This window comes from Collinsella sp. An271, from assembly GCF_002159695.1.
Taxonomy (GTDB): domain Bacteria; phylum Actinomycetota; class Coriobacteriia; order Coriobacteriales; family Coriobacteriaceae; genus Collinsella; species Collinsella ihumii.
The window spans coordinates 1-46,535 of record NZ_NFJE01000016.1 but is presented as its reverse complement, the minus strand read 5'-3'; the positions used below and the strand labels follow the sequence as shown (position 1 = coordinate 46,535).

General features: G+C 65.8%; 36 protein-coding genes. 21 read left to right on the top strand and 15 right to left on the bottom strand.

Annotated elements, in window-relative coordinates; translation table 11 throughout:
* Positions 1–516 (top strand): ATP-binding cassette domain-containing protein, encoded by a 516-nt coding sequence (locus B5F74_RS11240; protein WP_087202538.1) that lies wholly within the window; start codon positions 1–3, stop codon positions 514–516.
* 418 nt (positions 517–934) lie between these two features.
* On the opposite strand, the gene B5F74_RS12460 is transcribed toward B5F74_RS11240, so the two are convergent.
* Together B5F74_RS12460 and B5F74_RS11230 are read right to left on the bottom strand one after the other, a co-directional pair.
* Positions 935–5,101 (bottom strand): M60 family metallopeptidase, encoded by a 4,167-nt coding sequence (locus B5F74_RS12460; RefSeq protein ID WP_087202536.1) that lies wholly within the window; start codon positions 5,099–5,101, stop codon positions 935–937.
* A gap of 880 nt (positions 5,102–5,981) precedes the next feature.
* On the bottom strand, positions 5,982–6,275 hold the full coding sequence (locus tag B5F74_RS11230) for a hypothetical protein (protein WP_087202533.1): 294 nt from the start codon (positions 6,273–6,275) through the stop codon (positions 5,982–5,984).
* 93 nt (positions 6,276–6,368) lie between these two features.
* Here B5F74_RS11230 and B5F74_RS11225 point away from each other — a divergent pair, with 93 nt between their 5' ends.
* Positions 6,369–7,178: a class I SAM-dependent methyltransferase gene (locus tag B5F74_RS11225; protein ID WP_087202531.1), complete on the top strand. Its 810-nt coding sequence runs from the start codon at positions 6,369–6,371 to the stop codon at positions 7,176–7,178.
* Positions 7,179–7,523: 345 nt separating this feature from the next.
* On the opposite strand, the gene B5F74_RS11220 is transcribed toward B5F74_RS11225, so the two are convergent.
* Positions 7,524–7,784: a hypothetical protein gene (locus B5F74_RS11220; RefSeq protein WP_066829488.1), complete on the bottom strand. Its 261-nt coding sequence runs from the start codon at positions 7,782–7,784 to the stop codon at positions 7,524–7,526.
* Between the two features lie 244 nt (positions 7,785–8,028).
* Between B5F74_RS11220 and B5F74_RS11215 the strand changes: the two genes are divergently transcribed.
* From B5F74_RS11215 to thpR, 6 genes are all read left to right on the top strand, one after another.
* Complete coding sequence (locus tag B5F74_RS11215) at positions 8,029–8,388, top strand: YccF domain-containing protein (RefSeq protein WP_066829487.1); 360 nt, start codon at positions 8,029–8,031, stop codon at positions 8,386–8,388.
* A gap of 54 nt (positions 8,389–8,442) precedes the next feature.
* The gene (locus B5F74_RS11210) at positions 8,443–8,994 is read left to right on the top strand and encodes an NADPH-dependent FMN reductase (protein ID WP_087202529.1); all 552 of its coding nucleotides are present in this window, start codon (positions 8,443–8,445) and stop codon (positions 8,992–8,994) included.
* A 276-nt stretch (positions 8,995–9,270) separates the two neighbouring features.
* Positions 9,271–10,143 carry a patatin family protein gene (locus B5F74_RS11205; RefSeq protein WP_239283473.1) on the top strand — a complete coding sequence of 291 codons (873 nt, stop codon included), beginning with the start codon at positions 9,271–9,273 and terminating at the stop codon, positions 10,141–10,143.
* Between the two features lie 102 nt (positions 10,144–10,245).
* Complete coding sequence (locus tag B5F74_RS11200; RefSeq protein WP_087202526.1) at positions 10,246–11,175, top strand: aldo/keto reductase; 930 nt, start codon at positions 10,246–10,248, stop codon at positions 11,173–11,175.
* A gap of 240 nt (positions 11,176–11,415) precedes the next feature.
* Complete coding sequence (locus B5F74_RS11195; RefSeq protein WP_158095776.1) at positions 11,416–11,730, top strand: helix-turn-helix domain-containing protein; 315 nt, start codon at positions 11,416–11,418, stop codon at positions 11,728–11,730.
* Between the two features lie 114 nt (positions 11,731–11,844).
* Positions 11,845–12,372 carry an RNA 2',3'-cyclic phosphodiesterase gene (gene thpR, locus B5F74_RS11190; RefSeq protein WP_087202522.1) on the top strand — a complete coding sequence of 176 codons (528 nt, stop codon included), beginning with the start codon at positions 11,845–11,847 and terminating at the stop codon, positions 12,370–12,372.
* A gap of 65 nt (positions 12,373–12,437) precedes the next feature.
* Here the strand turns inward: thpR and B5F74_RS11185 are convergent, their stop codons facing one another.
* The 4 genes from B5F74_RS11185 to B5F74_RS12450 form a co-directional block, all read right to left on the bottom strand.
* Positions 12,438–15,071: a DEAD/DEAH box helicase gene (locus B5F74_RS11185; protein ID WP_087202520.1), complete on the bottom strand. Its 2,634-nt coding sequence runs from the start codon at positions 15,069–15,071 to the stop codon at positions 12,438–12,440.
* A 507-nt stretch (positions 15,072–15,578) separates the two neighbouring features.
* Positions 15,579–16,442 (bottom strand): methyltransferase domain-containing protein, encoded by an 864-nt coding sequence (locus tag B5F74_RS11180; RefSeq protein ID WP_087202518.1) that lies wholly within the window; start codon positions 16,440–16,442, stop codon positions 15,579–15,581.
* A 70-nt stretch (positions 16,443–16,512) separates the two neighbouring features.
* A complete protein-coding gene (locus B5F74_RS12455) occupies positions 16,513–17,280 on the bottom strand; it encodes a GNAT family N-acetyltransferase (protein ID WP_158095775.1) in 768 nt (255 codons plus the stop codon).
* A complete protein-coding gene (locus tag B5F74_RS12450; protein WP_158095774.1) occupies positions 17,277–18,047 on the bottom strand; it encodes a class I SAM-dependent methyltransferase in 771 nt (256 codons plus the stop codon). Before B5F74_RS12450 ends, B5F74_RS12455 begins: the two co-directional genes overlap by 4 nt.
* Positions 18,048–18,115: 68 nt before the next feature.
* On the opposite strand from B5F74_RS12450, the gene B5F74_RS11170 reads away from it, so the two are divergent.
* Positions 18,116–20,017 (top strand): tRNA uridine(34) 5-carboxymethylaminomethyl modification radical SAM/GNAT enzyme Elp3, encoded by a 1,902-nt coding sequence (locus B5F74_RS11170; RefSeq protein ID WP_087202542.1) that lies wholly within the window; start codon positions 18,116–18,118, stop codon positions 20,015–20,017.
* On the top strand, positions 20,018–21,028 hold the full coding sequence (locus B5F74_RS11165) for a fused MFS/spermidine synthase (protein ID WP_087202516.1): 1,011 nt from the start codon (positions 20,018–20,020) through the stop codon (positions 21,026–21,028). It abuts the gene before it with no gap.
* A gap of 71 nt (positions 21,029–21,099) precedes the next feature.
* On the opposite strand, the gene B5F74_RS11160 is transcribed toward B5F74_RS11165, so the two are convergent.
* Complete coding sequence (locus tag B5F74_RS11160) at positions 21,100–23,562, bottom strand: DEAD/DEAH box helicase (protein WP_087202514.1); 2,463 nt, start codon at positions 23,560–23,562, stop codon at positions 21,100–21,102.
* A gap of 273 nt (positions 23,563–23,835) precedes the next feature.
* Here B5F74_RS11160 and B5F74_RS11155 point away from each other — a divergent pair, with 273 nt between their 5' ends.
* Positions 23,836–26,190: an S-layer homology domain-containing protein gene (locus B5F74_RS11155; RefSeq protein WP_158095773.1), complete on the top strand. Its 2,355-nt coding sequence runs from the start codon at positions 23,836–23,838 to the stop codon at positions 26,188–26,190.
* 330 nt (positions 26,191–26,520) lie between these two features.
* On the opposite strand, the gene B5F74_RS11150 is transcribed toward B5F74_RS11155, so the two are convergent.
* On the bottom strand, positions 26,521–27,903 hold the full coding sequence (locus B5F74_RS11150; RefSeq protein WP_143753875.1) for an ATP-binding cassette domain-containing protein: 1,383 nt from the start codon (positions 27,901–27,903) through the stop codon (positions 26,521–26,523).
* A 114-nt stretch (positions 27,904–28,017) separates the two neighbouring features.
* On the bottom strand, positions 28,018–29,106 hold the full coding sequence (locus B5F74_RS11145; protein WP_087202508.1) for an ABC transporter substrate-binding protein: 1,089 nt from the start codon (positions 29,104–29,106) through the stop codon (positions 28,018–28,020).
* Between the two features lie 168 nt (positions 29,107–29,274).
* Here B5F74_RS11145 and B5F74_RS11140 point away from each other — a divergent pair, with 168 nt between their 5' ends.
* Positions 29,275–30,900 carry a 4Fe-4S dicluster domain-containing protein gene (locus tag B5F74_RS11140; RefSeq protein ID WP_066829462.1) on the top strand — a complete coding sequence of 542 codons (1,626 nt, stop codon included), beginning with the start codon at positions 29,275–29,277 and terminating at the stop codon, positions 30,898–30,900.
* Positions 30,901–31,061: 161 nt separating this feature from the next.
* On the opposite strand, the gene B5F74_RS11135 is transcribed toward B5F74_RS11140, so the two are convergent.
* The 3 genes from B5F74_RS11135 to tnpA form a co-directional block, all read right to left on the bottom strand.
* Positions 31,062–32,363: an ATP-binding protein gene (locus tag B5F74_RS11135; RefSeq protein ID WP_087202506.1), complete on the bottom strand. Its 1,302-nt coding sequence runs from the start codon at positions 32,361–32,363 to the stop codon at positions 31,062–31,064.
* A complete protein-coding gene (locus B5F74_RS11130; RefSeq protein ID WP_087202505.1) occupies positions 32,360–34,027 on the bottom strand; it encodes a TerB N-terminal domain-containing protein in 1,668 nt (555 codons plus the stop codon). The genes B5F74_RS11135 and B5F74_RS11130 overlap by 4 nt, the downstream gene beginning before the upstream one ends.
* Before the next feature lie 226 nt (positions 34,028–34,253).
* The gene (gene tnpA / locus B5F74_RS11125) at positions 34,254–34,667 is read right to left on the bottom strand and encodes an IS200/IS605 family transposase (protein WP_087202503.1); all 414 of its coding nucleotides are present in this window, start codon (positions 34,665–34,667) and stop codon (positions 34,254–34,256) included.
* Positions 34,668–35,596: 929 nt separating this feature from the next.
* Between tnpA and B5F74_RS12730 the strand changes: the two genes are divergently transcribed.
* The gene (locus B5F74_RS12730) at positions 35,597–36,121 is read left to right on the top strand and encodes a transposase (RefSeq protein WP_343217560.1); all 525 of its coding nucleotides are present in this window, start codon (positions 35,597–35,599) and stop codon (positions 36,119–36,121) included.
* A gap of 107 nt (positions 36,122–36,228) precedes the next feature.
* On the opposite strand, the gene B5F74_RS11115 is transcribed toward B5F74_RS12730, so the two are convergent.
* The gene (locus tag B5F74_RS11115; protein ID WP_087202500.1) at positions 36,229–36,987 is read right to left on the bottom strand and encodes a hypothetical protein; all 759 of its coding nucleotides are present in this window, start codon (positions 36,985–36,987) and stop codon (positions 36,229–36,231) included.
* 279 nt (positions 36,988–37,266) lie between these two features.
* On the opposite strand from B5F74_RS11115, the gene B5F74_RS11110 reads away from it, so the two are divergent.
* The 3 genes from B5F74_RS11110 (at position 37,267) to rplL (ending at position 39,759) form a co-directional block, all read left to right on the top strand.
* Positions 37,267–38,412 carry an aminotransferase class I/II-fold pyridoxal phosphate-dependent enzyme gene (locus tag B5F74_RS11110; RefSeq protein ID WP_087202498.1) on the top strand — a complete coding sequence of 382 codons (1,146 nt, stop codon included), beginning with the start codon at positions 37,267–37,269 and terminating at the stop codon, positions 38,410–38,412.
* A 336-nt stretch (positions 38,413–38,748) separates the two neighbouring features.
* A complete protein-coding gene (gene rplJ, locus B5F74_RS11105; protein WP_087202497.1) occupies positions 38,749–39,270 on the top strand; it encodes a 50S ribosomal protein L10 in 522 nt (173 codons plus the stop codon).
* Between the two features lie 108 nt (positions 39,271–39,378).
* Complete coding sequence (rplL, locus tag B5F74_RS11100; RefSeq protein ID WP_066829429.1) at positions 39,379–39,759, top strand: 50S ribosomal protein L7/L12; 381 nt, start codon at positions 39,379–39,381, stop codon at positions 39,757–39,759.
* Positions 39,760–39,918: 159 nt separating this feature from the next.
* Here rplL and B5F74_RS11095 read toward each other — a convergent pair whose 3' ends face one another.
* Positions 39,919–40,671 carry an IclR family transcriptional regulator gene (locus B5F74_RS11095; protein ID WP_158095771.1) on the bottom strand — a complete coding sequence of 251 codons (753 nt, stop codon included), beginning with the start codon at positions 40,669–40,671 and terminating at the stop codon, positions 39,919–39,921.
* Between the two features lie 177 nt (positions 40,672–40,848).
* On the opposite strand from B5F74_RS11095, the gene B5F74_RS11090 reads away from it, so the two are divergent.
* The 5 genes from B5F74_RS11090 to B5F74_RS11070 all read left to right on the top strand — a co-directional run bounded on the left by B5F74_RS11090 (position 40,849) and on the right by B5F74_RS11070 (position 46,238).
* Entirely contained in the window at positions 40,849–42,357 is a 1,509-nt protein-coding gene (locus B5F74_RS11090) for an altronate dehydratase family protein (protein WP_158095770.1), read from the top strand.
* Between the two features lie 40 nt (positions 42,358–42,397).
* Positions 42,398–43,189 carry an SDR family oxidoreductase gene (locus B5F74_RS11085; RefSeq protein WP_087202494.1) on the top strand — a complete coding sequence of 264 codons (792 nt, stop codon included), beginning with the start codon at positions 42,398–42,400 and terminating at the stop codon, positions 43,187–43,189.
* 11 nt (positions 43,190–43,200) lie between these two features.
* Entirely contained in the window at positions 43,201–43,998 is a 798-nt protein-coding gene (locus tag B5F74_RS11080) for an amidohydrolase family protein (protein WP_087202492.1), read from the top strand.
* A gap of 84 nt (positions 43,999–44,082) precedes the next feature.
* Entirely contained in the window at positions 44,083–44,970 is an 888-nt protein-coding gene (locus B5F74_RS11075) for a dihydrodipicolinate synthase family protein (protein ID WP_162607725.1), read from the top strand.
* 407 nt (positions 44,971–45,377) lie between these two features.
* Positions 45,378–46,238, top strand: a complete 861-nt coding sequence (locus tag B5F74_RS11070) for an alpha/beta hydrolase family protein (protein WP_087202488.1) — start codon at positions 45,378–45,380, stop codon at positions 46,236–46,238.
* The last annotated feature ends 297 nt before the right edge of the window (positions 46,239–46,535 follow it).

Sequence of the window (46,535 nt, the reverse complement as noted above, 5' to 3'; positions counted from 1 at the left end):
CTGCCGAATACTTGGGCGACGGATGTCCCATCCCATGCCCCCTTTCCCCGTTTACGGCATCATGCCCAAACGGAACTCGATGTGTCAACGGAAACGGGGGAGATTCAGGCAGCCCATTGCGAGGAGTTCATCGAACGGCTGCCTGAGGGCTGGGCCACGCGTCTCGGTGAGAACGGCGCGCGTCTTTCCGGGGGAGAGCGGCAGCGGATATCCATCGCCCGGGCCCTGCTGAAGGACGCTCCCGTCGTGCTGCTCGACGAGGCGACGAGCTCGCTCGATCCCGAGAACGAGACGCTCGTGCAGGATGCCGTGGGACGGCTTTGCGCAGGCAAGACGGTTCTCGTGATCGCACATCGCCTGCGCACCGTGGCCGGTGCCGACCGGATCGTGGTGCTCGATCGCGGACGCGTGGCCGAGCAGGGCACCCATGCCGAGCTTATGGCCTCAGGTGGCCTCTATGCGCGCCTTGTGCGCATCCAGCAGGAGAGTCTCGGCTGGACTGTGGCTCGCCCGTAGCTTTTCGGGAAGCGCCGATGTAGGTTTCGCGCCGGCCGGCAGCTCCGTAAAGGCATGCATACGAGTTTGTCATTGTTTTTCGGTGCCCTTTTCCCACACGCGCTGCACCCGTTTGCATTTCCGCAGGATTCAACTGGGGAAATGCTAGAGGGTACGGCGCATGTGGCGCGGGGGCACCGAAAAACAATGACAAACTCGGCCCCGCCCTTTTCACGTCGCCCGCAGGACCCCGAATTCCCCGATTTTTATGCAAGATCGTCACGAGAATATGCGGTTTGCGCTACGAGGGCGCGTCGACAGGCGATCCTCCGGGGACGCGCCCGGTCACCGAGCGTGCGCGGCGAGCTGCCACGGTAGGCTCGGAATGCGAGCGCCCGCGCGCAGAGGAGTCGTTTCCCTCTGCGCGCGGGCGCGTGCTTTACTGCCGTTTGCCGAATCTCGAGGCGATCGCGGCGCCGGCAAGGGAGAGGACGCCGCCTACCGCAGCGACAAGAGGTGCGAGGAGGGAGGCGTCTCCCGTCTTGGCAAGCGTCTTGTTCGAGTCGCCTGCCGATGAGGTCGATCCGCCTTGGGGCGCGCCGGGCTGCTGCCCGATGCCCCCTGAGGCGGTGCCTCCATCGGAGAAGTCGTTGCCGCCGCCTCCACCGGATCCTTCGCCGCCATGATTCGGTTTGTCGGCTGCGGGGTCGTTTTCCTCGCCGCCCTGGCCTTCGTTCGAGCCTCCGGCATCTTCTCCGTCTTCGGAATCGTTGCCGTCGTCGCTATCGGAGTCGCCGTCATCGGGCGCGCCCGAGCCTCCGGATCCGCCGCCGTCCTCGGGCTTGCTCTCCCCGGAGCCGTCACCGTCGCCGCCTTCGGGCTGCTCATCTTCCGCGCCGTTCCCGGGCTGCTCGCCCGTATCGCCGTCTCCGGGTTCGTCGTCGTCCCCTCCGGGCTGCTCGCCTGGGTCGCCGCCCGTGCCGCTGTCGGGTCCCTGGTCCGTGTCGCCGTCCGAGCCGTCTTCCGGCCCCTCTGCGCCGCCTTCGCCTCCGGGCTGGTCTCCGTCACCGGCGTCTCCGCCCGTGCCGTCATCACCGGGGCCGCTGTCTCCGGTATCACCGCCGCCGGTGTCCCCGCTGCCGGCATCTCCGCCGCCGGATCCGTCATCCCCGCCACCCGGTTTCTCGTCCGAGCCGCCGGAGCCGTCACCGTCTTCCGGCCCGTCGCCGTCTTCCGATCCGCCTCCGGGCTGATCGCCCCCGGTGTCGCCGCCATCGCCGGCAAACTCCGTGCTGGGGTTCAGCCGCACGTCGTAGGCCACGACGCTGAACGAAGCCGGGTCGCCATCTCCCACGTCGCCGGTGAGCTCGAACACGCCGTCGCGCGAGAAGCCCGCGAGCTCGCCGTCCCGGTAGAGCTCCCACGCCGTCGTGGCGCGTGCGAGCTCGTCGCTGGGCATCGATGCCGTCACGCGCAGCGCGTTGCCCACGATGGCGACCTCGAGCTCGGGCTCGACCGTGCCGTCGGCCCCGACGATCTCCCCATAGGTCTTCGTCCCGTTGACGATCGCGGCGTCGGTGTTCAGCGAGAAGTAGCGCACCTTGCGCGGCATCGAGGGGTAGCGCGCACACCACTCCAGCACCTGGGGCGCCAGGTCGCGCTCGCCCAGCTCGTAGAGGTACTCGGCGAAGTTGTAGCCCGTTCCCATGGTGGACGCCACGGCCATGCGGTTGTACTTCACGCCCGTCGAGGCGTTCGAGGCGAGGTCCTCGATGGTCTTCACGGCCGCCGGATCGCCGCGCAGGATGCGCAGCGTCGCCCCGTAGGCCCCGTAGCGCTCCACGTCGGCTGCGGTCTTCTCGGAGTAGGGGCTTGCCGAGAAGTCGTAGCCCGAATAATCCCAATCGTCGAAGAAGTGCAGGCCGTTCCACCAGGTGGTCACGTGCGTCCAGATGTAGGTGCCCCAGTCCCCGCCGTTCATCCAGTCGGGCACGTACTGCGGGTCGGCGGCCATCTGCGCCAGCTCCGTATCCCTGCGCTTCGTGGCGTTCATGGCGTTCACGTGGTAGTGGGACGCCGGGTTGAACGCCGTGCCCGCCGCGCGCGCAGCCTCGATGCCGCCGTGCCGCGCGCCCGCGATGGAGTACAGGTTGTTGGTTTCCTCCGCCACCGCGATCACGTTGTTGTCGAGCATGTGCCCGTATTCGTGCGACATGCCCCAGCCGTACATGCTCTCGCCCGAGAGGAACGATGCGGCGCTGCTCTCGGGCATGTGGAAATACCGTCCATACGCGTACATGGTGGAGGGACTGGACACGGTGCGGGTGAAGGCCGTGTGCACGCGCGCCGTCGTGATGGCGTTGGGGCCGGTCGCCTCGTCCGCGTCAAAGCCGTCGAACGCCCAGTAGAACTCCAGGCGGTCCTGGATCGCCCGATTGGACTTCTCGATATAGGCGACGGCGTCCGTCTCCGACGCGATGCCCGCGTACGCCTTCGCCATGGCGGTGGCGCTCACGGCGAACTGCGCGTGCCCCGCATCACCCATCTGGATGAGCGTCATGTCCGCCGCCTCGCCCGCCTGCGCCCGTGCGGCATGGGCGCGGACCTGCTGCACGTAGTCCCAGAAGCGCTCCGGATGCGCGGGGTCGTGCTCGTAGAACGGGTGGGCGCCCAGGCCGGTGCCCAAGATGGGCTCGCCCCCGGCGTCCGGCGCGTCGGCCGACTCGATGCGCACGCGGGCCTTGTTGTCCGTGGAGTCGTTGCGCAGGTAGAGCATGGAGCCGTAGGTCTTGCCCGTCAGGTCGACGGTGATCTGGTTCGCACCGTTCACCAGCTGGGATCGCTGCTCCAGGTTGAGGGAGGGGTAGTTGTTCGTGTCGGTGACGCCCACCTGGCGCCATGCCACCGAGAGCTTGCCCGGGTCCTCGGCATCCACATAGACGGTGATGCGCCTGACTTCCCCCGGCTTGAGGTAGAGCCCGGTTGCGTCCAGGTTGTCGAACTGGTAGCCCTGCTGGGTCCGGCGCGCCTCGGCGCCCGGGTCGCCCAGCTGGGAGAGCTCGCGCACCGAATCCTCGAGAGCATCCCCGTGTTCGGCGAGGTAGGCGGCATAGCGCTCGGCCTGCTCGATCTGCTGCAGGCGAAGGCGATGCTCGGGCGTGTCGATGCCGCCGAAGTGCGTCTCCACCGCCTCGCGCAGCCGATCGAAGGCGCCCGGCTCGTCGAGCTCCTCGCGCACGGTGAGGCCGAGGCGGTCGGCGAAGGGGTTGTCGAGCACGTCGAACAGCGCGGTCACGTCCGACGGGGCGAGCGCGAGGTTGCGCGCGTCGGACTCGTCGATGCCCACCGAGACGATCTTCTCGGGGGTGCCGCCCGTGCGGACGGAGAGCCGAGGCAGCGTGTCGCGGGCGACCTCGGGGGAGGGGCTGGACGCCAACAGCGTCCCCGGGTCCCATGTGCCGGAGAGCACCACCTCGATGGGATCGTCGGTGGTGTGCTCCTCGGGCGCGTCGGCAAAGCGGAGCGAGCCTCCCTGCGCCAGGTTGATGCGGTCCGCGCCGTCGAAGCGCGCGGCTTTGCCCAGCTCGAGCGTGCCGCCCGCGTCCACGCGCACGCCGAAGGTGTTGTTGGGGGCGTTGTCTCCGATGGTGCCGCCCGTGAAGGAGAGCGTTCCGCTGTCCAGCACGTGGACGACGCCGTCTGACGACACGTTGGACGAATTGCCGGCGATGACGCCGCCCGTCATGCGCACCGTGCCCCGGGTCCACACGATGGACTCCGAATAGCTGGTGCGCATGCCGCGGATGGCGCCGGCGCGCATCTCGAACGCCGCGCCGCGCTCCACCGCCACGGCCGCGTTGCGCATGGCGAAGCCGTCGAGCAGCTCGCCGCCGTCGAGGACGAACGTGCCGCCGTGCACGTAGACCGAGGCCCACGGCTTCCAGGAGCACAGCGCGCCCTCGATGGCCGTGCCCGCGCGCATGGCGAAGGCCGACTGCTCGCGAATGGCCACCACGGCCTCGTTGGAATCGACGTCGGCGCCGTCGAGCACGAGCCTGCCGGAGGCGGGGTCTGCCGCCTCGAGCGTGAGCGATGAGCCTCCGAACAGGCGAAACATGCCCGCCGTCTTGCCGCCCTCGAGGGGGAAGCCGGCAGCGCGGGAGATGGTGGCCGCCCCCGTCGCGCGCAGGGTGATGGCGCGGCCCGCGTCGAGCACGACGGGTTCTGCGATGGCGATGTCGTCGGCGACCTCCACGACGTCGCCGGTCTGGGCCGCCTGCACGGCGGCGTTGAGCGTCTCGAACGCGATGCGCGCCCCGCCCCGGACGATGGCGATCGGGGCCTGCGAGGAGTCGGTCGAGCCGTCAGATGCGGTGTCATCCGAACCCGAGGGCGTTGTCGGAGTCGCCGGCGCATCGTCGGTATCCGCGGCGCCCTCGCCGCCCGTCTCGTGCTCGGCGCCGGCTGCAGGGGAGGCCGCGTCCTCGGTATGGGCCGTGTCGGGCAGGGCGGGCGAGGCGGGTGCGGCCTGCGCCTCGGCTCCCGGGAGCGCAAGGCTCGCGGCGAGAACCGTTCCCAGAACGGCGGGTGCTATTGGGTTGGGCATTGCTGTGTCCTTTCGATCTCGCGCCCAAGGGGGCGTGGGGTCGTTGCAGGCAGGGACATTCGTGAAATAACCTACCATCAAAGTAGGTTAACCGATGACCACGTTCGTCCCCCAAGAATCCATAGATGTGGACATGGGTTCATTGGGTGGGTTCATGGGGGACGGGTCCGTTCAAACCCATTTCCAGTGCTAAACAGTCTTCCTTCCGATGGACATGCGGTGCCTGACCGGTACCGGTTTTGGGGAAGCGACGACCGGTTCATGCCGTGCACGGCGCCCGTCGTGAGACGGGTCTGCGGAGGCGATCGATCGCCGTCTTCCTAGTATTCCCCGTCAGGCGCGCGCGGGACCCAGCGGAGGGCGATGCGGTGCGCACTTTTGGGAAGCGGGCTTGTACCGCAGGGTGTACACGGTGCCGTGTCGCGGGCGCCCAGGGCCCTCCTCGCTGTGGCGGCACGGACCGTCCACCGATGAAATCGACCGTTCACGGGCGGTTGGGAACAGGCAGATTACCTGCCGAGATGCGGGAAATAATCGAAGTGAGCAAAGAGCTCGAAGGATCCAAAAGGGGATCGGACGTATCGAGTAAGGGGGTGAGTCCAACGGGCACAGAAGAGACATCAGCCTTTGGGCCCGCTCTCCACGCTACTGAGGTTCGATAGCATTTGGGGCGAGCGGACTCGCCCAACGCAGAACGGCGCGTATCCGTGAAAGGCCGTTGAAGGGCGCCAGCGGGCCCAGGTTGAACAAGTGAATTCGCATCTGTTCCTACGGTAAGAGGTTTGAGGCGAGTCCAAAGTACAGAGCATGCGGGCGGGACGAAGGTCCCGCCCATTTTTTATGCGCATGGGTCATGTGGGGACGGGTTCGTTTTGACCCATCAGGAGCGCGGTGCTTTGGATGTGAGGTGCCAGCCGTTGCAGTAGGGGCATTTGTACACATGGAGGCCGCGCGTACCGTGGTTCGCACAGCGGGCGGCGGCGTCGAGCGCGTCGGCGCGCGTGGCGTAGCGGTTTTTCGACGCGCAGGCCTTGTCGTACAGCGCCTCTTCGCGCTCTGCCGCCAACTCGTCGCGGCGTGCCTGCTCGCGTTCGAAGAGGTCGCCCATGTCGCCCAGGGATGCCCTGAACGCACCGATGCGCTTGGCGTTTGCCGATGGCTTCCTGCTCGACATGAGGATCCTTCCTTCTTGGCGCCGCGACGCGTTGTGCGACGGGCGGCATGTTGCGCGATCTTCTGCTAGTGTACTGTGGCGGAGGTGCCGGATATGCCCAGGGCCAAGGACAACATGATGATGCCAACAACGGCGGTGGACCCGTCCGACCTGCTGGTGGTCGCTGCCGCGCCGGAGCATCTTGCGGCGGCGCGACGTCTTGCCGAGCACCTCGGTGCGCGCCTGGGGGCCTCTGCCGACGAGCTCGCCGATGTCCCCTTGGGGCTGGTTTTCGATGAGGAAGGGCTTGCGCTGGCGGGGGCGGGAATGACGCTGCGTGCCGACCTGACCGACATGAAGCCGCGCCTGAAGCCCGCGAACCTCAATCGCGAGCTGCTGGTCAAGGCGGCAAAGATCAAAGGGGCCGTGCAAACTCCGCTGGCAATCGATGCCACGGCGGGCTTCGGGCAGGACTCCCTGCTCTTGGCGGCGGCAGGGTTCAGGGTCAGGCTGTACGAACGCGATCCGGTGATCGCCGCGTTGCTGGCGGATGCGGTGCGCCGCGCATCGTTGGACCCCGACCTTGCCGAGATCGTCGCGCGCATGCAGGTGGTCGAGGGGGATAGCGCATGCGCCCTGAGGCAGCTGCCCGAGCCGCCCGATGTCGTCTACCTTGACCCTATGTTTCCCGAGCGCCGCAAGAGTGCCGCGGTCAAAAAGAAGTTCCAGCTGCTCCATCTGCTCGAACGCCCCTGCATGGACCAAGACGAGCTCATGGGGGCGGCCATGGCGGCCGCGCCGCGCAAGATCGTCGTCAAGCGCCCGCTGAAGGGTCCCTACCTGGCAGGCGCCAAGCCGAGTTACAGCATTTCGGGCAAGGCGATCCGCTACGACTGCCTCGTGATGAGCCGTCCGGCGGGGTAGAGAGCCGCCTGCCATGGGCATGCGATTTTGGCGTGCATACAGTCCCAGAAAAACCGCAGGTAGCGAAAATCCCTATGCATAAAAATCCGGCCGAAGTAAAACCCATCGATAAGGTAGGCTGAGTTTGTCATTGTTTTTGAGTGCCCGATTCCCACAGGCGCCATACCCCTCAACAAAACCGCAGGATTCAACTGGGCAAATGTCAGAGGGTATGGCTCGTGCGAAGAAATGGCACCCAAAAACAATGACAAACTCGTATGCATGGATTTTCAGGGTCCCGCGGGGAGCCTATCGTAGCCGATCTGCCTCCGTGGCCGGGTCGTGCGTCGAGCGCCGCCCGGGCTCCTATCCCATGGCCGCCTGCGCCACCGCGATGATCAAGGCGAACAGCGGGGTGACGGCGCTCACGACCACGCCGGCGATGGAGCAGATGAAGCCGACCGTCGCGGGCATGTCCTTGCGGTAGTCCGCTTTGCGCGCCCGCCGCGATACCACGATACCCGCGATGCCCGCCGCGACGCCGATGAGCTGCAGGGGGACGATGGGGGCGAAGCCCAGCAGGATGGCGAGGGCTCCCAGCAGAATCGATGCGTACTCCAAGGGCATGGCGGTCTCCCAGATTGTCGATATTGGCCGCGTTGACGTGCGACGATGGCATCTATCATACGACGCGGCAGACGGGGCGCCACCATATGTCGCGTTCCTCTATATCCGCATCGCGTCGCGCAATATCCGCCATAGGCAAGCCTTAAGAATTAAGGAACTTTCAAGGCTCCGTGCGCCTTGCGGTCATGAGCGCCCTGCATGATGGGAATACACAGCAATATGCGAAAGGCGAAAGGATCGACGCATGCGCGTGGTGGGCAACATCATCTGGATTCTTCTGGGCGGCATCTGGACCGCATTGGGCTGGCTCCTGCTCGGCTTGGTGTTCTGCATCACCATCATCGGCATCCCTCTTGGGCGGCAGTGCCTCAAGATGGCCGGCCTGACGCTTGCGCCGTTCGGCAAGCAGATCGTCTATGGCGGAGGTGCGCCCTCGTTGGTCGCCAACGTCATATGGGTACTGCTCGCCGGCATCCCGATGGCGATCGCATACTGCATTGCCGGTGTGCTCAACTGCATCACCGTCATCGGCATCCCGTTCGGTCTGCAGAGCTTCAAGATGGCAAAACTTTCGCTGCTGCCTTTCGGTGCCGAGGTGAGATAGCGCGCGGTCGTCCCGAGGCGCCGCGCGCTCGCGTAAACAAGGAGCGTGACAGCCATGAAAAAGATCCTGTTGATTTCCGGTTCCCTGCGCAGGCAGTCGTTCAACACGCAGATGGCGCATGAGGCCGCCAAGCTGCTTGAGGGGCGTGCGCGCGTCAAACTGCTCGATTTCTCCGCGCTGCCGTACATGAACCAAGATCGCGAGCAGCCGGTGCCCGAGGTCGTCGCGCGCGTGCGCACGGAGGTCCAGTCCGCCGACGGCCTGTGGTTCTTCACGCCCGAATACAACTACAGCTATCCCGGCGTTCTCAAGAACATGCTCGACTGGATGAGCCGACCGGTCAAGCCGGGGGAGACCGCAACAGCCATCGCGGGCAAGAAGGCGGCCATCTGCGCCGCGGCGGGCCGCTCCGCCGGTGCCGGCGCCCGCGCCAAGCTCAGCGAGCTGCTACAGGCCATAAAGGTCGACCTGATGGCGGAGCCCCAGCTCGGCGTGGTGCTCGACCGCGAGGCGTTCACGAGCGACGTGCTCTCGCTGACCGACGAGCAGCGCGCCGAGCTGGCAGAGCAGGCCGATGCGTTCCTGTTGTATCTAGGGGAACACTGATCAATTCATTCCGCACCGGTCGGCCCCGTGCCGGGCGCCTGCGGGCTCAGGCTGCGTCGGCGCAGCCCAACTGCGCCTTCCTCGCCTTCGCCCGCATCCGCCTCGCCACGGAACCGACCGCCGCGAAAGCAATTGACCAGTGTTCCCCTGGGAGAGTAGGCGTAAAGCCCCTCTCGCACCCTCGGCGCCCTCGCCGGCACAACATGCCGCCGAGGGCGCCTCGTCGCGTGCCGCGGGAGTATACTGGCGAGTCTGAATCGAGAGGGAGGTTGCTTCGTGGCGGCGACGGAACAAGGTGTGCGTCCAAGCGTGGGCGTGGTGCTCGAGGGCGGCGGATTTCGCGGGATGTACACGTCGGGCGTGATCGACGTGTGGATGGAGCGCGGGCTGACCGCCGACGCGACGGTGGGCGTGTCCGCGGGCGCGACCTTCGGCTGCAATTTCAAGTCGAGGCAGATCGGGCGCGCGCGGCGCTACAACAAGAAGTACTGCGCCGACCCGCGCTATGCGAGCCTTCGCAACTGGATATTCAAAGGCGACCTGTTCAGTCGGGATTTCGCCTACGGCGAGCTGCCGTGGAAGCTCGATGTGTTCGATAGCGCCACGTTCGCGGCGGACCCCATGCGCTTCACGGTCGTCGCGACCGACATCAACGCCGGCTGCGCCGTCTACCACGATCTTGGTCCGGGCGATGTCGGCGATATCGAATGGATCCGCGCGTCGGCCTCCATCCCCATGGTGTCGCATCCGGTCCAGCTCGAGGGCCGAGAGCTGCTCGACGGCGGGATCGCCGATTCCATCCCGGTGGCCTGGATGCTCGAGCAGGGGTATGACCGCACCGTCGTGGTGCTGACGCAGCCGGAAGGGTACCGCAAGGAGCCCAACAGCCTCATGCCGCTGCTGCGCGTCTGGCTGCGCCGCTATCCCAAGCTGATCGAGCTTTTGGCCGACCGTCATGTCCGCTATAACGAGACGCTGGACGCGATCGCGCGCCTCGAGCGGGAGGGCGCCGTGTTCGTCGTGCGCCCGAGCGAATCGGTCAAGATGCCGATGATGGTGCGCGACCCCGAGATCCTTGAGCATGCGTACCAAGTCGGCCGCGCGGATGCCCAGAAGACGTTCGACAGCCTGCTCGATTATTTGTCATAGAGACTATGGCGCGAAGGGCTCCGGGAGGGTACAAAGGGGCTGGCCGCATTCTGGTTCGCGCAGGTGCGGCGCACTCGATATATCCAGGTGAGGAGGAATCCCATGTCTGATTTCGTGACGACGCAGCGCCATGTGGTGACCCTGGCGAACGGCGACCGCGTGCCCGCGCTGGGTCAGGGCACATGGTATCTCGGCGACAGCCGCTCGACGCACGACCGCGAGGCCCAGGCGCTGCGCGCCGGCGTCGCCTCCGGCATGACGCTGATCGATACGGCGGAGATGTACGGCAACGGCCGCAGCGAGCGCCTTGTCGGCGACGCGCTCGACGGCGTGGCGGTAGCAGGGGGCCAGCTGCGCGAGGCCGACGGCACGCGCGCCAAGACGCTCGACCGCGACGAGCTGTTCATCGTCTCCAAGGTGCTGCCGTCGAACGCCGGAGAACCCGACATCTTCGACAGCTGCGACGAGACGCTCGAGAACCTGGGCGTGGACTATCTCGACCTGTACCTGCTCCACTGGCGCGGCATGGTTCCGCTGGCCGAGACGGTGGCCTGCATGGAGGAGCTGATCGCTGAGGGCAAGATTCGCGCGTGGGGCGTCTCCAACTTCGATACCGACGACATGGAGGACCTCTGGCGCGTGCCGGGCGGGCAGAACTGCCAGGTGAACCAGGTGCTCTATCACCCCGGTTCGCGCGGCATCGAGTTCGACCTGCTGCCGTGGATGCGCGATCACGGCGTCGCCCTGATGGCGTATTGCCCGCTCGCGCAGGCGGGCACGCTGCGCGGGCGCCTGTTCCGCTCGCCGGAGCTCGCCGAGGTCGCCCGTCGCCACAACGTCACGGTGCCCCAGGTCATCTTGGCATGGGACATCCGCGGCGGCGATACGATCGCCATTCCGCGCAGCTCGCGGCCCGAGCACACGCTCGAGAACGCGGCGGCCGACGCTATCGAGCTGACCGAGGACGATCTGGCGCTCATCAGCCGCGCGTTCCCGGCGCCTTCCTACAAGATGCCGCTCGACATGGAGTGATCCGCCGCGCTGCGTGCACGCATGCAAGCACGTTCGATCGCGCCGTACCCGGGCCCGTCTGCCGGTTTTCGCCGACAGGCGGGCCCGTTTTGGTATGCACCAATCGACTCGTTCCGCCCCACGGAGAGGCCTCTTCTCGCACGCTCGCATAGTGAGGTGCCCCGTTGACAGATGTTGTGCTCTGGGAAGCACTTTTAGCCCATACAATGATTTCGGATGGTGCTAGTGCAAGGAGGAGCCATGGCCGAGAATCTGGGACCCGCCCTAATTGATCCGGAGGGCTGCCGTCACAACCTGAGCGTGCGCGAGTATCAGCTCCTTGTGTCGTTTGCCACGCATGCGGGGGTGAGGTTTGCACCGTCCGGCGAGGCCGACGCGGTGATCACCACCGGTCAGGCGGCGGATATCCTGGGCGTCTCGCGGCGCACGGTCACGCGCATGCTCGACCGTGGGGAGCTCCCGGGCATTCGGCTGGGCCTCAACCATCATCGAAGCGTCCGTCTGGCCGACGTCCTCGCCTTCAAGGACCGCGGGGTCGCCAGCAGGGAATCATAGGGGCGTCTCGGACGCAGGGCTTGAGCGAATCGCCATGTCGCCGCCCGTGCCTGCAGGTACGGGCGGCGTGTTGCATGGGTGCACGTTGCGCGCAGGAGATGGAGGCGGGGGATCATGAGGGTTTTCATAGCGCTTGAGCTGCCAGAACCGTTCGTCGACGACCTCGCCGCCGTGGCGCGCCAGCTTGCTGTCCACGTTGCGGGCCGGTACATGAAGCGCGACACCTACCATGTGACCTTGGCGTTTTTGGGCGAGATCGACGAGGGGACGCTGCGCGCCGCCCTCGATGCGGTTGACGAGGCGTGCGCCGGCGCAGGGCCGATCCCGCTTCGCGCGTCGGGTCTGGGACGGTTCGGCGCGCCGAGCGATGCGACGCTGTGGCTCGGTCTGGATCCGGTGGGCGAGCTCACGAGGCTCGCGGAAGGGGTGCGCGAGCGCTTGGGGTCTCACGGGGTCCCGTTCGACAAGAAGGCATTCCGCCCGCACATCACGCTGGTGCGCCGGGCGAGGATCGCCGGCCGTCCGCTGCCTGCCCTCGCGTTCCCGTGCCCTGACGAGGCGTCGCGCGTCACGGTGTTCCGTAGCACATTGGATAGCTCGGGGGCGACGTACAAGCCGCTCTACACCGTCGAGCTCGCATAAGGGCGCCCGCATCCACCATGGCGGATGCGGGCGAGATCTTAGAGGGGATCGGTTGGGGGCTTCCCTTAGCCTTCCAGCAGCTCCTCGATGAAGCCGACGCGGTAGTTTTTGAACACCGCCTCGCCCTCTTCGGCCGTGGCGTCCAGATCGAGGTCGGCCATGATGCCGAAATCGTGATCCCCGTCGCTATCGGAGAATATCTGGTGGACGTGCCATACGTGCTCGGTCTTCTCGTCGCGCTCATCGATGGCGATAAACGCGGAGGAGCGGGCGTCGGCGTCCAGCAGCAGCACCTCGTGCGCCTCGAAGAACGCATCGAGGGCGCGCTGCCAGCGCGTCTCGGTCATGCCCCAATCGGCATCGAGGGCGCCCAGCTCGTCGACGTTGCCGGAACAGGCCAGCGAGACGCGGCGGATGAGTGCGTTGCGGACCAGAAGCGTCATGCCGCGACGGTCGGAGACGACCGCGTCGGCGTCCGTCGGGGGAGCGGCGTCCAGGGCGACCGGGTCGCCTGCCGACTCCCATTCGTCGACCAGGCTCGAGTCGACGGACCGCACGACGAAGCCCAGCCAGGAGATGATATCGGTGAGCTGTTCGTTGCGCTTGTCGATGGGGACGGTGCGGTCGAGCGAGCGGAAGGCCTCGGCGAGGTAGCGCAGCAGGATGCCTTCCGAGCGCGCGATGCCGAGCTTTTGGATGTAGCCCTTGAAGTCGGCGGCGCTTTCCAGCATGTCGCGCAGGACCGATTTGGGGCTCAGCGCGTAATCGTTCGCCCAGGGCACCTTCTCGCAGTAGCTCGCGAACGCGGCATCGAGCATGTCCTCGAGGGGCTTGGGGTACGTGATGTCGGCGATCTTCTCGAGGCGTTCCTCGTAGTCGATGCCGTCCGCCTTCATCTCGGCCATCGCGTGGGCGCGGGCCGCGCGCTCCTGCGCGCGCAGCACCTGCTTGGGGTCCTCGAGCATGGCCTCGACCATGGAGATGAGGTCGAAGGTGTAGGTCTCGCTCTCGGGATCGAGAAGCTCGAGCGCGGCGAGCAGGAAGGGGGAGAGGGGCTGGTCGAGGGCGAAGTCGTCGGGCAGGTCGACGGTCAGCGAATAGTCCAGGCTGCCGTCATCGAGCTCCTCGCGCACCACGACGCCCGAGTCGATGAGGGTGGCGAAGATCTCGCCGGCGCGCGCCGAGAGCACGAGCTTCTCCTCGGGGGTCTGCAGGGAGCGCTCGATGAGCTCCTCCACATGCGCCCGGGCGTCGCCGCCCTGCTCGACCATGGAGAGCACCATGGAGTGCGTGATGCGCAGGCGCGGCCTGAGCGTCTCGGGGGCCGATTCGATCAGGCGGTTGAAGGTCTGCTCGTTCCAGGTGACGAAGCCCTCGGGCGGTTTCTTCTTCTTGATCTTGCGCAGCTTCTTGGGGTCGCCTCCCGCCTTGGCGACCAGCTTGGCGTTCTCGATGTCGTGCTCGGGGGCCTCGGCGATCACGCAGCCCTCGGTATCGAAGCCCGCACGGCCCGCACGGCCGGCGATCTGATGGAATTCGCGGGCGCGCAGGCGGCGCATGCGGTGGCCGTCGAATTTCGTGAGCGCCGTCAGCAGCACGGTGTGGATGGGCACGTTGATGCCGACGCCCAGCGTGTCGGTGCCGCAGATGACCGGAAGCAGTCCCTGCTGGGCGAGCTTCTCCACGAGCAGGCGGTAGCGCGGCAGCATGCCGGCGTGGTGCACGCCCACGCCGTTCGACAGCAGGCGCTTCAAGATCTTGCCGAACGCCGTGGTGAAGCGGGTCCCCTTCGACGCCTCCTTGATGGCCTCGCGCTGCTCTTTGCTGGCGACGCCGAAGTTGGCGAGCGAGCTTGCGGTCGATAGCGCCGCATCCTGCGAGAAGTGCACGATGTACAGCGGGGCCTCCCCGCGCCGAAGCGCGAGCTCCACCGTTCCCTCGAGGGCGGTGTCCACGTACTCGTAGGCGAGCGGCACCGGCCTGGGGGCGTCCGCCACGACATCGACGTCGGCTCCGGTCTGCGTGCGCAGCGCGTCGGCGATGGCGGTGACGTCGCCCAGCGTGGCGCTCATGAGCATGAACTGCGCGTGCGGCAGCGTGAGCAGGGGGACCTGCCAGGCCCAGCCGCGGTCGGGGTCGGCGAAGTAATGGAATTCATCCATGGCGACGCATCCGACGTCGGAATCCTCGCCTTCGCGCAGGGCCTGGTTGGCCAGGATCTCCGCCGTGCAGCAGATGACGGGCGCCGCGGTGTTGATGTGCGTGTCGCCGGTGATCATGCCCACGTTGTCGCGGCCGAGCACCTCGACGAGGTCGAAGAACTTCTCGCTGACCAGCGCCTTGATGGGAGCGGTGTAGTACACGCGCTTGCCCTGCGCCATGCCCATGAACAGCATGCCGAGCGCGACGAGCGACTTGCCCGATCCGGTGGGCGTGCCCAGGATGACGTGGTCGCCGGCGGCGAGGTCCATGAGCGCCTCCTCCTGATGAGGCCACAGCTCGATGCCCTGCTCCTCGGCCCAGCCGAAAAAGCGCTCGAACGCCTCGTCGGGCGTAAGCCACGGTTCGGGCTCGCTGCCGTCCTCGGGCTCCCACCAGCTGGGCGAAAGGGCGCCGAGGGATCCCGCCGCGAGCTCGCCGGTACCCCCGGCAAATGAACTCGCCGAGGCGGTCGGCGCGGATGTCGTTGCGTCTGTCACGTCGTCTTCTTTCGTGAGGTCCTTGTCTGCGTGTTCACCATTATGTCGCAAGGTCGCATCTGAGGGAAACGCCGAACAGCCCGTTCCTTGGCGGGCGACTCCGGTGCCAACATGACGGGCATGGTTGCGACTATCTACATAACCGCAGGTAAATGGGTTGTCCAACGGAATGTGCGGCACCGGGCTCTGCGTGAAGGCGGGTGTAGTGCCGGGAATCCCGGCACTACACCGTAGATACTAAATAATACAACAAGTAGAACATATACTATATTGTTGCTCAAACGAATTTGGGACTCTTGGGTACATAGTTTCGGAGCAGTCCAGTAGCCCCTATTTCGTTTCTCCGCTGCGCCCGGGCGCGGCCCACGCGTCGGTTTGCGGCCCGCGCTCGCAGCGGAGATCATGCGTGAGGTCGCAGAGCATGATGGCGGGAATGCATAGGGCCATCGAATCCGTACCATATGGCGCAAACCGTATCCGTGCGTCGCGCTCTCGAGACGATCGGCGCTATCTGGTCGTTTGGGGGATGCGCGACTTGCCTTTGAGCTGGCGGTTCTTGAAGTTCTCGACGGCCGCCTCCATGCCGAGGGGCACGTAGTCGAGGGCGAACAGGTCGTCGGGCAGGTACAGCATGAGGCTTTGCTCCGCGTCGCGCCCCGCTTGGATCTGCGCGGCGTCGGGCTGCGTCCCGGGCGTGGCGCAGATTCCGTAGACGGCGGCGCCCCGTTCGGTGAGCCGCTCCTCGTACTCCGTCTGGGGAACATCGGGATGCTCGGCGCGCGTGTCCGACGAGATCCAGAGCACGTTGTAGCCCGCGGCGGTGAATTGCAGCTTGGCGTATTCCCACAGCGGCAGGCTGTCGGTCCGCAGCGTGAGCGTGGCGCCGTGCGCGAGCAGGGGCCGATACGCCAGCAGGTGGTCGACGTTGACCAGGCGTTTTGCGGCGTGGTGTCGCTTGGGGTGCGGCGTCGGGAAATTCAGGGTGATGGCGTCCAGCTCGCCGGGCGAGAAGATCGCGGGGAGCGCCGCGGCGCCGCGCGGCACGATGACCACGTTGCGCAGGTGCTGCTCCACGACGCGCTGGGCGGCGTAGGCGATGCAGACCGGCTCGGCGTCCATGCCGACGTACAGCGTATGGGGGTTCCGCTCGGCGCAGCACGCGATGAAGGCGCCCTTGCCGCATCCGAGATCGAGATGGACCGCGTCGAACGTATCGCGCCCCACCGGCTCCGAGGACGGGCCGCACGGCCAGCACGCGTGCGCCCATCTGCCCGCGAACGTCTCGGCGTGCTGCTCGATGGCGTCCGCGTAGCGCATCAGGCGCTCGTCGAGGTCGAAGTTCTTGGGGAGGCGGATGTGCGTGAGGCCCATGGTGTCCTTACGGTCGGCAACGGTTGACGACCGTGGATTGTAAACGATTGGACGGGCCGGTCCCCGTGCGTCACGCGCTGGTCACGAGGTATGCATCATACGCATGGTCGAGGCGGTAGCCGAGCTGACCCGCAAGCGCGAGCGAGGCCGGCGTGTGCGCGTCCCAGTTGGGATAAAGGTCCCGGTCGAGGCAGGCGAGTATGAGGGCGGCGGAGCAGGCACGCGCAAGGCCGCGCCTGCGACGGTCGGGGCGGGTGTCGACCTCGATTTCGATGGCGTCCGCGCAGCGCGCATACGTCGACGCGCCCGAGACGACGACCCCGCCCTCCAGGGCGATGACGCCGACGCCGAGCTCGGCAAAACGGGGATAGGGGTCGAGCTGGGCCACAAGGTCGCGGCTCCAGTCCTGGTCGAGGCACGCGTGCCACAGGGGCTCGTCGATGGCGCGCAGGGCGACGCCGGCGGGCAGGGCGGAGGCGAGCTGGCGCAGGTGCATGCGATCGAATGCATCTGGATCCTTGGACGTCGCGTAGCGCGTGTGCGGTTCCGCGCGCCGTCCGGGCATCCGCTCGATGAGCCGGCTCCATGCGGCATCCTGGGGAACGACGATCGAGAGGCCGGACGTGCTGCGCGAGCACGCGGCCTCGAGCAGCACGGGGTCGGGCTCTCCTCCTGTGAAGACGAAGTCTCCGACCATGGCGACAGCGGAAGTGGGGCGGTCGGCATCGTTGGCCATGATGGCGCCCATGGAGCCCTCGAGGCATGCCCGCACGCTCACGTCATCGCGCCCGGAAAACAGCGCCGCGGTGCGTGCGGGATCGGAAAGCACGGCGTTCACGAGCCCTCCTTTCTGCAGACGAGGTAGCGGTTGAGCGTATGGGTGCGACCGTCTGCCGAGAAGCGGGCGCACTCGCGCATGCCGTGCTTTGCCACGTGGTCGGCGAACGCGTCGATCTCCGCCTCGTCGAAATGATGGCAGTAGCGGCGCGCCTGCGCATCGTCTTGCCAGCCGAGGAAATGGTCGCCCGCCTCGAGCTCGTCGGTGGGCCACCCGGCGCGGCGCGCCCCTTCGTCGGCGACGCGCGCCTTGGCCGATAGCCTCGCATCGTCCATGAACTGCCAAAACGAAAGCACGAGCAGGCCCGAGGGAGATACGCGCGCGGCGAGGAAATCGAGAAGGGCGCGGCGCAGCGAGCCGCCGGGGACGTGGTGCATGAAGCCGAACGAGACGACCAGGTCGCATGTGGGGATGTCGCCGAGGGGGTCCGTGCCGTCGAGCAGGCCGCCGAGGATGTCGCGCTCGACGAAGCGCACGCTTCCGTCGCTGGGAAGGTCCGCGGCGAGCTGGGGCGCGTTGTCGACTGCGACGCAGCGCCAGGCCTGCTGCGGTGCTCGAGAGAACAGGAAGCGCGGGAACCGGAGGTTGCCGCACGCGACGTCGAGCATCGTGCGCTCCCCGGCGCATGCGAAGGTGTCCTGGACGATTTCGGCAACGCGCTGCCAGCCGTCCCACGGCGCGGATCTCGTTGCCGAGAACGACGCGGCGTGGTCGCGGTAAAACGCGCTGTTGCAGGCGATGAGCCGTCGCGCGAGCTGTACATCCATGGAGGCGCCCCCAGACCATATGCAGATGGATCCGCTGCTTCCCGAAGCGTCATTGTACAATGCGGGGCATGGAAGACATCATTGTGAACATACTCGCTATGCTGCGTCGCGGCGAGGCGGTGGATGACGACGCGCTCGTCAAGCTCGTGCACGCGCAGGCCAAGCGGACGGGCGGCGACAAGCGCGCGTTCGCCAAGCGCCGCCTGCTGCCGTTCTATCAGAGGGTCAGGCGCGAGGAGCCTGAACGCTGGGAGGCGTGGGACGTCACGCCCGAACTCGAGGAGGGGCTGCTTCGGGTCTTGCGCATGAAGCCGCGCCGCTCCGCATCGGGCGTGGCCACCATCACGGTCATCACGAAGCCCTGGCCCTGTTCGAGCGACTGCCGGTATTGCCCCAACGACGTGCGCATGCCCAAAAGCTATCTGCACGACGAGCCCGCCTGCGCGCGGGCGGAGCAGAACTGCTTCGACCCCTATCTGCAGGTCTCGACACGTCTGACGGCGCTCACGCAGATGGGACATGCGACCGACAAGATCGAGCTCATCATCCTGGGCGGCACGTGGAGCGACTACCCGCGTCCGTATCAAATCTGGTTCGTGAAAGAGCTGTTCCGTGCGCTGAACGACGGTGCCGTGTCGGGTGTGGCGGCAAACCCCATGCTCGCGGAGCCGGGGCAGGATAAGGGGGCTGTGCTGGCGAGCACGACGCACGTGCCGGCGGAGGTCGCTCGGCGGCGCGCGTGGTACCGCGCGTGCGGCATCGCGTCGGATCCACAGGAGCTCGCCGCGTTCGCGGGCGAGGCCCAGCGTGCGGTGGATGCGGGCGAGACCGGCTACAACCAGGCCGTGCGCGCCCTGTTCGGCTCGAGCGACGCGTGGTCGCGTGCCGCTGCGGGGCAGACGGCGACGATGGAGGAGCTTGCCCGCGAGCAGCGCGCCAACGAGACCGCGCGCCACCGTGTGGTCGGCCTGGTCGTGGAGACGCGCCCGGACGCCATCACCCCCGAGGCGCTGACGCTCATCCGGAGGCTGGGCGCCACCAAGATCCAGATGGGCGTGCAGAGCACCGACCAGCGCATCCTCGACCTCAACGAGCGGCACATCACGGTCGGGCGCATCGGCGAGGCGTTCGACCTGCTGAGGGCGTTCGGCTTCAAGATCCACGCGCATGCGATGGTGAACCTGCTCGGCTCCACGCCCGAGTCGGACCGGCGCGACTACGAGCGCCTCATGACCGATCCGGCGTTCCAGCCCGATGAGATCAAGCTCTATCCGTGCGCCCTCATCGAGGGGGCGCGCCTGTGCCGCGATTTCGATTCCGGGGCATGGACGCCGTACGCGGAGGACGAGCTGCTCGGCATCCTGGTCGACGACGTGCTCGCCACGCCGGCGTTCTGCCGCATATCGCGCATGATCCGAGATTTCTCGACCAACGACATCAAGGCGGGCAACAAGAAGCCGAACCTGCGCCAGCTGGTCGAGGCCCGCCTTGCCGCGTCGGGCGCGGCGGAAGACGGCCGCGCTGCCGTGCGCGAGATCCGCTACCGCGAGGTCGGCACCGCGGACATCGATCCGGACGACCTGCGCATGGAGACGGTCGCCTATAAGACGACGAACACGCGCGAGCGCTTCTTGCAATGGGTGACCGCCGACGGGCGCATCGCCGGTTTCCTGCGCCTTTCGCTGCCCGACGCCGCGTACGTGCGGGAACATGCCGGCGAGCTGCCCATCGCTGCGGAGGAGGCCATGATCCGCGAGGTGCACGTGTACGGCATGGCGACGCGCGTGGGCGAGGAGGGCCATGCCGCCCAGCACCTGGGGCTCGGCCGCCGGCTTGTCGAGCGCGCATGTGCTCTGGCACAGGATGCGGGCTATCGCCGCATCAACGTGATCAGCGCGGTGGGGACGCGGGAATACTATAGGCATCTTGGTTTCACCGATTGCGGACTCTATCAGCAAAAGGAGCTGTAAATGGACGAGCGATGGACGCCGCGGCCCACGGCCGAGCACAATATGTCGGGCGCCTCGTGCCCGCGGCCTGCGCGCGGCGGCATGCCGGAAGAGGCCGTCGACGTCGTCGTGATCCTGGCGATCGCCATCGCGTGCACCATCGGCGGTGCCTCCGGCGGCGCGGCCGGCCTCGCCATGGCGATCCTGTTCGCCCTGGCATCGGTGATCGCCGTCGTCTACCTGCGGTTTGATCCGCACATCACCCATACCGCGAACGGCTTCGCCCTGATTCGCACCCGCCGCATGCGCGACGGGTCGCTCGCCCGCGTCTTTCGCCAGGGCGGGGTGTACCAGTCGGCGACCTATCTCGATGGGCGCAGGTTCGAGCCCGTATTCGCCTACCAGCGCGCGTTCGATATCGTCTTCGATCTCGAGGGGCAGAAGTTCGAGCGCACCGGCCGCGGCGTCGTCGACGTGCTCGCGCTCGGAGGGGGCGGCTACGCATGGCCCAAGCACGCGCTCATGAGCCATGACAATCTGCATATGGACGTGGTCGAGATCGACGAGGCGGTGACGCGGGCTGCGCGCCGCTGGTTTTTCGTGGACGAGCTCGAGGCGCGGGCAGGCGACCGCCTGCATATCATCACGGCCGACGGGCGCGCCTATCTTGAGGGCGAGCGGGATGCCGGGCGCTACGACGCGATCGTGAACGACACCTTCTCCGGGCATGAGCCGGTGCTCGCCTTGGCGACGGTCGAGGCCTCGCGCGCCGTGCGGAACCTGCTTGCGCCCGGCGGACTGTACGTCGCCAACGTCGTCTCCCATGAAGGCGGGACCGAGCTGACGTTTTTGCGCGACACGGCGGCGACGCTCAGGCAGGTGTTTGCGCGCGTCTGGATCGTCCCCGCGACCGATGAGCAGTTCGACGGCGAGGACAACTACCTGGTCATCGCATCAGATGAGCCGTATGCGGTCGTCGGGTCGATTCCGTTCGACGAGGAGTTCCTCGGCACGCCGATGACCGATGCCTAGGGAAGCACCGACAATTCATTTCGCGGCGGTCGGCGTTTCCCTGGCCCGTTCCAAAAAAGCACCGGCCCCCTTTAAAGCGGAGCGCGGCCCCAGCGATCGCGCCATTCGAGGACGCGTGCGCGCATGCCGGAGATATCCAGCACGCCCTCGGCGAACCCCTTGCGCACGAGCTCTGCAGGCAGCAGCTCGTCATACTTGTCGAAGTAGGGCACCTCTCCGGGGTACACGAGCTCGATGGGGTCGAAATCTGCCTCGGCCTCGGCGGCGACCACCTGGTAGAACGTGTCCTCATCCGCCTTCATGCGGAACTGCATGAAGTAGGGGCGGGACGGGTCGAGGCCCTTTAGGCCGAGCTCGCCGGCGCATTTGATCTTGAGCAGGCGCTCGAGTGCCAAAAACGCGTAGCTGCCCAGCCAGGGAAGCAGCGCCCACGTGTCGCCGCCCAGATTGATGAGCGGTCGCTCGGTCAGGTGCGCGTTGGCGGCGACATGGCGAGCCTGGAGCAGGCGAGCGCGCGCATTCACCATAAGGTAGGGGTAGTCGCAGCGCTCGGTCAGCACTTGGCGCATGCGCTCGAGCACGCGGGTGTCGATGTCGCCCGGGCAATCGCCGAAATACGCGGGCACGCGTCCTTTGACCTGCGTGCAGTACACAAGGTGGCGCTTCCAGTCGACTTCCTCGACGATCCAGCAGTGTCCGGCGATGGCGATGCGCTCGCCTGCAGGCGGCGGATTCACGATGGTTCCGAGCTCGGCAGATTCGGAGCGCACCGTGAACTCCTCGTTTTCCTGGAACACGGCGTAGAACTTGAACGAGTTGGTGACGCGTTCCCCGGCGATGCCCACGATGAGCCCGCCCGCCTCGGTCTGTTCGACGTGATCGATTTCGATGAGATGGCGCAGCAGCACGCGCAGGTCGTCGGCGCTCACGCGATGGAAGTACGACAGCGTGAGCACGCGCCCGGCGAGCTCTGCCGGCGTGAGTTCGCCGCAGCTTGCGAGCGTGGCCATGACCTGGTGATAGAGCAGGCTGTAGGGGAGACGGTCGAGCCGTGGGGGCTCCACCCACTTGTCCTCTCGGTAGAGCTGGACGAGCGAGATGCCCTGCAGGAGCTTCCAGGGGATGGTCTCGGGCAGCATGGCGCGCGGCTCGGGCTGCTCCTCGCGCATGACGAAGTGCATCTCGGGCGGGAGGTCGCGCCGGCCGGTGCGGCCCATGCGCTGCAAGAACGACGACACGGTGAACGGGGCGTCGATTTGGAAGGCGCGCTCGAGCCGTCCGATATCGATGCCGAGCTCGAGCGTGGCGGTGGTCACCGTGGTGAGCGCCTGTTCCTCGTCGCGCATGAGCTCTTCGGCGGTCTCGCGGTAGGATGCGGACAGGTTGCCATGGTGGATGAGGAACCGGTCGGGTTCGCGGTTCGCCTCGCAGTACTGGCGCAGCACCGTGCAGACGGCCTCGGCCTCTTCACGGGAGTTGACGAACACGAGGCATTTTCGGCCCCGCGTGTGCTCGAAGATGTAGCCGAGTCCCGGGTCCGCATCGCGCGGAGCGGTGTCAGTCGCGGTCATGAGCTCGGTTTCCGTCACGGGAGGGATGCTGACCTCGGGCTCGTCGGCGGGCGTAGAGTCCTCCGAGGAGCCCGACGCCCGGTGCCCGGCCTTTCCGAGCGCCAGCGCGCGGTCGCCAGGGGTGCTGTCGGCGCGCTCCAAAAGCTCGTCGAGCGTGGGCGCCGCGGGCCCGATGCGCTCGCAGCTCACCACTTCGGCCTCGACGGTGCCCGCGGTGACCGTGGTGCCGGTTGCCTGCGCTGCGCGCTCTGTCGCCTGGGGGCCGGTGATGTAGAAATGCTCCATGGAAAGGCGCCACGTGCGCCGAGGCTCCTCGAAACGCGGGATGATGCATCCGCGCCCGGTTCCCGCAGACAAAAACTCGCCGGTTCGCTCCGGGTCGCCGATGGTCGCCGACAGCCCGATACGGCGGGGGTTCACGCCGGCCATGCGGGATAGGCGCTCGATCAGGCAGAGCGTCTGCCCGCCGCGATCGCCGCGCAGAAGCGAGTGGACCTCGTCGATCACCACGAAGCGCAGGTCGCCGAAGAGCCTTCCGATCGCCGAATGCTTATGGAGCAGAAGCGCCTCGAGGGATTCCGGTGTGATCTGCAGGATTCCGGATGGCTGCTTGAGCAGCTTGCGCTTATGGGACGAGGCGACATCGCCGTGCCAATGCCAGACGGGGATGTCCGCTTCCTCGCAGAGGCCGTTGAGCCGGTAAAACTGGTCGTTGATGAGGGCTTTGAGCGGTCCGATGTAGAGCGCACCCACCGAGGCGGGCGGATTCTCCCAAAACAGCGTGAGGATGGGGAAGAACGCCGCCTCCGTCTTTCCCGAGGCGGTCTGGGCGGTGAGCAGCACGTTCTCGTCGGTGTTGAAGATGGCGTCCGCTGCCGCCACCTGGATGGATCGCAGGTTCTCCCAGCCGTGCCCGTAGATGAAGTCCTGCACGAACGGCGCGTAGCGGTCAAAGACGTTCACGAATCCATCCTCCTCACATCCTCGGGGCGCTTGTCATCGCCCAGCATGCCCGCGCCCTGCCTCGCCGTCCATATCCCTCTGTCCGCGATCTGTCACGAGGATACGGGGCGGTGGAGGGCGTTGCCCTTTCGGCGGCATCATTGTATCATAGAATCAGAACATATGTTCGCATGTTCTCGCCTAAGTTGCGCAACAGGTTCGGCTGCTTCTCTGTCAGCATACAATACAAGGGGAACCACCTGCGTCAGTGAGGCGAATGGAGGAGTGATGGGTATGCTCAAACCTTTGCATCGAGGTGCGCTGCATCGTCTGGCGGCAACATGCCTGGTGCTCGTAGTGCTGTTCGGCTTGAGCCCGATGGCGGTTCGCTCGGCATGGGCGGACCAGCCGTATCGGTCGAGCAACGCCGGGGACCAGGACTACAGCCGGTGGGCATCGCCGGTATCAAGCCATCTGGTCGAGACGTCGGCGGGCGATCTCATGCGCGTCGAATACGACGAGGGCGCTGACGTGCTGCGTATCGAGGAGTATGCAGACGACGGCACGCTGTTGTCATCGCGCACCATGGGCGCGCTCGAGCTCGCTCCCGAGGGCGTGACGGCGGCGCAGGACGTGCTGTGGGGCGGCTTCTTCGCCGGATCGCAGAACTATTTCGTGGTGACGGGTCAGGCGAATCCCACCGAGAGCGATGATGTGCACGTGGTGCGCGTCTCCAAGTTCGACCATGCGTGGAACTACATCAGCGCCGTCGACCTGTCCGGCATCAACACGCGCGTTCCGTTCGACGCCGGCTCGCTGCGCATGCTGGAGACCGACGGCGAGCTCTACATCCGCACGGCACACACCATGTATGCCTCGGATGACGGGCTGAACCATCAGTCGAACATGACGTTTATCATCGACGAAGCCACCATGCGGCCCGTCGACGGCTTCTGGGATGTTATGAATATCGGCAACGCGTTCGGATACGTGAGCCATTCGTTCAACCAGTTCGTGACCGAGCTGAACGGCACCGTGTACGCGCTCGATCACGGCGACGCCTATCCGCGCGCCGTCGTGATCAAGCGGCTGGGGGCCACCGGTTCGAGCTCGTATACCGAGGTGCTCGACATCTACGGCGAGATCGGAGACAACAGCACCGGGGCTACCGTCGGCGGATTTGCCGCTTCCGAAACGAGGGGGACGTTGCTCGCGGTGGGCACGAGCGCGCCTCAGGACGGCAGCGTCCGCCCGGGTGCGGGCTCACGCAACGTTTGGCTGAGCGTGACGCCCTCCGATCTCGGGACCTCGACCTTCACGTGGCTGACCTCGTTTGCGGCGGATAGCACCGAGGAGGCGCTCAACCCGGTTCTCGCCAAGGTGAACGACGATCTGTTCATGGTCGCGTGGAACACCTCTGCGGGCCAGCTCAACTACCTGTTCGTAGACGGTACGGGCGCGCGTCTGGGCGATATCGCGACCGCCGAGGGCAGCGTGTCGGACTGCCAGCCGATCGTTCACGATGGCGCGCTCGTGTGGTATGCCACCGGTTCGGGCTACAGTTCGACGGCGCCCGTGTTCTATCGCGTCGACACGGCAACGCGCGAGCTCACGACGGTAGACACCGCGCCGGGTCTGAGCGTGGGCGGCATCGAGCCCTCCTACACGTATACGGGCTCCGCGATCGAGCCCAAGCCCGTGGTGACGCGCGGGGATGCGACGCTTGCCGAGGGTGCGGACTACACGCTTTCCTACGAGAACAACGTGCACGTCGGACGCGCGACCCTGAAGGTCACGCCCTCCGACGGAAGCGAGGCGGCCGTCGTGCACTTCACCGTCATGCCGGCAAGTCTTGAGGATGCGCAGATCTCCGTTCCCGAGGTGTATTACACGGGGCGTCCCCTGGAGCCCGCGCCGTCGGTGTCGTTCAACGGCATGGCGCTGCTGGAGGACCGCGACTTCGTCATCGTGTCCTATGACGACAACGTCGAGATCGGGGAGGGCAGCGTGCGCCTGCGCGGAACCGGTGACTTTACGGACACCGTCGAGGTGGCGTTCACCATCGCCGAGGAGCCGAGCGACTACGGCTTCCCCGATGTGACGCCGGGCGACTGGTACGCGACCCGCGACGTGCTGGGTTACACGCTGAGCCATCGTCTCATGAACGGCTACGACAACGGCCTGTTCGGGCCCTACGACTTCATCACGCGCGGACAGGTGGCCTGCATCCTGTACAACATGGCCGGTCAGCCCGCGGCGACATCGCCCGATTTCGCGGACGTCGACTACAGCGAGTACTACGGAGGCGCGATTCGCTGGGCGCGTGCGCACGGCGTGGTCAACGGGTACGGAGACAACACCTTCGCGCCCGAGCGGATCGTGTCCCGCCAGGAGCTGTGCGCGATGCTCGCGAACTACGCCGAGAAGATCGGCGGCATGACCATCGAGTCGGATTGCACGGCGCTCGATGCCATCAGCGGAGCCGACCAGGTTGCCGGATGGGCGCGCACCGTGGTCGGCTGGGCGGTCGACCACGCCATCATCAGCGGCGAGGTCGTCGACGGGGTGGCCCAGGTGAACCCCGAGGGCGGCGCGTGGCGCGCATCGGCGGCCAAGATGGTGAGCGTGCTGCACCGCGACGTCCTGTAGGCCATGCAGAGCGGACGCGCGCAATGAAAAGGGCGCCCCAAGGGGGCGCCCTTCGTTTTGATGCCCAGTTGCGGCATCTGCCGGGTTCTTCGCATGCACGGCAGCGGACGCGTCCGTTCGCATTCCTCAGCGGAGGTTCCGGGGTCAGAAATTGCTGAAAAATCGACGTTGTGAACGGATGGCTTCAGGACACCCGGAAAAGCGCACGTGCCGCACGGGCGTTACCTGCGGAAACGTCGGCGCTCCACGTGCCGTTTTGGGCGGGTTCGGAATCAAGCCATCCACAACGTCGATTTTTCAGCAAAACTGCGGCTCGGAACCGCCACGCTCCTATGAGATGGCAAGAATCTTGCCGCCGAGAGCCAGAGCGTCCTGCTTGTCATGGGTGCTGATGATGAGGGGTCGCCCGTCGAGATGGCGCGTGACGAATGCGAGCGCCTCCTGATGCGTCTTGCCGTCCAGACCGGTAAACGGTTCGTCGAGGAGTACGACGTCGGCGTCGGCGGCCAGCGCGCGCACGAGCTCGACGCGGCGGCGCTGACCTCCCGAAAGCTCCCGGACGGGTGATCCAAGAGCGTCTTGGGGCAAAAGCTCGGCCAGCATGGCGCGCGCGTTGCGATCGCGCGGCGCGAACAGGCGAACGTTCTCCTCGGGCGTCAAATCGTCCACCAAGCGCGTTTCCTGGAACACGGCGGCAAAGCGGGTCTCATCCGGTATGGACAGGTTTCCCGAGACGGGAGAAAGCAGCCCCGTGATGGTGGAGAGCATGGTGGTCTTGCCGGCGCCCGAAGATCCCATCAGGCAGAGGATCTCCCCCGGAGCGACCTCAAAATCAACGGCTCTGCATGCGGCCGTGCCGGCGTGGCCGGCGCGCAGCTGCCGCGCGACGATGGTAGCGCCCGTCGGCGTCGCTGCCGTGCGCCCGTTCTGATGCAGGGCCGCCCAGCGCCCAGCAGCGGGCCAGCATGCGTTGAGCGCCGAGAGCACCGCGCGCTCGAACACCCAGGCGACCAGCACGACCACGATGGTCCAGGCAAACAGGTCTGCCGTCTCGAGCAGTAGTTTCGCCTGGTAGATGCGCTCGCCGATCGATCCGTCCGGCACGCCGATCAGCTCGGCCGCCACGCCGGCCTTCCAGCTCATGGGCAGCACGGTGGCGCTCGCCGCAACCAGATAGGGCATGACCCCGGGCACGACGTGCGCCAGCAGGCGCGTGCGCGCGTCGGCGCGATAGAGGCAGAACAGCTCCTCCATCTGCGGATCGAGCTCGTCGAGCCCTTTCAGCACGGGGAAGTAGATGCCGGGCAGCGCCATGAGGAACACGGCGATGGCGCTCACGTTGCGCGAGCCGAACCAGATGAGCAGCACGACGACCACGCAGGCGACGGGCGTGCTCTTGATGGCGGAGAGCGCGGGCGCGGCAAGCGTGCGCACGAGGGCCCATCGGTGCGCCGCGGCGGCAAGCGCGATGGCGAGGGCGTAGGCGACTACGGTGCCTGCGGCGATTCGGAAGAATGAAAACGCGATCTGCCCCCAGAACGCCGCGGTGGGCACGAGGCGCGCGAGCGCGCGCAGGGCATCGAGCGGGCCTGCCAAGATGAACTCGCTTGCGACCGCCATGCTCGCAAGCTGCCACACGACGATCCAGAAGAGCACGGCGAGCATGCCGGAGAGCCTTCGGGACAAGGTGTTCTGCGTGGTCGTGCGGCTCAAGGGTCGATGCCTCCAAATGGCTTTGGGATAGAGAGAGGGGGCCGGTGGTTCCAGCCCCCAAGCAAGGCGACCGCCCCTGCACGGTTCGGACGGGCGGCCTGCGGGTTTGTGCGGTTACACGTCGATGGAGAAGTAGAAATTGTCCTCCGGCATGGTGCCGCCGACCGCCTCGGGGCTCGCGGCGTGAAGCACCTCGAGGTATCCGGACAGCGCATCTTTCATCTCCTCGCCGGTGAGGCAGACGAGATGGCAGTTGGGGATGGCCGCCTCCGCGACGGCCTCGGACTCGATGATGCCCGCTTCGACCACGAGCGGAGCCGCGGCGGCAGGGTCGTCGTTGACCGTGGCGACAGAGGCCGCCTGCGCGGTCAGGAACTCGACAACCGCCTGCTCGTGCGCCTCGGCGAACTCGCGGCGCACCACGGTCACGCCGGTGACCATCTGGCTGCCCTCGTTGGCGTACTGTGCCCACACGTCGGTCAGGTCGACCGGCGCGCTCAGCGCATCGTTCTTGGCGAGCGCGGCGGTCACGAACGGCTGGGGCAGCACGCCCACAGCGGATGCGTCGGCGGCCAGCGTGCTGACGACCTCGGTCGCTTCGCTCTTGAACTCGAGCGTGACGGAGTCGGCGATGCCGGCGGCGTTCAACAGGTAGTTCATGGTGTACTCGGGGGTCGTCCCCTTGCCGGTGAGATAGACGGTGCGGCCGGCAAGATCCTCGAAGGAGGTGACGGACGCGTCTCCGGTCACCACGGACAGCACGCCGAGCGTGTTGATGTCGATGCACGCGATGCCCTGCTCGGTCTTGTTATACAGGACAGAGGCGGCGTTCGCCGGGATGAGGGCGATGTCGATATCGCCCTTGATGACTTGCGGCAGGATCTCGTCCGCGGCCTTGTAGATGTTGAACGTGTAGGTGTTGTCGTAGCGCTCGGCGTCCTTGGCGAGCTCCATGAAGGAGACGAGGCCGATGGACGTGGGGCCGGAGAGGGACGCGACGCGGACCTCGACGCTCTCGACGGGTTCTTCCTCGGCGCTTCCTGCGGCGCTCGAGGAGCTTCCGGTCGATGTCGAGCCGGCGCCTGCCGTGGAGTCGGAGCACCCGGCGAGAGCAGCGACGGCGCCGGTGACGCCCATGCCCGCTGCGGCGAGGAAGGTGCGACGGCCCATCGTCGCCTTGAGCTGCTCGGATATGCGTTTCATGGTGAGACCTCGATTCTTTGCATATGGTACTTCGGCACACACGATACCCGTGCGCGTGCATGTTGCGTGCACTATTTTGCGAATCCTTGCGTCAAAGTACGGACAAAACGCAGGGTTCAATTATAAAATATGGGCACGCCTGACAAACGTCCGAGAGGGGACAACTATATGAGCAACTCCATGCGAGGTGTGTACACGAACATCACCAAGATTCGTCGTACCGTCTTCAAAGAGGTCGCGCGCATCGCCTACCAGGGCGGCGTCGACGTCGATGGCGACGGTGTGGTCGATACCGATGATTACGGCTGGGTCGACAACCTGCCCTACGAGATCATTCCGGGCGATGTCGCGACGTACCGCGAGAGCGTGTTCATCGAGCGCGCCGTCGTGGGCGAGCGCATTCGCTTGGCGATGGGCCTGCCCCTGCAGGGTGTCGATAAGCCCGCGATGCTTTCCGAGGGCGTGGCCGAGGCCGCGAAGCCCGAGACCTATTACGAGCCGCCGCTGATCAACGTCATCAGCTTCGCGTGCAACGCCTGCGAGGACAACGTCTACCGCGTGAGCGATGCGTGCCAGGGCTGCATGGCGCATCCCTGCCGCGAGATCTGCCCCAAGGGCGCGATCTCCTTTGTGGACGGCAAGGCCCACATCGACCAGTCCAAGTGCATCAAGTGCGGCCGCTGCGCCTCCGTGTGCCCGTACTCGGCCATCCACCACTACGAGCGCCCCTGCGCCGCCGCCTGCGGCATGAACGCCATCGGCTCCGATGAGCAGGGCCGCGCCAAGATCGACTACGACAAGTGCGTCTCCTGTGGCCAGTGCCTCGTGAACTGCCCGTTCGGCGCCATCGCCGACAAGAGCCAGATCTTCCAGGTCATCCACGCCATCCGCGAGGGCGAGGAGGTCATCGCCGAGGTCGCCCCGGCCTTCGTCGGCCAGTTCGGCGGCAAGGGCAACGTCGACAAGCTGCGCCAGGCGTTCAAGGAGCTCGGCTTCTCCGGCATGGAGGAGGTCGCGCTCGGCGCCGACCTGTGCGCCGTGCAGGAGGCCGGCGACTTCATCGAGGAGGTCCCCGACAAGATGCCGTTCATGGGCACCTCCTGCTGCCCCGCCTGGTCGGTCATGGCCAAGATGGAGTTCCCCGAGCATGCCGAGTGCATCTCGATGGCGCTCACGCCCATGACGCTGACCGCGCGCCTGATCCGCAAGCAGCACCCCAACGCCAAGATCGTGTTCGTCGGCCCCTGCTCCGCAAAGAAGCTCGAGGCGCAGCGCAAGTCCGTCAAGTCCGAAGTCGATTTCGTCCTCACCTTCGAGGAGATGGCGGGCATGATGGAGGCCAAGGACATCGACTACACCAAGCTCGCCGGTGAGGGCTCGAGCGACTTCGAGGTCGCGTCCACCGACGGCCGCAACTTCGCCGTCGCGGGCGGCGTCGCCAACGCCGTGGTGAACGCCATCCATCGCGACGACCCGTCGCGCGTCGTCAAGGTCGCCAACGCCGAGGGCCTCGACAACTGCCGCAAGATGATGAAGGATGCCGTCAAGGGCAAGTACGACGGCTACCTGCTCGAGGGCATGGCATGCCCGGGCGGCTGCGTGGCCGGCGCCGGCACGCTGCAGTCCATCACCAAGACCGCGGCTATGGTGAAGGCCTACGCCAAGAAGTCCCCGCACAAGAACGCGCCGGACGACCAGTACATCGATTGGATCCCGGAGCTCGAGCGCCCCGAGGACGGCCAGCATGTCGATGCGGTCGCCGAGGCCCACGACGCGCTGAAGCCCGTCGAGTAGCCTGTAATCCTTCGCTGGATATGAACGCGGCCGGCCCCTCGGGGTCGGCCGCTTTTTTTGCGGCCTCACTCCGTGCAAGTCGGGGACGTACCTTCCGCGTGCATGCATGCACGCGGAAGGTACGTCCCCGACTTGCACGGAGTGAGGCGATCGGTGTTTCCCTAGATGGTGAACTCTGCGAAGGGGGCGTCCCCGCCTGCATCTGCGGGCTTTCCCGCATCCGTCACGGCGCCCTCGTCTCGCAGGAGGTTCGAGATGTCCATCTCCGGGTTCTGGAACGCGATGTCGAGCAGCTCGATGAAGTCGCGAATGACCTCGCGCGGCGTCAGGTGCGAATCGGCGCCCACGCGGCCGAACTCGATCTGCAGAAACGCGGCGAGGTCCTCGTCGGTGATCGTGCTCGTGTAGCCAAAGTACCCGGCGTGGATCTGCCCCAGCTTCTCGATCAGCACGAGCAGCTCCTCGTAGGTGAGCGGGTGCAGGCGGATGATGGGCGCCAGCATGTCGCGCATGTCCTCGCGGGCGAACCGCCCCTGGGTGAGGCGGCTGCGCAGCGCCTCGTAGGAGAACACGCCGCGGCGCCGGTCCTCGATCGACGTCGGCGTTCCGCCCATGATGATGCCCAGGTAGTGCGCCTTGCCCTGCAGCGTGTCGTTGTACATCGTGAGGATCTTCTCGTAGTTGTACTGCCGGGTGATGGCGTTCGGGATCTTGTACAGGTTCACGAGCTCGTCGATGAGCACGAGCATGCCGCGATACCCCGCGCCGCGCAGGAATGCGGCGATGAGCTTGATGTAGTCGTACCAGTCGTCATCGGTGATGATGACGGAGGTTCCCAGCTCGGATTTCGCCTCGGTCTTGGTGCGGAATTCCCCGCGCAGCCACCGCGAGACGCTCGATTTCGTCTCCTCGTCGCCCTCGGTGCTCGCCCGGTAGTAGCGCACGAGCATACGAGCGAAATCGAACCCGTGGACGAGCTCCTCGAGGCCGGCCACGGACGCGCGGGCGCGCGCCTCGCCATCCGTCTCGCCCTCGGCGTTCACGTTCGCGACCCAGCGGTCGAGGATGAGGCCGAGCGCGCCCCCTTCGGGCCGCGTCTTGGTCGAAAGGTTGCGGATGAGCTCGCGGTAGGTGGCCAGACCCTGGCCCTGGCCGCCCTGAAGCCGGCGCTCGGGCGACAGGTCCGCGTCGGCGACCACGAAGTTCTCGCCCATGGCGTGCGTGCGGATGGTCTGGAGTAGGAAGCTCTTGCCGGCGCCGTAGCGGCCGACCAGAAAGCGGAACGAGGCCCCACCGTCGGCGATGAGGTCGAGGTCGGTCAGAAGCGCGCGGATCTCCACCTCGCGGCCCACGGTGATATAGGGCAGGCCGATGCGCGGCACGACGCCGCCTTTCAGGGAGTTCAGGATGACGGCGGCCACGCGCTTGGGCACGCGCGGGGCAGATGATGCGGTATCGCTCATGCGAGCAACTCCTCCAGGTCTTCTCGGTAGTCTTCCACGACGGTCGGGCCGGATTCGCCGAATTCGACGACCGTGTCCCCGATCAGGTCGAACGCCGTCTCGTTGATGGCGTCGACGAGCAGGTCCTCAGGGGTCTCGCGCACCGCCTCGGCGCGCGCTTGGGGGTCGTTGGCGAGCAGTGCGCGCAGGTAGGTCGCCTGCGCAGACGGGAAGGGGGAGGAGCCGTCCGCCGCATCGTGCGCCGCCTGCGCGGGGGCAGGGCCCGCGACGGGCGCGCGGGGCGCCGAGGGCTCCTCTCGTGTTGCGACCGGCTCCGTGGCAGGCTCGGCCTGGGCCGGCTCTGCTGGCGGGACGTCTTCGCGCTCCTCATCGATCAGGAGTGCCTCCCTCGTCTCTGCCGCCGCGCTGCGGATGCCGGAGAGCTTCGTCAGGTCGATGTCGATGCGACGGGGCGCATGCGAGCGCTCCCACAGCTCCCAGGCGTCGATCTCCCGCTCGATGATCTGCTCGAGATACCTTGGGATCTTCTCGTCTTTCAACTGGTGCGCGCATCCCTTGCGTACCCGCATGAGCCGGTCGACGGCGCGCATCGCATCGCCCAGCTTGCTGCTGCGGGAGCGGCTGCCGTGCACGCGCTCGCAGGTCCACAGCCCGCCCTCGCAGGTGAAGCGGGACAGCGGGGTGAGATCGACGACGGCGTCGGGATGAGGGGTTTTGGCAAAGAACACCGCCGAGGCGAACATGGTGTAGGGCAGCCGGGCGCGCGACCCGAAGAGGCTCTCGATGAGGCCGCACTTGCGGTGCTTGTCGTAGTAGCGGACCAGTTGGACATAGGTGGCGCAGGCGACGTGGCGCAGGCCTTCGGGCTGCTCGCGGTACATGCGCGATGTTCCGATTCGGTAGGTCGACAGCGCGTCGACGGCGCGAAGCATCCGGTCCTCGAACCCGGCATCGACGGGCAGCAGCGCGCCGGACGTCTTGGCCGACTTCTTGCCGCGCACGGCGGCTTGGGGCCGCGCCAGGGCGATCTCGGTCACGGCCTGAAGCTCGATGAGCAGGCGGTCGAACGCCACGTTCTTCTGATCGGCGACGAGCTGGGGGTCGAGGCCGTGGTAGACGACGTAGTCCTGCAGCCAGACGCGCGCATAGCGGTCGATTTCGGGGGCGAACGCGCGGTAGGTGTCCCAAAACGCCTTGAACTTCCCGAACCCGTCGAGAGGGTCCGCCACGCCGATGCCGCACAGCAGCTCGTACAGGTAGACATAGGCAAACGAGAGGGAGGTCTCCTCGATGCTCCCGCGGCGCACGGCGGCGCGCCAGGTGAAATAGCCGCGTAGCTGCCGATCGCTCATGGCGTTGTAGGTGGGGTAGAACGATTTGAACGTGCCGTGGTAGGGGCAATCGTCCTCGAAGTCCTCCATGAAGATGCCCTGGCGATAGAACAGCTCGGCTTCGGAGAGCCATCGTCCGCGCGCGCCGTCGCCGTCCTGCTGCCACCGGGAGATGGCGCGCATCTCGCGATACCGGTCGGGTAGATAGGTGGCCATCTGGCGTGCGGTGGTGAGGATCGGCTCGGAGGTGTAGATGCGGTCGGAGAAGTGCGAGCTGCGACGCAGCTTCTCGTCGTTCATGATCTGGTCGATGATTCGCTGGACGTCTGCCATCTCGCCCTCCTCCCCCTCGCCCGTCGTCGATTGCGGTAGTGGTCCATTCTACCACACGAGCAAACAGACGTTCGGGAGTCGTGCGTATCGGTGGCAACCGCGGTGCAAGGGGCTGCAACATAAGGTCCCTTTAGTATCGCCCCATAGGGGCTTTTTACCACGGCGGCGGGGCCGCGGCGGGCCGGTGGCCGTTACGTCACGCCGCCGATCGGCGGCTCCCCGTCACCTACTCGATCCGGCTGCCGTCCTCCTGGTTCCGGATGCACCTCCTGATCACCGACCCGTTCAGGCCGACGGCGCTCACGCAGCAGCCCCTGGCCCGCAGAGTCCGCTCCCTGCCCGCGGCCCGTCGCCATTCCGGGTGCCTCTCGTGCGGGATTATCGCGCTCTTGCCCTTCAGCTTCCCGATGACGTCGCCGGCGCTCAGCTTGGGGGCGATCCTCAGGCATATGTGGATGTGGCCGGGGCAGGCGGACCCCTCCGCCATCTCGACGCCGTCCATGCGCTCCGCAAGCGCCCTCGGTATCTCCCCGACCTCCCTTCGCGTCTCCCCGTACAGGACCTTCCTCCTGTACTTCGGTATCCACACGATGCGGCAGGCGCGCCCCCGGCCCGTGCGCGATAAGCTATGCTTGTCCATATGGTCCCGTCCTTCCGGACGGCGCAGCCGGCCCGCCAAAATCGTCGGAATATCGATGGTGCGGGTGGGCATGGTTACGAAATCGGTGTGCGCACCATCAATCCACCGACACCGACCAAAGAGAGATTCAAAGGGTCTTGGACTCTATGCCCATGCGAAAAAAGACAAGTCGGCTGTTGAGGCTTATAGGGCAAAAAGTGTGTCCTCTTTAGAGGTGCCGATCTGCGTCGACATCTCTAAAGCGGACACACTTTTTGCCCTATAAGCCGCCGTTGAAGACGGTGCAAAGTAACCCGTCTTCAACGGCAGACTTGTTTGCGATACTGCTTTCTCCAAAAGAACGCTATCGAGAAATCGGTCTCATCTACTTGGCTCTGATGTATTTATACATGCAGACAATGCCAAAAATCATGAACACAATTTTCAGAACGTCAATGCATAGTGACATCAAAAAGGTTCCATATACGGCTAGGAGCTCCATGATCTTACCTTCATTCGGTCGCCCAGAGCGTAATGTGATCAACCGGAACTGTTGCACTTACCGTAAGGCCGGTGCTTGGGTGCGTATACCTAAAATTCGCAAACCCAACTATATGGGCTTTGACGAATTCGTTTCCATATAGATACTTAGTGTGAATAATGCTGTAATCCGTATGCGCTTCATCATGTCCCTCCTTTGCCAGAGGTTTGGCTGCTATGCATATTCTCCTTTCGTTAGAAGTTGACCAATATTTAAAAATATGATAGCAATCCTTTTCTCAGTCGGTATTTTATGAATTCCTATTCATCGGTTAATGGGCATTCGAATCGGTAAAAGGTTCGTCACTTATTTCTAGATTCCTGCTAGGACATCGACAATACGTGCGCCATGAAAAATCACTGTCTCCCTATAACGGAATTCGTCGAACATACAGGGGCGCGCGTGGTATGTGGTGCCTGGACCTTGCTCTACAAAAACCGGCGTTCATCGGTCTCGGCTTCGGAATCCTGATTGGCCTGTCCTATTTGCGTACGGCCTTATAGTTTTGATAGTGCCTCTGTTAGATCACCGTGGATATGCGGTTACGCCGCCTTGGCCTCCCAGTATCCCCAGAAGGGCTGGGGCTCCGTCTCGAGCGCGCGCCGGCGCGTCTCGTACCTGCCGTTTGAGGTGCTCGAGGTCGGAGGACGCCGACCGGCCCAGGCGGATACGGGTGAACCCGACCCTGAACGCGTTCAGGGGGCGCGCCAGCGAGATGCTGCGAAGCGAGGCCGGGTCCGCCCTGAGGAAGAGGTGCTCCGTCGACGTGGAGACCGCGTTCGGCAACATCAAGCGCAACCTCGGCTTCACGAGGTTCACGCTGAGGGGGCTCGAGAAGGTGGAGCTCGAGTGGAGGCTGGTCGCCACGGGCCACAACATACGCAAGCCCTTCCTCGCGGAATCGAGGAAGGCGGGGGCGGGGGCGCCGGCGTAGGGCCGGCCCCCGCCCTTTTTCATTTCCGCGGCGGGCGCGGCCGCCGCGGGATTCCGGGCATGGAAGAGGGGCTGCACCAAAATCGCTTTCGATACAGCCCCTTGCGGTCATGCCTTCGCTATGTGGCGGTAGAGGAAGCGGGGGAGGGGGCAGGACACGGTGAGGATGTCGGGGGTGGATGGGTCGCCCGAGCCGCCGGCGAGCTCAAGCGCCTGGTCGACGTTGGTGCCAAGGCGGACTGCGGCGATAAGCCTGTCGATCGCCTGCGAGCGCGTGCGGCGCAGCGTTCCCATGCGAGGACTCGTACGCGTGCGGACGATCAGGTTCCCCGCGCCGAGCGCGATGCCTCCGCACCAGATCGCGTACCCCCTGTCGCAATATGTCTCAAGGTCGAGCAGCGCGTCGCGCGCCGCGTCGGGCGCGTAGGCGTCGGTCATGGCGATAGCGTACACGCGCGCATGCTGTTCCAAGGTGCACGCACGCCACGCGCGCTCAAGCATGTCGACGTGATGGGCGGACGACGCATCGGCTGGTAGGGATACGGCGATGACTGCCGCATCGAAACCTTTCGGTTCATCGGAATCGTCGCGAGCAGCCTCGACCTGTTTGTTGCAGGCGAAACGGACCATGTCGGGCACCGAGCTGCTCGAGGACCGTGCGTAGGCGGTCAGCGCGTCGGAAAAATCGTCGAACACAGCTTGAGCTGCCGGATCGGCGGTATTCGGATTCGTGTCGATGAGCGCGATACGGCCAGGGGCATGCAGCTCGACGGGCCGTGCCCGCCGCAGAACTTGCTGCGCATGCGGGTTCGCAAAGCTCGCTGCATCGTGCTCGCCGCGACAAGAATCGCGTTTTGCCCCTCGCATCGCACCCCTCCTTTCACGGCATGCTGCACCTATGGTAGCGCATCGGCCGCAGCAGGCCTCTATGGGTTGGTTGGGGACGGGTTCGTTTCAACCCATCGGAACCGGAAGCGTCCCGCCGCCCGCCGCTCCACGCCATCTCATGAACGCGGAGGGGCCCGTATCCACGAGGTCTAGCGGGGGCTAAGGATAAAGATTGCAGCCATGTTTAGAACACGCGTGCGGGAGGCTGTGGGCCATCGGGTGCTATGCTGAACAGCACGTATAACGGAAGGTCTCACCATGATGAAGTCAACGAGTTCAGCGTTTGCCCGGATCAAGCCGTCCGGCATCCGCCGCATCAACACCCTTGCCGCCCAGCAGCCCGATTGCATTCCCCTGGCGCTCGGCGAGCCGGATTTCGACACGCCGCCCGCGATCTCGGCGGAGGTCGCGGCGGCCCTCGCGCGCGGGGAGACGCACTACCCGCCGAACTGCGGCACGCCGGAGCTGCGCCGCGCCATCGCCGCGTACATGGCGCGCCAGGGAATCCCCGCAGATCCCGAGGCCGTCACCGTGACGGCCGGCGCCACCGAGGCCATCTCGGCCACGCTCGCCGCCCTGCTCGATCCCGGCGACGAGGTCATCATCCCGGTGCCGGCCTTCACGCTCTACGAGGCGGCGGTGCACATCAACCGCGGCACGCCGGTGCTCATGAGCACGGTCGCGGCCGGGTTCCAGATCGACGAGGGCGAGCTGCGCGCGCTCGTCACGCCGGCGACCAAGGCGATCATCATTTGCACGCCCAACAACCCGACCGGCTGCCTGCTCGATGCCGCCTCGCTCGACGCGGTCGCCGCCGTGGCGGAGGAGGCCGGCATCTTCGTGATCTGCGACGACGTGTACAACCGCCTGGTCTACGAGGGGCCCTACGAGCGCTTCGCCGTGCGCCACCCCGAGCTCGCGGACCGCACCGTCGTGGTGGACAGCTTCTCCAAGCCGTGGGCGATGACCGGTTGGCGTCTGGGCTGGGTGAGCGCGGCCGCTCCGATTGCCGCCGAGATCGCCAAGGCGCACCAATATATGGTGTCCTCGGTGCCCGCCTTCGTCATGCCGGCGGCGGCGCGTGCGCTCGAGGTCGACCCGACCCCCATGCTCGATATCTACCGCGCGCGCCGCACCCGCGTGCTGGAGGCGCTCGACAAGATGGGCATGCCGCCGGCCGTCAAGCCCGCCGGCGCCTTCTACGCGTTCATCCCCGTGACGCAGACCGGGCTCGGCTCCGAGGAGTTCTGCGAGTGCGCTATCGTCGAGGCGGGCGTGGGGCTCGTGCCGGGCGAGTGCTTCGGGTGCGCGGGCTTCGTGCGCCTTTCCTACTGCGTGGCGGACGACGCGCTCGACGAGGGCCTGCGCAGGCTCGAGCGCTTCGTCGCCTCGCTGAGAGGATAGGGAGTCTGCCGGCAGGTCCGAGCGCTGGCCGTACACGGGCCTCGCGGCTCATGTGTCGTGGACGTGAATTTAGACCGCGCGCTTGACGCGGTCTGCGCGCCACGGCATACTACAACAGGTTCACGCACGAATCCGCTGCCAGAGACAGCCGGCGCCAAGGAGTCCCAGCAACTCCAAAGCTCAATGGGGTAACCCGCCAGCCGAGGTGGTCGAGCAGATATGTCTTCTCGCCCCCGTCGCTCTCTACAGCGCGGGGGTTTTCTTTTCTTAAAGACATGCCCCCGTCACGTCCTGCACGGGTCCGTGCCTTAAGAAAAGCGAGAAGGAGGTGTAACAATGCCACAGCAGTACAAAGTCGACATGGTTGCAGAGATCGAGTCTCGTCTGCAGGAGAACAACGGCATGTTCGTTGTCAACTACAAGGGTCTGACCGTTAAGCAGGCTCAGGAGCTGCGTCACCAGCTCCGCGAGACCGGTGCCGAGATGAAGGTGTACAAGAACAACCTCGTGCGCATCGCTCTCCAGAACCAGGAGCAGCCCGCAATCGACGATATCCTCGTCGGTCCGGTCGCTTACGTGTTCTACGAGAACGAGCCCGTCGAGGCCGCCAAGTGCCTCAAGACGTTCGTCACGAAGTCCAAGGGCGTCCTTGAGATCAAGGGCGGTATCTCCGAGGGCAAGGCGGTCAACGCCGAGGAGGTCAACGCTATCGCCGAGCTGCCCACCAAGGATCAGCTCCTGGGTCAGATCGCCGGCCTCATCTCTGGTTTCGCGCGCGACATCGCTGTTTGCGTCAACGGCGTTTCCAGCGGTCTTGCTCGCTCGATCCAGCAGGTCTCCGAGCAGAAGGCAGCCTAGTTTCCAGGTTCGTCTTCAGGCGGCCGCATAGCCGCACCCGTTCCCGGCGCTTAGCGCCACCGCACACATCTCCCTGCGAAACGCAGGGAAACCGAAAGGATTTTTAAAATGGCTAAGCTTACCACCGATGAGATCATCGAGGCCCTTAAGGAAATGACCCTGCTCGAGGCTTCCGAGCTCGTGAAGGCTATCGAGGACACCTTCGGCGTTTCCGCCGCTGCTCCTGCCGCCGTCGTCGCCGCCCCCGCTGCTGGCGGTGCCGCCGAGGAGGAGGAGAAGACCGAGTTTGATGTCGTGCTCGAGGGCTTCGGCGACAACAAGATCCAGGTCATCAAGGTCGTCCGCGAGCTCACTTCCCTCGGTCTCAAGGAGGCCAAGGAGGTCGTCGAGGGCGCTCCCAAGGCCGTTCTCGAGGGTGTCAAGAAGGAGGACGCCGACGCTGCCAAGGAGAAGCTCGAGGCTGCCGGCGCTGCCGTCTCCATCAAGTAACTTCTTGCAGACGAGTCGTCTGCTTTCGCGCGCCGCATAAGCGGAACGCATGCGGGGTCCGGGCAACCGGGCCCCGTTTTTTTATGGCTCAAGACGCCCGTGCCGGTGCGACAGCGCGGCGCGGGGGCGAACGATCAGCGTTTCCTCAGGTCCGGATCCCTATGACAGCGCCCGCTCGAGCTCTGTGCGCGCAGAGGACAGCGCCTGCTTGATGAGCAGCTCCTTCTCGGGCGTGAACCGGTACGCGGGGACGGAGACCCCCAGGCCGTAGCCCACGGCGCCGCGCGCGTGCACGGGGGTGGCCACGCAGGTGATCGCATCGTCGGTCTCGCGGCGATCATAGGCGAACCCGGTGCAACGGATCGCCTCGAGCTCCGGTTCAAGCTCGTCGATAGAGCGAAGCGTTGCATCCGTGAAGCGCTCGAATCGCTGCGGGAGCAGCGCCTCCAGGTCCGGACGGGCCTTCTCGCTCAGCAGGGCCTTCCCGATTGCGGTGCAGTACGCCGGCAGGGTCCCCACCTCGGATTTGAGGCGGACGGGCTGTGAGGAATCGATGCGCAGGATGTAGAGCACCGACGCGCCGTCGAGGATGCCGACCTGCGCCGTTTCGTCGCAGGCGTCGACAACGCCTCTGACCACCTCTCTGAGCAGGCGCATGTCCGAATCGGTGCGGTCGTAGGCCCTGCCCGCCACATAGGTCTTGATGCCTACGCGGTAGCGCGCCCCGTGCTCGTCGAGCGCGATGAACCCGCTGCCCGCCATGGTGTGCAAGATGGGGGAGAGGCTGCTTTTGGGCGCATCGAGCGCGTGGCAGAGCTCGGTGAACGTGAGGCCCTCGGGGTGCGCCGTCAGCTGCTCCAGCACGGCGAGGACGCGTTGGGTCGCGCGATGCTGCTTGACGTCCTGCTCCATGGTCTGCTCCTCGGAATCGTGGTCGAACTCACTTGAAAACGCGTTTCGTGAGGCTATACTGAAGTTGTAATACAGAACAGAGTTCCTATATAGGAACAATTTGAAACACCACAACCCGCATGTCTTCATGGAACACGAGCGAGCGGTCTTGCTCGGCGATCAACCGGGAGGAACGGTATGAGGAACTCCGTAGCTATCGATGCCAGGGACAATGTCGTGGTCGCCATCTACCCGCTGAGCTCGGGCGAGACCGCGGTCTTCTCGCTGCCCGACGGCAGCGAGGGGGCGGTGACGGCGGTGCAGGACATCCCGCTGTTCCACAAGATCGCGCGCTGCGATATCGCCAAGGGGCAGACCGTGGTGAAGTACGGCGAGTACATCGGCGTCGCGACATCGGACATCAAGGCGGGCGAGCACGTGCACGTGCACAATTGCGCAAGCTCCGACGAGCTCAAAGACGCCGATGCCGCCAGGCAGGACACCTCGCGCGTCGTCGAGCGGCATGTCGAGGCGGGGCCGACGCGCACCTTTTGGGGCTATCGCCGCAGCGACGGCCGCGTGGGCATCCGCAACCACGTGCTCATCCTCCCCACGAGCATCTGCGCCTCCGACACCACTGAGCGCATCGCGCGCGCGGTCGACGGGTGCGTCACGTTCCACAACCAAAACGGCTGCTCGCAGGTCGCGCGCGATCAGCAGATGACGATCGACACCATGGCCGGGCTCGCCGCCAACCCCAATATCGCCTCGGTGCTCGCGGTGTCGCTGGGGTGCGAGGGCTGCCAGAACGACCTGGTCGTGGACGCCATCCGCGAGCGCACGGACAAACCGGTCAGGACGCTTGTCATCCAGCAGGTCGGCGGCTCCATCAAGGCCGTCGAGGAGGGCACGCGCATCGCGCGCGAGCTCGCCGACGAGGCGTCGCTCGAGTGTCGCGTCGAATGCCCCGTCTCCGAGCTGATCTTCGGCACCAACTGCGGAGGCTCCGACACGTCGAGCGGCTTGGGCGCCAACCCGCTGATCGGCGAGGTCTCGGACTGGATGGTCGCCCAGGGGGCGACCTCCGTGCTGTGCGAGACGCCCGAGCTCTTCGGCGGCGAGCACATCCTGGCGCGCCGCGGCAAGACGCCCGAGGTCGCCGAGCAGACGCTCAAGATCGTGTCCGACTACGAGAAGTACGTGCAGATGTTCGGCGCCGAGATGCGCGAGGGCAACCCCAGCCCCGGCAATATCGCCGGCGGCCTCACGACGCTCGAGGAGAAGTCGCTCGGCTGCATCCACAAGGGCGGTCACAGCGACATCTCCGCGGTCTACCCGTACGCGGCCCCGCTCAAGGCGGGGGAGGGCCTGGTCATCATGGATACGCCGGGCAACGACGCGTCCTCGGTGGGAGGCATCATCGCCGGCGGGTGCCAGCTCGTGGTCTTCTCCACGGGTCTCGGCACGCCGACGGGCAACGCGGTGGCGCCCGTGCTGCGCCTGACCGCAAACCGCAACACCGCGCAGACCATGGCGGACAACATCGATTTCGACGCCTCGGCGACCATCTACGGCCCCGAGTCCATGATCGAGCTGCGCGACCGGCTGATCGACCAGATCATCGACGTCTGCAACGGCAGGCCGACCCGTGCGGAGGCGCTCGGCTACACCGAGACGGCGCTGCCGCACCTGTGCAACTACATGTAAGCGGGCGCGCCGGGCGCGCACGGAGATAAGGAGCAAACCCATGAATCTGCATCTCAAGGGAAAGGTCGTCATCGTCACCGGCGGCTTCAAGGGCATCGGCAAGGGAATCGTCTTCCAGCTCGCGCGCGAGGGCGCCATCCCGGTCGTGCTGAACCGCAAAGACGGTGTCGAGGACGAGTTCATCAAGGAGATCTCCGAGATCACCGACGAGTACGACATCCACTACATCGACCTGAACGACACCGATGAGCTCAAGCCCATCGTCGAGGACGTCTACAGGAAGTACGGCCGCATCGACGGCATCGTAAACAACGCCGGACGCAACGACAACCTCGACCTGGAGTCCACGACCTGGCAGGAATTCGAGGCGTCGCTGCACAACAACCTGACGCACTACTTCGAGCTCGTCCACCAGGCGGTGCCCTATCTGAAGGAGTCCAAGGGCTCCGTCGTGAACATCTCGTCCAAGGTCGCGCTGACCGGTCAGGGCAAGACGTCCGCCTATGCCGCCGCCAAGGGCGCGATCCTTGGCCTCACGCGCGAATGGGCTGCCGCCCTCGTCGCCGACGAGGTCCGCGTGAACGCCATCGTGGTCGCCGAGGCATGGACCCCGCTGTATGCCAAGTGGATCAAGTCCTTTGGCGACGAGGAAGCCCAGCAGGCCCGCCTGAGCCTCATCACCGACAAGATTCCGCTGGGCCATCGCATGACGACGGTCGAGGAGATCGCCGACACGACGTGCTTCCTGCTGTCCGACCGCTCCTCGCATACCACGGGCCAATGGCTGAACGTCGACGGCGGCTACGTCAACCTTGACCGCTCGCTGGCGTAAGGGGAGGACCCATGGCCGATCTGAAGGTCATCGATTCCCACTTCCATGTGTGGGACCTCGAGACGCAAAGCCTTCCTTGGCTCGAGGGCACCGATGGCAGCATCACGCGCACCTACACGTTCGATGACCTGGAGGCGCTCTACGGCAAGCTTCCGGGCGTCGAGTTCGCGGGCGGCGTGTACGTCGAGGTGGATTGCGCCGACCCCGTCGCGGAGGACCGGATCGTCTACGATCTCATGGCTCGGCATGAGAAGATCCGCGCGGCCATGCTGCGTAGCACGGTGAGCCCCAGCATGCGCGTGCCGCTGCATGCGACGGGCATCCGCGAGCCGCTGCATATCGATAGCGAGCCCCGTGGCCGCTGCCTGGAGCAGTCGTTTGTCGACGGCCTGCGCGCGCTCGCCGCGGCCGGCATGCCCTTCGAGTCGTGCAACCGCGTGTCCGAGCTCGAGGACGCCTACGAGGCGTTCGCCCAGGTGCCCGAGGAGACGGTGATCCTCAACCATCTGGGCAATGTCGAGGCGCTCGACGAGCCGTGGTGCGCGGTCATGAGGAAGTTCGCCGACCTGCCCAACCTGTACGTCAAGGTTTCGGGCTATCCCACTTCCGATCGCGGCTTCGTGTCCGAGCTGCTCGCGTTCGTGCGCGAGACGTTCGGCGCCGACAGGCTGCTCTATGCGTCTAACTGGCCGGTCGTGGAGATGTACTCCTCCTTCGAGGAGCACTTCGACCTCCTGCGCGATGCGTTCGGTGACGACGAGGGCTTCTTTATGAACAACGCCGTGCGTGCCTACGGCCTTACGCTGTAGGGCGCGCGGAACGCGCGGGGCCGCTCGAGCCTCGCGCTGGTATCCCTTGATATGCGGGGCTGTGCCCCGAGAGGAGCGTCAACCATGTTTGAAGGTATCTACTGCCCGTCGATCACCATCACCGACGATGAGGGCAAGATCGATTACGAGCTGTGGGGCAAGCATCTCGACCATCTGGCCGATGCCGGGATCGACGGCGTGCTGCTGTTCGGCAGCATCGGCGAGTTCTTCAGCTTCTCGCTGGAGGACAAGAAGGCGGCGCTGGCGTTTGCGGTCGAACGCGTCGCGGGCCGCATGAAGGTGCTAGCAGGTGTGGGCGACACCATGCTCGCCAACGTGATCGAGTTCACGAAGTTCGCCGAGCAGGTCGCGGCCGATGGCGTCGTGGCGGTCTCCCCGTACTACTTCGGGCCGACCGCGCCGACCGCGAAGGTCTATTTCGGCGCCATCGCCGAGGCGACCGAGCTGCCCGTCATCCTGTACAACTTCCCCGCCCGCACGGGTTCGGATCTCACCCCTGAGCTTGTGGCCGACCTGGCGCGCGAGCACAAGAACATCTGCGGCATCAAGGACACGGTCGACACCATCAGCCATACCCGCAAGGTGATCGCCGAGGTGCGCAAGGTGAACCCGGAGTTCTCCGTGCTGTCCGGTTTCGATGAGTACTACCTCGTCAACCGCGTGTCCGGCGGCAACGGCGTCCTGTGCGGTCTTACCAACGTCGAGCCCGAGCTGTTCGCCAAGATGCATGCCGCCTATCAGGGCGGCGACTTCGCGACCGCGGTTTCGTGCGCCGAGCGCATCTCGCAGCTCATGGCGGTGTACGACACGTGCGACCTGTTCATCTCGGCGATCAAGGCCGCGGTGAACATCAAGGGCCTTCCGATCTCCACCAAGATCAACGAGCCGGCCGTCCAGGTGACGCCCGAGCAGATGGAGTCGATCCGCTCGCTGCTGGCGTCGGTGCAGTAGGGCAGCGATTTCGCACCGGTCTTGGCCGTGCGGGGCGTCCGGAACGCGTGGGGGGACGCTGTATCCGCCCGCGTGCAGAACCGCAGAGGTAAAAGGTTTTATCAAGGTGCGGAGACGTCCTGTTTTGAATTTGGTATCAACTCGCGTGCAAGAAGGGCTGCTTTGAGGCGGATCGGAGGCCCCTTCCGGGGCCACCGGAATCGGTCTGGCAAAGAAACCGCAGGTCACAGGCTTGTCAGATATGGCCGTTTTCCATCTGTACTGCCCGATTTGATACCAAATTCATGTTCAAGAAATAGTAACCCCCTCGTTCCTGCTGTTTTGCGGTGAGGTTTCCCCACCGTGCGGGGCCGAGGGGTTTTGCGCGACCATCCGAGATGGGTCGCGCCTCATCCAAAGGGGTACCCATGGCGCTGATCACCGTAAACTGCTTCTCGTCCATGCTCATGAGAACGGTGCCGATAAACGTGATTCTTCCTGTGGACAAGCAGGTCGAGGCGGTTCGCGCCGAGGAGGACGGCGCCCGCTACGTGCCCAACGAGCCCGCGGGCGGGTTCAAGACGCTCTACCTGCTGCACGGCATCTTCGGCAACTATACGGACTGGGTGAGCGGCACCTGCATTCAGCGCTGGGCCGAGGAGCGCGACCTGGCCGTCGTCATGCCCTCGGGCGACAACATGTTCTACCTCGACCAGCCCGCGTCCCACGACTACTACGGCCGCTTTATCGGCGAGGAGCTCGTCGCCCTCACGCGCGCGATGTTCCCCCTGTCCCGCCGCCGCGAGGACACCTTCATCGGCGGGCTCTCCATGGGAGGCTACGGTGCGCTCCGCAACGGGCTCAAATACGCCGATACGTTCGGAGCCATCGCCTCGATGTCGGGCGCGCTGCTCGTCGACGGGGTTTCCGAGCGGACCGACGACACCTCGACGTTCTTCCAGTCCCGCAGGTTCGCGAAGGCGGTCTACGGCGATCCGGATGCCGTCGCGGGCAGCGATCGCGACCCGCTGTGGCTTGCGGGTCGGCTGGTCGCATCGGGCGGGCCGCTTCCGCAGATCTACGTGTCGTGCGGGACGGAGGACTCGCTGCTCGCCGCGAACCGGGATGTGGCCCGCGAGCTGGGAGCACAAGGGTTCTCGGTGACTTATGAGGAGGCCTCCGGCGGCCATACCTGGGAATACTGGAACCGCGCCATCGAGCGGGTGGTGGACTGGCTGCCGCTCGACGAGCCGGTCATGGGCATCGGCAGCGGAAACGTGCACGTGTAGGCGCGTGCGCCGCGGGCGGGCGCCCTTTTGCGTCATCTGCCTTCATCTGATAGCGCGGCGATGTGCATATCGTCGAAAAGGCCCGGATCGTCCGGGCCTTTTGTTGTGCGGATGAGCGGGGCCTGAGCCGAACGATTCGCCGGCCTGAGCACCCTTATAGTGCAAATTGTATATTCTCATCAAGAAACTGCATAAAAATCTGCTCAAAATAAAACCCATAAGGGTCATAGGTTGAGTTCGTCATTGTTTTTGAGTGCCCTTTCCCAACATGCGCTGCACCCCTCAGCATTTCCCCAG

Excerpts from the sequence above, each read along its gene's own strand:
- B5F74_RS12460 (WP_087202536.1), bottom strand. The coding sequence starts at position 5,101 with ATGCCCAACCCAATAGCACCCGCCGTTCTGGGAACGGTTCTCGCCGCG.
- B5F74_RS11230 (WP_087202533.1), bottom strand. The coding sequence starts at position 6,275 with ATGTCGAGCAGGAAGCCATCGGCAAACGCCAAGCGCATCGGTGCGTTC.
- B5F74_RS11225 (WP_087202531.1), top strand. The coding sequence starts at position 6,369 with ATGCCCAGGGCCAAGGACAACATGATGATGCCAACAACGGCGGTGGAC.
- B5F74_RS11220 (WP_066829488.1), bottom strand. The coding sequence starts at position 7,784 with ATGCCCTTGGAGTACGCATCGATTCTGCTGGGAGCCCTCGCCATCCTG.
- B5F74_RS11215 (WP_066829487.1), top strand. The coding sequence starts at position 8,029 with ATGCGCGTGGTGGGCAACATCATCTGGATTCTTCTGGGCGGCATCTGG.
- B5F74_RS11210 (WP_087202529.1), top strand. The coding sequence starts at position 8,443 with ATGAAAAAGATCCTGTTGATTTCCGGTTCCCTGCGCAGGCAGTCGTTC.
- B5F74_RS11200 (WP_087202526.1), top strand. The coding sequence starts at position 10,246 with ATGTCTGATTTCGTGACGACGCAGCGCCATGTGGTGACCCTGGCGAAC.
- B5F74_RS11195 (WP_158095776.1), top strand. The coding sequence starts at position 11,416 with ATGGCCGAGAATCTGGGACCCGCCCTAATTGATCCGGAGGGCTGCCGT.
- thpR (WP_087202522.1), top strand. The coding sequence starts at position 11,845 with ATGAGGGTTTTCATAGCGCTTGAGCTGCCAGAACCGTTCGTCGACGAC.
- B5F74_RS11180 (WP_087202518.1), bottom strand. The coding sequence starts at position 16,442 with ATGGGCCTCACGCACATCCGCCTCCCCAAGAACTTCGACCTCGACGAG.
- B5F74_RS12450 (WP_158095774.1), bottom strand. The coding sequence starts at position 18,047 with ATGGATGTACAGCTCGCGCGACGGCTCATCGCCTGCAACAGCGCGTTT.
- B5F74_RS11170 (WP_087202542.1), top strand. The coding sequence starts at position 18,116 with ATGGAAGACATCATTGTGAACATACTCGCTATGCTGCGTCGCGGCGAG.
- B5F74_RS11165 (WP_087202516.1), top strand. The coding sequence starts at position 20,018 with ATGGACGAGCGATGGACGCCGCGGCCCACGGCCGAGCACAATATGTCG.
- B5F74_RS11155 (WP_158095773.1), top strand. The coding sequence starts at position 23,836 with ATGCTCAAACCTTTGCATCGAGGTGCGCTGCATCGTCTGGCGGCAACA.
- B5F74_RS11145 (WP_087202508.1), bottom strand. The coding sequence starts at position 29,106 with ATGAAACGCATATCCGAGCAGCTCAAGGCGACGATGGGCCGTCGCACC.
- B5F74_RS11140 (WP_066829462.1), top strand. The coding sequence starts at position 29,275 with ATGAGCAACTCCATGCGAGGTGTGTACACGAACATCACCAAGATTCGT.
- B5F74_RS11135 (WP_087202506.1), bottom strand. The coding sequence starts at position 32,363 with ATGAGCGATACCGCATCATCTGCCCCGCGCGTGCCCAAGCGCGTGGCC.
- B5F74_RS11130 (WP_087202505.1), bottom strand. The coding sequence starts at position 34,027 with ATGGCAGACGTCCAGCGAATCATCGACCAGATCATGAACGACGAGAAG.
- tnpA (WP_087202503.1), bottom strand. The coding sequence starts at position 34,667 with ATGGACAAGCATAGCTTATCGCGCACGGGCCGGGGGCGCGCCTGCCGC.
- B5F74_RS11115 (WP_087202500.1), bottom strand. The coding sequence starts at position 36,987 with ATGCGAGGGGCAAAACGCGATTCTTGTCGCGGCGAGCACGATGCAGCG.
- B5F74_RS11110 (WP_087202498.1), top strand. The coding sequence starts at position 37,267 with ATGATGAAGTCAACGAGTTCAGCGTTTGCCCGGATCAAGCCGTCCGGC.
- rplJ (WP_087202497.1), top strand. The coding sequence starts at position 38,749 with ATGCCACAGCAGTACAAAGTCGACATGGTTGCAGAGATCGAGTCTCGT.
- rplL (WP_066829429.1), top strand. The coding sequence starts at position 39,379 with ATGGCTAAGCTTACCACCGATGAGATCATCGAGGCCCTTAAGGAAATG.
- B5F74_RS11095 (WP_158095771.1), bottom strand. The coding sequence starts at position 40,671 with ATGGAGCAGGACGTCAAGCAGCATCGCGCGACCCAACGCGTCCTCGCC.
- B5F74_RS11090 (WP_158095770.1), top strand. The coding sequence starts at position 40,849 with ATGAGGAACTCCGTAGCTATCGATGCCAGGGACAATGTCGTGGTCGCC.
- B5F74_RS11085 (WP_087202494.1), top strand. The coding sequence starts at position 42,398 with ATGAATCTGCATCTCAAGGGAAAGGTCGTCATCGTCACCGGCGGCTTC.
- B5F74_RS11080 (WP_087202492.1), top strand. The coding sequence starts at position 43,201 with ATGGCCGATCTGAAGGTCATCGATTCCCACTTCCATGTGTGGGACCTC.
- B5F74_RS11075 (WP_162607725.1), top strand. The coding sequence starts at position 44,083 with ATGTTTGAAGGTATCTACTGCCCGTCGATCACCATCACCGACGATGAG.
- B5F74_RS11070 (WP_087202488.1), top strand. The coding sequence starts at position 45,378 with ATGGCGCTGATCACCGTAAACTGCTTCTCGTCCATGCTCATGAGAACG.